Raw genomic sequence first — 40,853 nt, forward strand, 5'->3', positions numbered from 1 at the left:
CGCGGCGTACTCGATGCTCTCGGGGGCCGACCACGGGAGCTCACAGCCGGCCTGGTTGGCGTCGGTGATCCATGGGAAGCGGCACCCCCAGTACGTGGCGCTCCCTTGTCCACGGGGGATGGCGTCAGACCCTGGCGACCACGGGCTCGGGCCCGGCCCGCTCGCGACTTGCCACTCGGGGATGGTCTCGAGGCGACCGCCGTCCCACACGCAGAACGCCTGTCCTACGAGGTAGTCGATGCACTGCATGGACTTCGTGTCGTAGACCTCCTGCGACTGGCCAGGAGTCGGGCCGTCCTGCGCGCCGTCGGGGAAGCGGAAGGCGTGCGTCCCGGGCGACCCCACGAAGCAGCCTGTCGAAGTCTGGGCGTTGCGCTCGAAGATGAAGCCGCCGAGGTGGCGTGACACCGCCGTGAAAATGCCTCGGATCTCGGTGCCCGGTGCGCAGCCGCCCGAGTAGTCGCGCTGCGCACAGCCGGAGAGCTCCGTCGGCAGCGAGTTTCCGGCGAAGCTCACCGGGAGGTAGAGGTCCCACGCGGGCTCGAGCACGGTGCGACCCGGCACCCCCGGGAGCACCGGGATCTTGTTCGCGGCGCGCGCCTGCTGGACGAAGGCGCGCACATTGTAGCCGATCGCCTCGAGGAACACGCGCATGCGCCCGGCGGTGACCTGGTACCGATCGAACAGCACGGTCTGTCCGGCCGAGACGAGCGGCGTCTTCGTGCAGCAGTCTTCCCACGCCTCCGGGCCCACGCTGCCGGCGCCGCCGAACCCGCAGGTGTCGCCGCCGTACCGGGCCGTGCAGCTCCGCCCCGCCGAGCACACCTTCTTGTAGTTGCAGCCCTGGCTCGCGCAGTCGGTCCCCGTCGTGCACGCCTTCCCCGAGACGCACGCAGGGCAGGTCCCGCCGCCGCAGTCGACGTCGCTCTCCGCGCCGTTCTTGATGCCGTCGGTGCAGCTCGGAGGCTGGCACTTGAGGCCCAATCCGACGTCCTTGCACGAGCCGCTCGCGCAGTCGCCCGCGCCGAGGCAGTCCTTCGTGTCAGCGCACCGCGGGCACCCCGGTCCGCCGCAGTCGACGTCGGTCTCGGTGCCATTCTTCACTCGGTCGTCGCAGACGATGGCCGCGCAGCGTCCCCCGGAGCACACGTCGGTCACGCAGTCGGCGCGGACCAGGCAGCGCTTCCCCGCGGCGCACTTCCCGCACGCGCCACCGCCGCAGTCCGCGTCCGTCTCCGTGCCGTTCTTCACCGCGTCGTCGCACGCGGGGGCCCGGCATTGGTACCCGCGGCACACGCCCGAGGCGCAGTCGCCGGGGCTCGCGCAGGCCTTCTGGATGTCGCACTTCTCGCAGGAGGCGCCGCCGCAGTCGACGTCGGTCTCGTCGCCGTTGCGAGCGCCGTCGGAGCACGAGGGCTCGAGGCACTTGCCCGAGGCTGCGTCGCACACCTTCGAGGGGCAGTCCTCGGCGACCTTGCACCCGCCAACGGGGGGCGGCGGCGTCGCGTCCGACGCGGTGGGGCTCGCGTCGGTGGGCGGCGGAGCGCTCCTGTCGGCGGCGGCGCCCGCGTCGGATGTTGGCGGCGCGGGTTCGCTCGTCGTGGAGCAGGCCACGAAGCCGGAGGACGCGATGAGAACCGTGAGCAGGCCGCCCAGCGTGCGCGAAGTCATGAATACCTCCAACGGTTTAGAGTAGCAGCAAAGGCCTCTCGCTCCACCTACCGATTGGCGTCAAGAATGGTGCGTACAGTGTAGGACTCTTCAAGCTCCCGGATTTCGCGGTGGGGCGTTCGGCGTTTACCGCGTCACCATGCGGGCGCGCAGGCGAGTCGCGACGGCGCGTGAGCACGGGAAGGGCTCACCCGCGGCGAGACGCGCCACGAACCCGGGGGGCACGTCGGCCGCCCGGGCCAGCTCGGAGATCGCGCGGCCGCTCCGCGCGAGCCACCAGGCGACCTCGGCGACGAGCGCGTGGTAGTCCGGGTCGAGCACATCGGAGAGGGTCGCGAGCGTGTCGGTCGGCGAGGCGATCGGCACGCCGGGGTCCTCGGCGGCCGAGTCGGCGTCGGCGTCGGCGTCGAGCGCCTCGGGCACCGCGTCACCGAGCAAGAGGCGCAGGTCCTCCTCGGTGATGCCGCGGAGCGCGCGCGGCTCGTCGGAGATGATTGCGCTCGTGAGCGCGCGCTTCTTCGCCTTCAATGAGCCGATCTTCTCTTCGATGGTGCCGCGCGCGACGAGCCGTACCACCGTGACCGGCTGGTCTTGGCCGATGCGATAGGCCCGATCCGTGGCCTGGTCCTCGACGGCGGGGTTCCACCACGGATCGCAGTGGATCACGGTGTCTGCCGCGGTGAGGTTCAGCCCAGCGCCCCCCGCCTTCAGCGAGATCAGAAAGAGCGGCGAGGACCCCTCCTGGAAGCGGCGCACGACCTCGTCTCGCTTCACGGTCGCGCCGTCGAGGTACTCGTAGGCGATGCCCTCCTCGTCGAGATCGGCGCGCCAGAGCGTGAGGAGCGCCACGAACTGGGAGAAGACGAGGGCGCGCCTCCCGCTCTGCGACAGATCTCGCGCCAGCTCGAGGAAGGCCTCGCGCTTCGCGCTCGGTCGGTCCGAGAGGCGCGGGTCCACGAGCCGCGGGTCGCACGCCACCTGACGGAGCCGGGTGAGCGCCGTGAACACGCTGAGCGTGCTCGCGCGGAGCCCGCGGCGCTCGATGTCGCGGCGCACGCTCTCGCGGAGCGTGTGCGCGAGCGCGTCGTAGATGCGGCGGTCGGCCCGCGACAGCGACACGACGCGATCGATCTCGGTCTTCGGGGGCAGCTCCGGCAGCACGTCTCTCTTCGTGCGGCGGAGCAAGAACGGCCTCAGCAGGGCGCGGAGCTCGTCGCCGACCGCGCTCGACGGGTCCGTCGACAGGGGGCGCTCGTAGAGCCTGTCGAAGTCGCGGGCGCCGCCGAGGATGCCTGGGTTGGCGAACGACGCGAGCGACCACAGCTCGCGCAGCCGGTTCTCCATCGGCGTGCCGGTGAGGCAGAGGCGCAGGTCGGCGCGGAGCCTCCCCGCCGCGCGCGCCGCCTGGCTCTCCGCGCTCTTCACGTTCTGCGCTTCGTCCAGCACCACGGCCCGGAACGAGATCTTCTCGAGCGCCTCGACGTCGCGACGCAGGAGCGCGTAGGTCGTCACGAAGAGATCGTGCCCGGCGAGGACCTCGGGCGTGAGGTGCCCACGCGCGGCGCCGTGGTAGAGGCGCACGCGGAGCCCCGGCGTGAAGCGCTCGGCCTCGCGCACCCACCCGCCCGCCACGGAGGTGGGGCACACGACCAGCGACGGCCGCGGACCCGAGACCTCCTTCTCGCGCAGCAAGAAGGCGAGCGTCGTCACGGTCTTGCCGAGCCCCATGTCGTCGGCGAGGATCCCTCCCGCGCCGAGCGTGCGGAGGAACTGCAGCCACGCGAGGCCGAGGCGCTGGTACGGCCGCAGCGTGGCGACGAGGCCTGTGGGTAGCTCGGGCTCCGTGGCCACGGCGAGCGCGCGGAGGCGCTTGCGGAGGCGCCGCACGGCCGCGTCGACGCGGCCATCGTTCGCCTCGATCCAGCGGTCGATGCGGCCGAGCTGGTGGGGCGGGAGGAGGCCGGCGCCGCTCTCTCCGAGCACCTGCAGGGCCTCGCGAGAGAGCTCGCCCACCTCGGCCGAGATGCGGGCCAGCGTGCCGTCGTCCAGCACCACCCAGCCGCTGTTCGCGGCCAGCGCGTCGCGGACCCGCGAGAGCTCGACCTCGAGCTCTCCCGACGCCAGCTTCACGCGGGTGCCGAGCCAGCCGCCCTCGAGCACCACGTGCACCCTCGCGGCGACAGGCGCCCCGACGCGGACCCGCGCGAGGCGCGCGGACAGGGCGATCTCCACCGTCGGGTCGCGCAGCGCTCGCAGGGCGGGGAGCGTCGCGTGGAAGAACCGCACGGCGGCCTCCCCCGACGCCTCGAGCGTCGCCCCCTCGCCCGGCTCGTCGCCATCGCTCACCTCGAGGCCGACGGCGCCGAGGTGGGCCAGCGCGCGGCCCTCGAGCTGGAGATCGCGCCCGTCGTCGGGGAGCGGCGGCGCGGCTGCGCTCGCGCCGAGCGGCGGCGCGAGGACGACCTCGCCTCGCTCGTACAGCGCGACGAGGGTCGCGCGCACCGCCAAGGGCTCGCCCTCGACGCGGAGCAGGAAGCGCGGCACCTCGAGCGGTGGCAGCCCGAAGGCCTCCGGCGAAGGCAGCGAGACGCCGCGAGCGCGGGCGCCGTGAAAGAGCCGCAGCCCCACGTCGCGCAGCCTGCCGGGAGGAACCTCGAGGATCGGGGCGGCGACGAGCCGGCGCACGAGCTCGGGATCGACGTCGGGCTCGAGGGGGTAGATGGAGCCCGCCTGCGTCCACACGAACGGGAACGGGCCCGGGAAGAACGCGGCCTCGCCGAAGGGCACATCTGGCTCGCTCTCGCCCGTGGACCAAGCGGCCTCGACGCGCTCGGGCGCGCCGGCCTCGGCGGGCCACACGCGGAGGATCGGGCGTGTCCGCGTAGGGCGGAACGCGAGCCGCTCTTTGAAAGATGCATTGTACACCTGTCCGTGTTGGCGCATCGCCTCCAGCGCGAGCGACGCCTCGACGCCCGACGCGACGGCCGCTTTGCGCGCGCCCCCCCGATCGCGGAGGTGCTCGAGGACGCGGCGATCGCGGAGCGAGAAGTCGGCGAGGCGTACGATCTCACGCGGCGGCAAGAGCCGCTTGTCGCCGCGTGGACGCGCGAACACGGCGAGCACGGCGCCAGCGACGTCCCCCGAGGCGCGGCGGGCGCCGTAGTCGCGGCCCACGGGCGCCTCGCCTCGCGGCGCGGGCGCGGCGGCGAGCACGATGGGCCTCGGCGGCGTGTGCGCGCCGAGCCACTCGGCGAGCGCCCCGTCGAACGCGCGCTCCACCCGGAGGGCTCGCCTTCGCGCGGGCGCCCCCGCGATCGCCCGCGCGGCCTCGTCGGGGTCGTCGTCGAGGAGGGCCTGTCGCAGCTCCGCCGAGCCCGCGAGGTCCACGGCCAACACCCCCATGTGCGCGCACGGCCCAAACATCGGGGTGCAGCGCGAGCACGCGCCCATGAGCGCGCGCTCGCGCTCGTCGCCGGGGGTGAGGCGCAGCGACACCCGGGCCGGCTCGGGGTCGACCTCGAGCGTCGCCTCCACGAGGTCACCACTCCCTCGCGTCGGCGCCTCGCGGTAGGTGGCCGCGCTCGCGAGCGCGAGCTCGAGGGCCCGCGCGCTGAGCAAGCGCCGCAGGAGGTGCCCCTCGAACGACGCGAGCCAGTGCTCCGTGGGCGCCGTCACTCGCTCCCTTCCCGCGAGCCCCACACGCGAGCTCGGCTCGGGAAAGGCTGCCCCCGAGGCGGCCTGCGTGAAGCCGTGACCATCGCGCGTTGCGCCCACATCGAGGCCGAGATCACTAGCATGGCGCGCCGAGCCGAGACGAGCGCCTGCGCACAAGCGCCGTGCATGTCGCAAAGCCTCCGACAGGCGCCCCCAAAAGGGCTCCCACGGTGATCGCTTCCGGCGCCACCGGGACACGGTGACGGACGGATGATGTCGACTTGGTCTTGGCGGGCGCCCCTGCTCGCGCTCGCGCTGCTCGCGGCGACGTCGTGCGGCGGCCACCGCGGCGGGCGCGAGCATCATCGCGCCTCGGCGGTCCCCCAGGAGAGCTACGTCGCGTTGATCGGGCGCCTCGACGCCCTGGCGGCCTCCGCGCCCGAGCGGCTCTCCGTGACCCGGTACGGGGTGAGCTCCGAGGGCCGAGACCTCGTGCTCGCCACCCTCGGCAGGACGCCCACCTCCGGCGCCCCGCGGCCGGCGATCGTGCTCACCCAGGTCGTGCATGGCGACGAGTACATCGGCGTCGTCGATCGCCTCCCGGCCGAGCTCCTGCGCGCCCCGCGCGAGTACCCGAACATCGCCTCGCTGATCGATCGCGGCGGCCTCCTCCTGCTGCTCCCCGTGGTGAACCCCGACGGGTACGAGGCCGTCCGGCGCGAGAACGCGGCGGGCGCCGACCTGAACCGCGACTTCGACGTGCGGAGGTACGCCGATCGACTCGCGGCGGCCGAGCGCGGCGTCGTCTCGTACAGCGGGGAGCAGCGCTCCGTGCTCGCGGCCTACGTCGCCGCGCCGAAGGCGACGCAGCCCGAGTCGCGCGCCCTGGTCGAGGGTCTGTCGAGGGCGATCCGAGCGGCGAACGTGCGGGTGAAGATCTTCATCGACTACCACTGTTGCCAGGAAGACACGCGCGGCGCGCTGCTCCACTCGTGGGGCGACACCGTGACCCTCCGCGACGGCACGCTCGCGCCCGCGCACGTGGAGCGCTACTCCCGCGCGTCGACGAAGTTCGCGCGGGCGTTCCCGGAGGGCCTCTTCGGCTCGGGCGTCGAGACCATCGGATACATGACGTTCGGGACGCTCGACGAGTGGGCCTACGAGTCGTTCTCGCAGGACGGGGCGCTCGCGTTCACCTACGAGGGCCAAGGCCGGCGGGAGGACCGGCAGCTCAGCCACCACGCGCGGTTCCTCGACGCGCTCGCGGGCGAGGTCGAGCTCGCGAGCCCGTAGGCGCGTGTTCCGTTAGGCGCCGCGCGGCGCGCCCACGTCAGCGTTCGACGGCGTCCGCGGGGCCGAGCGCGCCGACGAAGTGATCGAGGTCGAAGCGGGTCTCGGCGCCCTCCGCGGCGAGCCAGTCGCCGAGCGCCTCGTCGTCCTCGATCACGAGCTGCAGCTCGTCGACCGTCGCGTGCATTCTGCAGGCATCGAGGAGCGCAGAGCCGAGGGTCGACTCGGTGACCCGGAAGGGGAACGCGCCCGGAAAGCTGGGATCGAAGCACGCCACGCCGACGATCGCGGGCGTCGCGCGCGCGGGCTCGGGGCGGAGCAGCGCGACCATCACGCGGCCGCGCTCGCGCGCGGAGGTGAGCTGCCCGCGCGGGAGCTTGAAGCGGTCCTCGGCCTCGGCGTCGCGCCCGGCGTCGAGGAGCCCTCCCACCACGCCTTCGCGTGGGTTACCCGGGATGGCGGTGAGGGAGAAGCGCATCACGCGAGAGCGGTACGCGGGCGCGAGGCCCTCGTCGCGGTAGAGGGCGATCGCGGGGTGGTTGTCGGGCTTCACGTTGAGGCGCACGCTCGCGCAGCCGGCCTCGCGGAAGCGGCGCTTCGCGCTGCGGAAGAGCGCTCGCGCCACGCCTCTTCGTCTCGCCCACGGGGCGGTCGCCACGTGCCGCACGTACCCCGCGTCCGCGAGGACCTCGGCGTAGACGTACCCGGCCACGCGCCCGTCGAGCTCGGCGACCTGCGTGCCGCGAAGCAGCTCGGCCACGTAGCGCTCGCGTCCAGGCGGAGGCTCGCGGGTCTCGAGCTCGAGGAACAGCGCCGCGACGGCCTCGTGATCGGCCTCGCGCGCGTCGCGGACGACGAGGGACGTCACGCGCCCTCCGAGGTGGTCGCAGGGGCGGTAGCGGGGCGCCGCGTGTAGCGATACGCCCACGCCAAGAAGAGGAGCTGGAAGGGCAGCCTCCCGTACGCGACCGCCGCCGGGACGTGGAACGCGTCCGGGTCGAGGGCCATGCGGATGTTCGCGGGGAACACCGCGACGTAGAGGGCCATCAGGCCGAAGGCCGCCGCGCGTCGTGTCGCCGTGGGCAGGAGGCCGAGCCCGAGCCCGACCTCGCAGACCCCGCTGACGAGCACGAGCGGCAGCCTCACGCCCTCCGGGAACACCCTCGGCATGAGCTCGACGAACGGCTGCGGCGTGGCGAAATGCAAGACGCCGACGGCCGTCATCGCCGTGACGAGGAGGTAGCGGAGGCCCGGTTCCAGGCGCCGGTCGTCGGGCGGTGCAGCAGCCATCGCCCGAGCATGGCACCTCCGCATCCCCCGCGGCAACGCTGCCCGGTGACGCGCCGGTGGCCGCGAGGGAGGCCGCTTGACACGTGCTTACCATATGGTAGGCCGTGGCTGTCCCGATGGTCATCCCGACCCGCGGGCGCCGCCCACCGCAACCCCGAAAGCGCCGCCATGGCGAACTTCTTCACCGACAACGACGACCTGCGCTTCTACTTCGACCAGGGCGTGCCCTGGGCCGAGCTCGTCGAGCTCACCGAGTACGGGTTCCGGGCGCCTGACGGCTTCAAAGACGTGGAGGAGGCGAAGTCGTTCTACCGCGACGTGGCCGAGTCGTTCGGCGAGCTCGCCGCCGAGGTGGTCGCCCCGCGCGCCGCCAGGCTCGACGTGGAGCACTCGCACATCGTCGACGGCCAGGCGGAGGAGGCGCCCGCCCTCCGCGAGATCTCCGAGGCGATGCGCGCCGCGGAGCTCCACAAGCTGTGCGTGCCGCGCGAGCTCGGCGGCCTGAACGCCCCGCTCACCGTCTACATGATGGCGGGCGAGCTGCTCGCGCGCGCCGACGTGTCGATCATGACGCACTTCTCGTTCCACGGGGGCATGGCCCTCGCGGCGCTCGCCTTCTCGATCCGCGAGGGATCGACGACGTTCGACGTGCCGAGCGGTCGCATCGCGCGCACGCGGTTCGCGGAGATGATCCGCGAGATCGCGAGCGGCGAGGCCTGGGGCTGCATGGACATCACCGAGCCCAACGCCGGCAGCGACATGGCGCAGCTCCGCACCCGCGCGGAGCAAGACGCGGACGGCGCCTGGCGAGTCTCGGGGCAGAAGATCTTCATCACGTCGGGCCATGGGAAGTGGCACTTCGTCATCGCGCGCACGGAGGAGGCGAAGGACCCGAGCGATCCGTACGCGGGCCTCGCCGGCCTCAGCATGTTCCTCGTGAAGGCCTACGACACCCGGCCGGACGGCACGTGCGAGCGCTACGTCACGCTCGACCGCTTCGAGGAGAAGCTCGGCCACCACGGCTCGGTGACGGCGTCGTTGAGCTTCGACCGGGTGCCGGCCGAGCTCATCGGCAAGCGCGGCGAGGGCTTCCGCGCGATGCTCCTGCTCATGAACAACGCCCGCGTGGGCGTCGCGTTCGAGAGCATCGGCCTCGCTGAGGCCGCGTACCGCGCCGCGCGCGACTACGCCGAGGTGCGCACGTCGATGGGCAAGCCGATCGCGCGCCACGAGATGATCGCCGACATGCTCGAGGAGATGGAGCTCGACATCATCGCCCTCCGCGCCCTCGCCGTGCGCTCCGCGTACCACGAGGAGTGCGCCCAGAAGCTCGGCATCTTCCAGGGGTTCTTCACCGAGGCCTCGCCCGAGGAGCGCGCGCGGGTCTCGCGCGAGCTGCCCCGCCACCAGCGCATGTCGCGGCGCTACACGCCGCTGCTCAAGTACCTCGCGAGCGAGAAGGCCGTCGAGATCGCGCGGCGCGCCGTGCAGATCCACGGTGGCTCCGGCTATACGCGCGACTACCCGGTCGAGAAGCTCCTCCGCGACGCCCTCGTGCTGCCGATCTACGAGGGGACGAGCCAGATCCAGTCGCTCATGGCGATGAAAGACACGCTCATGGGCGTCATCGCCCGCCCGCAGGCCTTCGTGCGTCGCATGGCGGACGCGCGCGTCCGCTCGCTGTCCTCGCGCGATCCGCTCGACCGGGCGCTCGGGCGGCTCTCCCTCCAGGCCGCGCTCGCCACGCAGCACCTCCTCCGAAAGACCGCCGAGGGCAAGCTCCGATCGCTGTCCGGCAAGCCCCTCACGTCGTGGCCCAAGGCGTTCGCGAAGGACTGGAACCCCAAGAAGGACTTCGCCTACGCGATGCTCCACGCCGAGCGCCTCACGCGGCTGCTCGCCGACGAGGCGATCGCCGAGCTGCTCGTCGAACAGGCCAAGGCCCACCCCGAGCGCCGCGTTTGGGCGGAGCGGTGGCTCGAGCGGGCCGAGCCCCGCGGGCGCGCCCTCTACGACGCCATCACGACCACGGGCGATCGGCTGCTGCAGCGCCTCGCCGAGGAGGGGCGCACGACCTCGCCGAGCGTCGCCGCGGCGGAGGAGTGAGCGCGGTGGCATCCCCTCTGCTGCTCGCGCATCAAGGACGCACCCTCGCGGCGCTTGGTCGCGCTGCGCTCTCCAGCGTGGCGCCCAGGCGGCCTTCCGACACCACCCGCGCCGCGAGCCCACGCGCCACTCCAGGGGCTTGGGTGGAGGACCGCGCGCCCGCTCCGCCACCCGCGCTCGTGAGCGCGTTCGTGAGGGGCGCAGGCGGCGACCCCGCGCACTACCGGAACGTCCTCCCGCCGCACCTCTACCCGCAGTGGACCTTCCCGGTCGCGTCGCGCCTCTTCGCGGGCACGCCCTATCCGCTCGCCCGCGTGTTGAACGCGGGGACGACCATGCTCCAGCACGCGCCGCTGCCTTCGGGCGAACCCCTCGTGCTTCGCGCCAGGCTCGAGTCGGTCGACGACGACGGCGCGCGCGCGCGGCTCACGGTGCGCGTCGTGACCGGGACGCGGTCGTCCCCCGACACGGTCACGTCGCTCATCTCGGCGTACGTGCCGCTCTCCTCGGCGCCTCGGGGAAAGCCCGCCCGCCCGCGACCCACAGTTCCGCTCGACGCTCACGAGCTCGCCTTTCGCCGCTTCGGGCGCACGGCGGGCCGCGATTTTGCGTGGATCACGGGAGACGTGAACCCCATCCACTGGAGCCCGATGGTCGCGCGCGCCGCCGGCTTCAAGACGTGTATTTTGCATGGGTTTGCCACCTTCGCTGCTTCGGTGGAGGCCGTGGTGCGCGCGCGCCTCTCGGGCGACGTGTCGCGCCTCGCCCAGGTCTCCGCCCGCTTCGTGCGGCCGCTGCCGCTGCCTCGCTCGGTCGGCGTGTACGTCACGCCGGGCGGTCGTCTCCTGCTCGGCGACGCGCCGGGCGGTGACGTCTATCTCGACGGCGAGCTCACGCTCACCTGACGGCCGTCCGCACCTCGCCCATCAATCCCTCACCGAAGAACGAGCCCCCCTTGCACGATTTTCTGCTCCAGCTCGGCGCGAGCCCCAGCGCGCGCAAGGTCCTCGGCGCGCTCCGCCTGCCGCTCCCGCTGCCTCAACCGCTCGCCCGCGGCGTCGGGCCGTACGCCGACCTGGAGCTCCGCGACGAGGCCGTCGCGGTGGTCTCCGGCCCGCGCCCCGAGCTCGCCTCCGTGGTCGCGCACGAGCTGGCCCGCGCCGGCGCGAACCCGCTGCTCGGGAGCCCCGAGCTCGGCCCGAGCTTCCAAGGGCCAGGCGAGGCGTACGGGCGCCCCGCGCGGCCGCTCGAGTCGCTCGGCGAGCGTGCGGCGCTCGCGGGGATCGTCCTCGACGCGACGGGCCTCGCGGCGGTGCGCGAGCTGCGGGCGCTCTACGACGGCCTCGCGCCGCTCGTGGGCCGCGTGGCCCGGGGCGGCCGGGTGGTCGTGCTCGCGCGTCCCGCCGCGGGCGACGCCGGCGCGTTCGCCGCGCGCGCCGCCGTCGAGGGCTTCGTGCGCAGCCTCGCGAAGGAGCTCGGCGGTCGCGGCGTCACCGCGAACCTCCTCCGGGTGGCCGAGGGCGCCGACGATCGCGCGGCGCCCGTGCTGCGGTTTCTCCTCTCGAGGCGCTCCTCGTTCGTCACCGCCCAGCCGCTCGTCGTGTCGGCGACCGCGCGCGCGCTCCGCGAGCCTCCGCGCACGCGCCCCCTCGAGGGCAAGGTGGCGCTCGTCACCGGCGCAGCCCGCGGCATCGGCGCGGCGACCGCGCGCGCCCTCGCGCGCGAGGGTGCACATGTGCTCTGCATGGATCGCCCCGACGAGGCGCCCGAGGTCTCCCAGCTCGCGCGCGCCCTCGGGGGCACGCCGGTCCTCGCCGACGTGACCGCCCCCGACGCGGCCGAGCGGCTCGCCGCCGCGGCGGCGGCCCGCGGTGGCCTCGACGTGCTCGTGCACAACGCGGGCGTGACCCGCGACAAGACCCTCGCGCGCATGAAGCCCGAGCAGTGGGACATGGTCCTCGCGGTGAACCTCGAGGCGGTCATCCGCCTCACGCGCGCCCTCGATCCGCTCCTCCGCGACGACGGGCGCGTCCTCGCGCTCTCGTCGGTCGCGGGCATCGCCGGCAACATGGGCCAGACCGCCTACGCCGCCACGAAGGCCGGGGTCCTCGGCTTCGTGCAGGCCGAGGCGGCGCGACTCGCGGCGCGGGGCGTGACCGCGAACGCGGTGGCGCCAGGCTTCATCGAGACGCGCATGACCGCCGCCGTGCCGCTCGCGATCCGCGAGGGCGCGCGGCGCCTCTCTGCGCTGGGGCAGGGGGGCCTCCCCGAGGACGTGGCCGAGGCGCTCACCTTCCTCGCCACGCCGGGATCGCAGGGGCTCACGGGGCAGACCCTGCGCGTGTGCGGCGGCGCCCTCATCGGCGCGTGAGCGGGCGCGAGCGCAGAACACCGAGACGTAGAGGAGAGCGAGCATGAGCCGAAGCGAGAACATCCGCCAAAATCGCGGCCGGGCCGTCGTCATTCGTGGGGCGCGCACGCCGTTCGTGCGGGCCTTCGGCGACCTCACGCGGGTCGACACCATCGCCCTCGGCGCGACGGCCGTGCGAGGTCTGCTCGAGAAGGTCGGGCTCTCCTACAAGGTGGTCGACGGCATCGTGTGGGGCGGGGTCATCCTCCCGAGCGCCTCGCCCAACGTCGCACGGGAGATCGCCCTCGACGTGGGGCTCGGCGCCGCATGCGAAGGCATGACGGTGACCCGGGCCTGCGCGTCGGGCCTTCAGGCCATCACCCTCGCCGCCGCGGCCATCGAGCGAGGCGAGGCGGACGTGCTCATCGCCGGCGGGAGCGACTCGACGAGCAACGCCGAGATCAAGCTCCCCCAACGCGTCGTGCACGCCCTCGCGCCGCTCGCGCTGGGTAAGCCCACGCCCGCCGACGTGCTCGGGGCGCTCGCGCAGCTCGCCCCGTTCACCGACGTGTTCCCGAGGGCGCCGAAGATCGCCGAGCGCTCGACCGGCGAGGTCATGGGCGAGAGCGCCGAGCGCATGGCGCGGCGCAACGAGATCTCGCGCGAGGCCCAAGACGCCTTCGCGCTCACGAGCCACAAGCGGGCCGCGCAGGCGATCGCCGACGGGCTCTTCGACGACGAGGTCGTCCCCGTGCGCCTGCCCGACGGCCGCGAGATCCGGGTCGACGGCCTCGTGCGCGCCGACACCACCCTGGAGAAGCTCGCGAAGCTGCGCCCCGTGTTCGCGAAGGACGGCACGCTCACGGCCGGCAACTCGAGCGCCCTCACGGATGGCGCCAGCGCGGTCCTCCTCATGAGCGAACACAAGGCGCGCGCCCTGGGCCTGGCCCCGCTCGCGTCGTTCAGGTCGTGGTCGTACGTGGGCGTAGACCCCCGAGACCAGCTGCTCATCGGGCCCGCCATCGCGGTGCCACGCGCGCTCGAGCGCGCGGGGCTCGCCCTCGCCGACGTCGATCTCGTCGACCTCCACGAGGCCTTCGCCGCGCAGGTGCTGAGCGTGACCAAGGCGCTCGGGAGCGCGGCCTTCGCGAGGGCGCGTCTCGGGCGCGAAGAGGCGGTCGGCGACATCGATCCCGCGCGACTGAATGTGCACGGAGGCTCCCTGGCGCTCGGTCACCCGTTCGGGGCGACCGGCGCGCGCATGGTCACCACCATGGCCAACGCGCTCGCGCGCACCGGCAAGCGCACGGCCGTGCTCGGCATCTGCGCCGCGGGGGGCCTCGGCGCCGCCGCGGTGCTCGAGCGGTTCGAGTGAGCCCGGACACCCATGCGGTCTGCATGGGTGCAGAGTGCAAATACTGGCTTGGTCCAAGCGCGAGGCACGCAGAAATCACGGGCAAGTTCAGCGGGACGCGCGAGATCCGCCCGCGGGCCGGGATTTGCACCCATGTGTGCAGAGTGCACTAAAATCTACGCGCGCTTGACGACGAAGGGGCCGAAGCCCTGCGCCACGGGCATGAGCTCGATCACGTTCAGGTTCACGTGGGCCGGTCGCGTGATCGCGAAGTGCACGACGTCGGCGATGTCGTCCGCGGAGAGGGGCGTCATGCCCTCGTACACCTTGCCGGCCCGCGCGGCGTCGCCCTCGAAGCGCACGACGGAGAACTCGGTCTCGACCATGCCGGGCTCCACGCAGGTGACCCGCACGCCGGTGCCGGCGAGGTCCGCCTTCATGCCCTGCGAGAGCTGGTGGACGAACGCCTTCGTGGCTCCGTACACGTGGCCGGCGGGGTAGGGGTACGTCGCGGCGACCGAGCCGATGTGCACCACGTGCCCGCGGCCGCGCGCCACCATCCCAGGCAGCAGCGCGCGGGTCGCGTACACGAGCCCCTTGCAGTTGGTGTCGATCATCGCCTCGCAGTCGTCGACTGAGGCGCTCATCATCGGGTCGAGCCCGAGCGCGAGCCCGGCGGAGTTGATGAGGATGTCGACCTCCGCGTAGGCGGGCGCGCGGGAGGCCAGCGCCCCGAGCGCGCTCTCGAGGGCGCCGCGCTCGCGCACGTCGAGCGCCTCGACGTGGCAGCGCTCCCCGAGCTCGGCCGCGAGGACGTCGAGGCGCTCTCGTCGCCGCCCCACGACCACGACGCGCGCGCCGTCGTCGTGGAGCCGGAGCGCGCACGCACGCCCAATGCCCGAGGTCGCGCCCGTGATCACCGCCGTCTTGCCTTCGAGTCGCTTCACTGGCTGTCTCCTGCTCGCGCTTCGTGCGATCTCGCGCTTGCCGCGCGTCGACTCCCTGATAGCGGAAAACGGGCTTCGTCGCCCGTCGCCGTCGCGCCGCCGAGCGACTCGATGCCCGCGGACGTTTGCGCTATCGCTCTCCCCATGGCTCTTGTCCAGGTCACGGCGCGCTTCGCCCCCGCCAGCGCCCGACCCCGACCGCGTCAGGCGTTCGCGCGTAGGGGCGCCTGGTCCGCTGCCGCGCCGCTCGTGCTGCTCGTCGCGACGACCTCGCGCGCGGAGCCCGCGGCCGACGCGGGAGCCCCGAGCGCCCCGAGCGCGCCAAGCGTTCAGGTCGAGGCGCTGTCGCCGGCGTCGCCCCCTGCGTCGGGCAAGCTGATCGTGCACTTCGCGCCCTCCGAGCCGAACATGGTGCTCGAGCGCGCGCCAGAGAGGCGCCGCGGCGACCACACGGACCACGAGGGCTGGACCGTCGTCTGCCTCGCGGGCTGCACCGTCGAGCTCGATCCGCGCGGCCGCTACCAGGTGGGCGGAACCTACGTCTCGCCGGCGTACGTGCCGCTCCCTCCCGGCCCCGGCCGGTACACCGTGAGCGCCACGCCCGGCTCGCTGCGCGCCAGCGAGCTCGGGGTCGGGTGGCTCCTCGCCGGGGCGTCGGCGTTCGTCGTGGGCGGGTCGACCGCGGCGATCATGGGCAGCGCCGGCGCGCTCAAGAACGTGGAGGACGGCTCCGCGACGCAGCTCGTGTTCGTGTCGGCCCTCGCGATCGGGGCGGTCGGGCTCGTGCTCACCGTCACCTCCCTCGCGTTCCGCGCGGGAGGCGACACCGAGGTGCGCGTGGAGCCGAGCGCTCGGTAGGCGCCGCCCGGCTGCGCCCGCCCGAGCACCCCGCGTCAGTCTTCGTCGGTGGCGCGCAGCTTCGCGAGCACCGAGAAATCCTCGAGCGTCGAGGTGTCGCCCTTGGTCTCGGTCGCGCCGCTCGCGATCTCCTTCAGCAGCCGCCGCATGATCTTGCCGCTGCGCGTCTTCGGGAGCGCGTCGGCGAAGCGGACCTCGTCGGGGCGGGCGAATTTTCCGATCTCGCGATCGATGTGCTCGGCGAGCTTGGCCTTCATCGCCTTGTCGGCGGTCTGCCCGCCCTTCAGTGTCACGAACACCACGATGGCTTGGCCCTTCAGGTCGTCGGGCTTGCCCACGGCGGCCGACTCGGCGACGGCCGGGTGGCTGCCGAGCGCGCTCTCGAGCTCGGCCGTGCCGATGCGGTGACCCGCGACGTTGAGCACGTCGTCGATGCGGCCGACGACCCAGAAGTAGCCGTCCTTGTCGCAGCGCGCGCCGTCGCCCGTGAAGTACACGCCCGGCATCTGCGACCAGTACGCCGACGCGTACCGCGCGTCGTCGTTGTACAGGGTGCGGGCCATGGAGGGCCACGGCCGCCGGATCACGAGCTTGCCGGTCTCGCCCCCCGCGCAAGGCTCGCCGGAGTCCTTCACCACTTGGATGTCGATGCCGAACATCGGCAGGCCCGTGGCGCCGGGCTTCGAGTAGCACGCGCCGGGCAGGGTGGTGAGCATCACGCTGCCGGTCTCGGTCTGCCACCAGGTGTCGACGATGGGGCAGCGGCCGCCGCCGATGACGCGGTGGTACCAGGTCCACGCCTCGGGGTTGATGGGCTCGCCCACGCTCCCAAGCAGGCGCAGGCTCGAGAGATCGGCCTTCTGCGGCCACTCGTCGCCCCAGCGAATGAAGGCGCGGATGGCGGTCGGCGCCGTGTACAGGATCGTGACGCCGTGCTTCTCGATGATGCTCCAGAAGCGGCCCGGATCGGGGAAGTTGGGCGCCCCTTCGTACATCAGGCACGACGCGCCGTTCGAGAGCGGGCCGTACACGATGTAGCTGTGGCCGGTGACCCAGCCGACGTCGGCCGTGCACCAGTAAAGGTCCTTGTCTTTTAGATCGAACACGTGCTTCGCGGTGACGTGCGCTCCCGCCAGGTAGCCGGCGGTGGTGTGCAGCACGCCCTTCGGCTTGCCCGTGGAGCCCGAGGTGTAGAGCACGAAGAGCGGGTGCTCGGCGTCGAACGCGTCGGGTGCCTTCGCCTTCGCGAGGCTCTCGGCCGAGGGCCTCCGCGCGAGGAGCATGTCCCACGTGTGGTCGCGGCCGTCCGCGAGCGAGATGGGCGCGAGGTTCTTGCCGATGCGCTCGAAGACCACCACGTGCTCGACCGTGGGCGTGTGCTCGAGCGCCGCGTCGGCCATCTTCTTCAGCGGCACGACGTTGCCGCGGCGCCACGCGCCGTCTTGGGTGATGAGCGCCTTCGCGCCGAGGTCGTTGATGCGATCGCGGAGCGCCTCCGAAGAGAACCCGCCGAAGACCACCGAGTGCGTCGCGCCGATGCGCGCGCACGCGAGCATCGCGATGGCCGCCTCGGGCACCATTCCCATGTAGATCGCGACGCGATCGCCCGCTTGGATGCCGAGATCGAGGAGCGCGGCGGTGAGGCGCACCACCTCGCGGTGCAGCTCGAAATACGTGATGGTGCGCGAGTCACCCGGCTCGCCCTCGAACACGATCGCGGCGCGCGTGCGCGCCGACGTGGTGAGGTGGCGATCGAGGCAGCTCTCGGTGAGGTTCAGCTCCGCGCCCACGAAGAACTTCGCCTTGGGGAGCTCCCACTCGGAGAACGTTTGCCAGGTCTTTCGGAACACGAGGTCCTGGGTCTGCGCGCGCCAGAAGGTGTCCGGGTCCTCGAGCGACTGCGAGTGGAGCGACGCGTACTCGGCGTGCGAGCGCACGCTGGCCGTCTCCGAGAACGTGCTCGCGGGCACGAAGCGCTCTTGCTTCTGGGGCGACTCAGGCTTTTCGGACATGGGGCTCTCCACTCCAGGGTTCGGGGCGCCGCGCGGCGGCGAGGTGGCGCTACTCTAAATCAGCCACGCCAGGGGCGTCATCGAAGTTGCCGGCCGCCGCGCCGTCGAGCGCGCCGTGGACCAGCAGCGTGTAGAGGCGGTCCTCGCCCACGCCACGCTGCTCGAGCGGCTCACCGCGCTCGCCCTCGTCCGCGCGCGTGAACCCGGCGGCCTCGTAGAGCCGGACGGCGCTCGCGAAGACCGTGCGCGTGCGCAGGCCGACCACCGTGAGCCGCTCGCGCCGGGCGACGTCGAGGAGCCGCTCGAGCAGCGCGCGCCCGAGCCCCTCGCCGCGCGCCTCGGGGGCGACGAAGAGCTTGGAAATCCAGCCTCCCGTGCCCCACGGCTCGAGGCAGGCGACCCCCACGATGGCGCCGCCGGGCCGCTCGGCGACGAGGTCGACGGTGCGTCCGCCCAAGTCCCCGCGCGAGCCGAGGCCGAACACGTCGGCGTCGGCGCCCTGGGGCTCGGGCTCCACGCCGTGCTCGCGGAGCGCGGCGAACACGAGCGCGACGCAGGCGCCGACGTCGGCCGGGGTCGCTCTTCGGATCGTGCACGCCGCTCGCCGTGTGTTCTTCGCCACCGTCGTAGCGTACCTTGTGCGCATGCACACGGGGTCGACCAGGTTCGCGCTCGCGGTGGCCGCCGCGCTCGCGCTCGCGCTCGCGGCCTCCGCGCCCTCCGTCGCGTACGCGCAAGACGCGGACGACGAGCCCCAGGCCGCGCCCGCGCCGCTCCCTCGCGATCCGGCCCGCGCGCTGCAGGCCGCCGACGAGGGCCGCAAGCTCGAGGCGGCGGGGAAGACCGACGAGGCATGCGCAGCGTTCGCGCGCAGCCAGGCGCTCGATCCCCTCGGGACGACGCTCGTGCTCCTCGCCTCGTGCCACGAGAAGCAGGGCAAGCTCGCCACGGCTTGGTCGGAGCTCGGCGAGGCCGCCGCGCTGCTGGCGCGCGAGAAGAACGCGGAACGCGAGGCGTTCGCCCGAGGGCGCGCGCGCGAGCTCGAGCCGAGGCTGTCCGCGCTCGTGCTCGAGGGCGTCGAGGGCACGTCGGTGGAGACGCTCACGGTGGACGGTCAGGCCGTCCCGAAGCCCGCGTGGGCGCGCCCTATCCCCCTCGACGTGGGCGAGCACACCCTCGTGTTCGCCAAGGTGGGCGCAGAGCCCGCCTCCGCCACCGTGCGCGTCCCGGGAGGCGCCGCGAAGGTGACCTACCGCGTGCCGACGCTCTCGGCCGCGAAGGTCGCGTCGCTCCCGGGCTCGGGCGATCCTCCGTACCTCGGCTACGGGCTCGCGGGCGCGGGGGTCGTCGGCCTCGGGCTCGGCGCGGTGTTCGGTGTGTCGGCGCTCTCCGCTGGCTCGGACGTGAAGGCGGCCTGCGACGCGCAGCGGCAGTGTACGGCCGACGGGCTGAAGCGCCTCGACGAGGGCCGCAGCGCGGGCACGCTCTCGACCATCGGCTTCGTCGCAGGCGCGGCCCTCGTGACCGCCGGCGTCGTGCTGGTGGTGCTCCACAAGAGCGGCCCGCCTGCCCGCGGGCGGGGCACCCTCGAGCTCCTCCTCACGGGCCGGGGGACCTTCTGATGCGCGCGCTCCGCTCGTCCCCGCGCTCGTCGCGCTCGGTGGCCTTCGTCGTGCTTGCGGCCCTCTCGACGTCCGCGGGCTGCACGCTCGTCGCGGGCCTCGGCGGCGACTACACGCTCGCGCCGGGCGAGGCAGGCGCGGACGCCGCGGCGCCGCTGGATGGACCCACGCCACCCCCCTCGGACGCGCCGCCGCCGCCGCCCTTCGACGCGCCGGTGCCGCCGATCACGGGGGAGGGACGTGTGCTCTACAGCCTTCGTGGGACCTACCTGCTCCTCGAGGCGAGGGCGGGCGCGACCCCCGTGGCCGTGGAGCCAGCGCTAAATCAGGTGTCGCCGGGGCGCGACACGCGCATGAACCTCGGGGCCGACGGCTCACTCGTGGTCGAGACTAGCCGCTTCGGCTGCTCCGACCCGTGCCTCGCGGTGTTCTCGCCCGACCTGAAGGCCGGCGAGCGCGTGCTCGCGGGCGGCGGCCCCGTGACCAACATGCGCGACGTGGTGCCCGCGGTCGCCGGCAACGGCGCCCTCGTGGTGTTCGGAGGCCAAGGGCCGCACTCCCGCGATCTCTACGAGAGCCACAAGACGGGCAGCGCGTGGTCCGCCCCGGCCCTCCTCACGGGCGGCTCGGATCAGCCCAACAACTTCAAGCCGTCTATTTCCTCCGATGGCTCGAGGGTGCTGTTCGACTGCGGGCCGAACCCGTTCGGCTCCGACGCGACCGGCATCTGCGAGGTGGGCCTGAACGGGAGCGGCTTCCGGCGAGTGATTGGCCCCGAGGGCGGGCCTGGAGGGGGGAAGAACACCCACAGCCCCTCGTACGGTCGAGACGGCACGATCGTGTTCGAGGGCGAGTGGAGCGCCGAGCAGATCTGGCGCATCCCGCCGGGCGCCTCCTCCCCCGTGCTCGTGAATGGGTCGTTCTCGAACGACAACACCCCCTGCGTCTTGCCGAATGGCAAGGTCGCGTCGCTCTGGCTGCAGCGGCCGGGCAACCCGCAGGGCTTTCACGAGCTCAAGATCATGAACAACGACGGCACCGACATGTTCATGCTCCTCACCGGCGTCGACGTGGACGACATCGGCCTCGGCTGCGGGAACTGACCGAGAGCGGAGGCCTCTCGCGGGGCTCACGGGAGAGCCACGCAGCCCCCGCCGCGGCACGACGCCCGCGCCTCGCGGAGCTCGTGGACGGTCGCTCCTCCCTCGGTGACGGTCGGCTGGGCGAGGCACTCGCAGCGCGCGCCGCCGGGCGCGCACGCGCGCGCGGCCTCTCCGAAGCGCGCCGCCTCGGCCGCGTTCACGGCTCTCAGCCGCGCCGAGCCGCAGCAGTCGACGAGCTGCTCGACTAGGGCGCAGTCGGCGTCGCGCGAGCACGCGCGAGAGAACGGGAGCGGCGGCTCCGCTTGGCCCGCCTCGCAGGGCATGGTCCACGACGGCCCCGCGGGCGTGGGCGAGGCGGCCCCGGGGGGCTTAGTGGCGCACGCGGCGATCAGCGGGACCAGCAGGGCCAGCCCCGCCCCCGCTCGCGCGCCGCTACCAGCCGAGCCGCGCACGCAGCCAGCCCGTGAGCTCGGCGGCCATCTGCGCCTGCAGCGCGTCGTTGGGGTGGTAGTCGCACCCGGTGATCTGGCCCCCCACGTATTCGGTCATCGAGTACGCGTACACCTTGGTGTCGCCGAGCGCGGCCCGCTCGGTGACCACGTATTGGGTCATCGCGGCGAGGCGCGAGCGCGCCCGCTGCCCCGCGGGGTAGTTGTCAGTCGCCGTGGCCGGCACGATGAGGAAGATGTGGGCGCTTGGGTATTTGCCGCGCACCGTCCCGATGAAATCCAGGTACCCCGGGCGCATCACGCTGTCGTCGACCTCGGCGTCCAGGCCGGTGGCGAAGAGCACGAACGCGTCGGGGACGAAGTCGGCGTGATTCCAGGTGACCGCGGCGCTCTGGGGCAGCGTGCGGTTGAAGATCACGGGCAGCGTCACCGTGTCGGTGGCCGAGTAGTTCTTTGTGATGCCCTTTCCAGAGACACCTAAGAACACGAGATCGGCCCCCACCGCGGCGGCGCTGATGGGCGGCGCAGCGAGCTCGGTGTTCTGGTTGCCGGCGTTGGGCGTACACACAGGGCCCGCGCCGAGGATGCCATACCCGTTGATCACCGAGTTGCCCATGATCTCGAGCTTGCGCGTGCGCGCAGGCGGCGGGGGCAAGAGGCGCCCGCCACCCGGGAACGTGAAGCCGCGGAACTGCACGGCGCCGTAGTTGCCCTCGGTGCGCTTCACGAGCTCCACCGTGTGCGTGCCCGCGGGCAGCCCCGCGACGACGGTCTGCGTCGCCACGCCGGAGGTGACCACGAGCGGCGTCGCCTCCATGACGCCGTCGACGTAGATATCAAAGTAGCTCGGGCCGCCGCCGAAGCCGTTGGTCTGCTCCAGGGTGGCGGAGACCTCGGTGCCCTCGAAGCGCACCTGCGCGCGCGACGCCGCGTAGGCGCCGCGCGGCCCGGCGGCCGGGGTCGTGTCGAAGCGGCCAATGTAGCGCACCGCGGGCGGGCCGGCGTCGGGGGGACCGGCCTCGGGCGCTGCGTCGACGGTGGCGTCGGGCGCGGCGTCCACGGCCGCGTCGGCGGTGGCGTCGGGCGCGGCGTCGGCGGTGGCGTCGGGGCGCGCGTCGACTCCGGGAGCGTCGGCGGAGGCGTCAGCCGCGGCGTCGGGCGCGGCGGTCGCCGCGGCGTCGGGCGCGGTGGGCGCGTCGGCCTGCGCGTCGGCCGCCGTGGAGGCGTCCGAGTCGCCGTCGCCGCCGGTGCTGCCGCAGGCGCTCGCCGCCGCGCTCGCCAGCGCCAGGATCGCCACCCCAAACCATCGTGCGCGCCCCGCGTGTCGCCTAAGCATGCCTAAGGGTGACCCAGAACCCGGCGGCCACCAACAGGAACCGCAGGGCGCGGGCGTTTCATGGCTCAAGCGTCGGAGGCGAACGCGATCTTCCCCAGCTTCGCCTCGTCGTCTTTCGCCGCCGCGCGCTCGGCCTCGAGCGCCTCCGCCTCGGCCTCGAGGTCGACGAAGCGGTACCTCACGGGGCTCTCGGCCTCGGCCCCCGGCGCCACGCGCACGAGCTCGTTCGCCTCGTCCCGGAGGTCCACGTCCCCACCGAGCTCCACCACCGCGCGCGTGAGCTCGCGGTCGCTCGGCGGGGCACCGGCCGCCGCGGTCCACGCGCGCTTCAAGGCGCCCTCCGTCACCTGCAGGCCTCTGCGCGTCCGCTCGAGCACCTCGCGCAGCACCCCGAGGCGCCCGTTCTCGCGCGCGACCGCCGCCGCCTGCCGCGAGCGCCCCAGCGCCCGCACGAGGGGGAACAGAAAGAGCGCCAGCGAGAACACGAGCGGGATGGCGCCGAGCACCACCGGCACGCCGTCGTACGGGAGCGGGAGGACCTCCTCGGGCGACCGCACCCTCTCGAAAATATTCGCGAGCCTCGCGAAGGTGAGGTTCGCCTGCATGGCGAACGTGGCCATCGCCAGGTTGAACCCGTTCAGCAGGCCGATGAGGATGTTGCTCCCCACGGTGTTGCCGGTGAGGCCAGGCAAGACCTTCGGCGTCGCCCACGCGGCCGGGGGAGAGGGCGGCGGCGCGGCCTGCGCGGTGAGCCGGAGCGCCTCGAAGCGGTAGGTGATGCCGCCCCCCTCGGACACGTCCACGTCGCCGTCGTAGTCGAGCATGAGCCGCGCCATCATCGGATCGGCGACCTCGCGCGGGAGGCCGGTCACGCGCATCACGTCGAACAGCCCGATGCGCCCGCGCTGCGCGCGGATCTCGGCGACCACCCGCTGCTCCAGGGCGTTCGGCTCCTCCGCGGGCGCGGCGGGGCCAAAGACGAAGCGGTTCACCTTCTCGTAGAAGGGGGTCTGGTCTTTCGGGGGCGCGCTCCTCCGTTGCCACGCCGAGCCTTGGGGCTCGTAGGGCCCGTAGCCGATCGCGACGGGCGAGAAGGGGTGGAAGGTCCAGAAGAGCGCGTCCGCGAGCACCCGGAAGAGGCCGCCCACGAGCGACGCGCCGGGCAGCCCGTCGCGGTCGCCCTGCTTCGCGATCGTGAGGGCGATGAGCACCCCGATGAACATCGCGACGTACGCGAAGATGACGACCGTGAGCCAGGCGCGCACCACGAACCGCGCAGCCCCCGCGAGGGTCTTGCCGACCGTGGCGAGCCCTCGCTGGAGGGCGTCGCGGGTCTCCCATGGCTTCGTGAACCCGGTGGGGAACAGATAGACGAGCTCCCCCGCCTCCGTGACGCGCAGGTGGCCGCGGTACTCCTGGGTGAGCCACGTGAGACCGCTCGACGCGTCGCGGAGCGCGAGCCCGCTCGCGGCCGCCGCGTCGGCCACGGTCATGGGACCTTTGGGAGCGAGCGCCGCGCCAGCCTTCGCGACGGCCGCCTCGAGCGCGCGGGCCGCCTCGCGGGGCTCCATGAAGGTGGGCTTCGGGGTGGACACGCGGGCAACATAAGCCCTACGCGCGCGCTCTGCTCGCCCGCAGTACCGCCGACCACCGCCGGCATGGGCGCCCACGACGGCCTCGCGGGGGCGGCGCCTCCTTGCTACACCGGCGGCGTGCACCGAGCTCTGCCCTCCTCCCTGGTCCCGCTGGTCCCGCTGGTCTCTCTGATCGCCGCGCTCTCTCTCTCGGTGGGGGCCGCGTGCTCCTCGACCTCGGCCCCGCCCGCGCCGCCCAGCCCCGCCGAGACCGACGCGGCGGTCGCGCCGCTCGCGCCGGCGCTGGGCATGAACGACGTGTCGGTGCTCCTGCCGCTGCCGAGCTCGCCCGGGGCGCCCGGCGTGCTGGGCCCCGAGGACGCCGGCGAGCGCGGCCCGCTGCTCCCGAAGGCCACCTACGACGCCATCCCGAAGTTCGGAGTCACGCCCGCGCAGGGCCTCGACTACGCGCGCATGCGCGTCGTCGCCGTGCGGTTCGACCCGTGCTTCCCCGGGCCGGCCGGGTGCGATCCCCAGGTGCGCCTGGTCATGATGCCCATCACCGACGCGGGCAGCACGCTCGACTCCGCGATACACCTCTTCTATCGGCTCGAGGAGGCCGAGCTCGCGCCGCTCGTCGCCGAGCTCCGGCGCCTCCGCGGGCTCGCGCCCGAGGTGAAGGACGCGCCCCTCGACGTGCACGCGGGCCTCGCCGCGCAGGGCCTCGAGGGCCCCTACGGCAAGGGCCTCCGCGCGCTCGTCCTGCGGTATGCGGGCGACGACCGCTTCATCCGAATGACGTTCTTCCTGCGCGCCCCGCCGCGCCAGGAGGAGTGGTTCTTCGGGGGCTTCGACCGGGTCGACGGCAAGCTCGTCCAGCTCAACATCGTCGGCGTCGGGAAGGCCAATCAGCGGGTGAACCGGCCCATCGTCCCCGAGGGGTACTCCTACGAGCTCGTGCCGTCGCCCAAGGTGCCGGAGGACATCGACGCCCTCCTCACCACCGAGAAGGCGAAGGCCGCCTCGCCGGCCGCGCGCGAGGCCGCCGTGGGCGCGCTCGCCCGCATCGAGAACCCGGCCAAATACGGCCCCGACCAGCTCTCCTGCGCCGGCTGCCACCTCGCGACCTACGTCGGCGCCGCCACGCGCGCCGCGCACGGCCTCGACGTGTCGAAGCACGCCGACGCGTACAAGTCCTCCCGCGATCTCACGCGCGTCACCGAGTCGAGCACCGAGGCCTCGTCGCTCCGCGCGTTTGGCTATTTCGCCAGCCGCCCGATGATTGCCAATCGGGTCATTTACGAGTCGGCCGCGGTGGTCGACGAGCTGGAGAAGCGGTATCCGAGGAAGTAGGGGGCGCGAGTGGACGTGACGAACATGCTGTCGCGTCACTCCACGCGCCGGCATCTCCCACTTCCCGCGCCCGGCGAGGGACTTGGTGCCTGACAGGCACCAAGTAGGCACCAAGTCGGCACTAAGTCCGTACCAAGTTCAAGTGCTGGAACTTGCAGACGTTCCACGCACGCTTGCCGAGCTCATGACCCCTCGGGCCGCACCGACCGCACCAAGTTCCGGGACCAAGTCGTCGCGCCCCTGCTGGACGCCGGCCTCCTCGAGATGACCATCCCCGACAAGCCGAGGAGCTCGAAGCAGGAGTACCGCACCACCGAGGCCGGGCGCGCTGGTCACCGCGAGGCGAAGATGACCCGCAAAAAGAAGCCGACCGCCTCCCTCGTGCGCTCCTCCGCAGCCGAGTACCTGACCTTCGTGGCGGCCAGCGGCACGGGCGGCGTCGAGGCGGTCTACGCCGACGAGAACGTGTGGCTCAGCCAGAAGATGATGGCGCAGCTCTACGACGTCGACGTGCGGACCATCAACTACCACCTGAAGACCATCTTCACGGACAGCGAGCTGGAGGAGGACGCAGTTATCCAAAGTTTTCGGATAACTGCCGCCGACGGCAAGACCTACGACACCAAGCACTACAACGCGCCTCTGGCTGCAGCGGCGCTCGAGGTGCCGAGTCAGTCCCAGACCGTGCGAACCACGCCCGACTCGCGGATTCGTTCGTCCGCCGTGACGAGGGCGGCCTTGTTCACGCGCGCGGTGGCGACGATGAGGCGGTCCGCCGGATCCGCGTGCGACCACGAGAGCTGGACGGCGCCCACCGCGATTTGTGGAAGAAGTGGGAGCAGCTCGGTGCGCCGGTCTTCACACAGGGCTGCCTCGAGCCACAGGGTGTAGGGACGCGCGAGCAGGTCCTCCTCGTGGAGCAGCCTGGCTCGGAGCGAGGAGCTCGGCTCGCGCGGGAGGGGAACGACGCGCGCGACGGGCCGCCCACGCTTCGTGATCACGAAGCGTGGGCGGCTCGCCTCGACCTCGTCAAAGAGGGACAGGCACTTGGCCTTGAACTCGGCCGCCGAGACCTCGCGAATGTCGGTCGGCTTGCCCTCGGCCTTGCCCTTCGCCTTCATGGTCACGAACGTATCGCTCGTGACCACTTGGGGCAAGCGACCGTCCGGAGGGGGAAGCCGGGGGCGAGCCCGGGGCGCGCCGCGGTGGGCGCCGACCGCGAGCCGCGAACACCAGGCGCGCCCGTCTTGATAGCAGCTCGCCCGCGTTGGCGGCCCGGAAACGGCACGCCGATCCGCTCCGATTCGCGGCTCTTCCCGCCCCCCCCGCGTCCGGGGTAACGTACCCTGCGCACTCGTGCGCGCATGGAGCTTGCGATGACAGAGCCTGGTCCTCGGTTGACGAGGTCGCGAAACACTTGGGGGTGGTGCAGGACTCGATCTGCCGCTGCATCGAGGCCCGAGTTCTCCCAGCTCACAAGATCGGCGGACTCTGGACGTTCAAGCTCTCGGAGGTCGACGAGTGGGGTCGCGCGGGCGGCGCCGAGTGCAGCGAGAACGCCGCCACCAAGAGGCCACCGAGGGTCAAAAGGGGGCGTTCGTGAGTGGCAAGTGCATGGACGTCTTTTCGCTGCGCGACTCGATCGTCGGCGAGTACCGCAAGTTCGCTACGTCGTTCACGACCATCCACGCGGACGACATTCGCTCGCAAGTAGAGGCGATCTACTCGGAGGGTCGCTTCTGGCCGGACCCGCTCCTCCAGATCAACCCTAGCTACAAGCGCGGGCTGAACCTGGGGACGCTGATCTCGAACGGCGCGCTTGAGCCGCGCACCGCCGACATTTTCCGCGCCGACGGGGCCCCGCTCTCCCTCTACAAGCACCAGGAGCAGGCCGTCGTCCTCGCCGCGCAGGGCGAGAGTTACGTGGTAACGACGGGCACGGGCTCGGGCAAGTCGCTCTGCTTCTTCATCCCCATCGTCAGCGCGATCCTCGCCGAGAAGCGGCGTGACCCCGCGCGCCGCACACGGGCGATCATCATCTACCCGATGAACGCGCTGGCCAACAGCCAGCTCGAAGAGCTCGCGAAGTTCGTCGGAACGCCAGGTCGGAGGACCGCAAGGTCACCTTCGCCCGCTACACGGGCCAGGAGGACAGCGAGGAGCGCCAGGCCATCGCCGACAACCCGCCCGACATCCTGCTGACCAACTTCATGATGCTCGAGCTCCTGATGACCCGGCAGGACGAGCTCGACCGCAAGGTGATCGGCAACTGCCAGGGCCTGCGCTTCCTGGTGCTCGACGAGCTGCACACCTACCGCGGTCGCCAGGGCGCCGACGTCGCGCTCCTCGTGCGCCGCGTTCGCGAGCGCCTGTCGCCCGAGAAGCTCCAGTGCATTGGCACCTCCGCGACGATGGCCAGCGAGGGCACGGCTCGTAACAAGCAGGAGGTCGTCGCCAACGTCGCCTCCAAGCTGTTCTCGACGGCGGTCGATCCTAGCCACGTGATCATCGAAGAGCTGGAGCGTGTCACCGACAAGTCGAAGCGCGCCGAGTCGGTGCAGAGCGCGCTCGGCCCCGCCATCGACGCGGGCTTGCCTTCGAACGTCACAGATGAGGCGCTCAAGGGGCCCCCGCTTGCCATCTGGACCGAAACGCGGCTGGGCATCACGACGACGGACGCCAACCCTGCCTGGCACCGAGCCCGCCCGCGCACCGTCGACGAGGCGGCCCGCGAGCTGGCCGCGGAGGCGGGCCGCGACGAGCAGACGTGCAAGCACGCGCTCCGCACGCTACTGCTCGTCTCGAGCCTCCCCGAGTGACCGCACCGGGAATGAGTCGGCATCCCACCGGAGCTTCTTCGCCTTCAAGCTGCACCAGTTCATCTCGGGCGCGGGCCACGCCTTCGCGACGCTCGAGCCGCCCGGCGAGCGCACGGTCACGGTGGACGGGCAGCAGTACCTGCCCGGCGATCCCGGACAAGCGTCTGTACGCGGTCCACTTCTGCCGCGAGTGCGGGCACGAGTACCACCCGGTCCGTTTCGTATCTGACGACGGCGACCGGAGGTGTCTCGCGCGCGACATCGACGACGCCGCGCCCGCCAAGCCGACGACGACGAAGGAGGGCGAGGCAGACGAGCGCCCGACGCGAGGTCTTCGGCTTCCTCACGCTGCACAGCGCGACGCCGAGTTCACCTTCGCGGACCGCGAAGAGGACTACCCCGAGACCTGGCTCGACTTCGACGCCGCCGGCAACCCGCGCATCAAGAGCCACTACCGCAGCGCCCGCGCGCGCGAGGTCATCGTCGCGCCGAACGGCAAGCTCGGCTCCGGCTCGAAGGCCTGGTTCATCCCGGGGCGCTTCCGGTTCTGCCTTCGCTGCGGAACGACGCACGCCACGTCTGCCCGCGACCGAACGCGCCTCGCCTCGCTATCCGCAGAAGGCCGAAGCTCGGCGACCACGGTGCTCGTGTCGAGCGCGCTCCGCTGGATGCACGGGAAGGACTCGGGGCTGCCTACGCACACGCGCAAGCTCCTTGGATTCACCGACAACCGGCAGGACGCGGCGCTCCAGTCGGGCCACTTCAACGACTTTCTCTTCGTGAGCCTCATCCGCGCCGGGTTCCTCGGCGCGCTCGACGTCGCCGGGGACAAGGGCCTTCGCAGCGACGAGCTGGGGGCTGCGCAGCAGCGCACGCTCGGCTTCGATCGCGCCGCGCCGGAGCTGCGCGCCGAATGGCTCCTGGAGCCGACCGCTCAAGGGCTTCAACCTCCAGGAGGCCGAAAGCGCGCTCCGGCAGGTGCTCTCCTACCGGGTGTGGTTCGATCAGCGTCGAGGCTGGCGGTACACGAACCCGAACCTCGAGCAGCTCGGGCTCGTCGACGTCGAGTACCTCGGCATCGACGACTTGGCCTCGGACGAAGAACTGTTCGCGACGGCGCCCGACGTGCTTCGCCTCGCATCGCCCGTCGTGCGCAAGGCGGTCTATCGAGAGGTCTTCGACCACCTGCGGAAGTGGATGGCGATCCGCAGCCAGGTGCTCGACCCGACCGTCATCGAGCAGATGCTGCAGAAGTCCCACAGTCGCCTCCGTGCGCCCTGGGGCTTCGGCAACGACGAGAAGCCGCGCAAGGCGCGCTGGCTGCTCATCTCGCCGCCGTCCCGCAAGGACACGAGCCTCCGCGACGAGGACCTCATCGTGCGCGGCGGCTCGCGCAGCGCGCTCGGCAAGATCCTGCGTCGTCGGAACGCGCTCGCAGGAGCCCGAGGGTCCAGCTCTGGTCGAGCCTCCGCGGTGCGCCCTGAAGTCCAAGGACTTCGACGCGCTCATCGAGGCGCTGCTCAAAGCCGCCGCCACGCATGGGCTCGTCTCCGAGGAAGTCACGCCCTTCGGCGACCAGACCGGCTTCCGCCTCAACGACGCCTGCGTGCTCTTCAAGCGCGGCACGCCGGAGATCGATCCCGCACCCCAACGAGAACGCCTTCTTCCGCGACTTCTACGCGAACCTCGCATCTACGCTTCGCGAGCCGGTGCATCCGCTCTTTGGATTGGAGGCTCGCGAGCACACCGCGCAGGTCGACGGCGAAAGACGCGCAGTGCGCGAGAAGCGTTTCCGCTTCGGCGCGAAAGAACGCGAAGAGCTCGGCTCGGACGAGAAGCACCTGCGCGAGATCGGCGAGGCCAACCGTTTCCTGCCGGTGCTCTTCTGCTCGCCGACGATGGAGCTCGGCGTCGACATCTCGGCGCTCAACGCCGTCTACCTCCGCAACGTCCCGCCGACGCCCGCGAACTACGCGCAGCGCAGCGGCCGCGCGGGCCGCAGCGGACAGGCCGCGCTGGTGCTGACGTACAGCTCCTCGCAGAGCCCGCACGACCAGTACTTTTTCCGCGACCCGAAAGCGATGGTGCATGGAGAGGTCCGCCCGCCGCTTCTGGATCTCGCGAACCGCGACCTCGTCGAGAGCCATCTATCCGCCGTGTGGCTTGCGTGCACGGAGCTGCCACTTGACCCGTCGATCGCCGAGCTTCTCGTGCTGTCGCAGGTAGGGCGCCCGCTCAAGAAAGACGTGAAGGAACCGATGGCGCTTCCCAAGGTCGCCGAGGAAGCGCGACGCCGCATCCAGCAGGTGCTGGACCTCCTCGAGGACGACCTCTCGCCCAGGCTGGCGCCTTGGTACCCCGGCCGCGACGTGTTCGCCGACGAGGTCGTCGAGCGCGCCCTCACCCGCTTCGAGCAGGCCTTCAACCGCTGGCGCGACCTCTTCTCGGCCGCCGAGCAGCAGCGCGACGCCGCCCGCCAGACCATGGACGGACTACGCCGCGCCGCCAGGAGAAGAAGGCCGCGCAGAGCCGCCACGCGCAGGCCATCGATCAGCTCAACCTGCTCCAACGCGGTACGAACAGCCTGTCGAGCGACTTCTACACCTACCGCTACCTCGCGACCGAGGGCTTCCTGCCCGGCTACAACTTCCCGCGCCTGCCGCTCATGGCCTACATCCCGGCCACCGCCGATGGTCGTGGTCGGCAGACCTACCTCCAGCGCCCGCGCTTCCTCGCGCTCTCGGAGTTCGGGCCGCGCAGCCTCGTCTACCACGAGGGGCGCGCCTACCGCGTCGTCAAGGCGATGCTCTCGCTGAACCAGCAGACGAGCGCCACGGCCGACGTGCGCCTGCCGACCAAGACCGTGCGCATCTGCAAGGCGTGCGGCGCCGGGCATTGGTCCGACGAAGCCTCGATGTGCCATGCGTGCGGCGCGTCGCTCGGTGACGCCGAGATCGTCAACCACACCTACCGCATCGAGAATGTCTCGACTCAGCCCGCGGAGCGCATCACCGCCAACGACGAGGAGCGCCAGCGCCAGGGCTTCGAGCTGCAGACCACCTTCGAGTGGGCGACGCGCGACCACGCGCTCGACGTGCGTAGGGGCGTAGCGCTCGACGCCGAGGGCGACATCGCGCGGCTCGCCTACGGACCGGGCGCCACCATTACACGTTTGAACAAGGGGCTTCGGCGACGCAAGAACCGCACGGAGCTCGGGTTCAAGATGGACCCCATCTCCGGCTACTGGGCGAAGAATGAGGACGAGAGCGACGAGGCTTCCGACCCGACTGCCTCACCTCGCCAGTGGATCGTGCCGAGCGTCCAGGATCGCAAGAACGCGCTCTTGCTCCAGCCCTCCGACACCGAGCTTTCGCAGGCGACGCTGACGACGCTGCAGCACGCGCTGCTGCGCGGCATCGAGGCGGTCTTCCAGCTTGAGGAAGGCGAGATCCTCGCCGAGCCGATGCCCCAGCGCGACGCGCGCACCGGCTTCCTATTCTACGAGGCAACTGAAGGCGGCGCGGGTGTTCTCACGCGGCTGGTCGGCGAACCCGAGCGCCTCGCCGAGGTGGCGCGCGAGGCGCTCGCCATCATGCACTTCGACCTCTCGAACGGGCTGCCCGAAGCCCCGACGACGCTGGTCGACGGCCCGGCCGGCTGTGCGTGGCCGCCTGCTACCGCTGCCTCATGTCCTACTTCAACCAGCCGGACCACGAGCTGCTCGACCGCCGCAACGGCGACGCCCGCTCTTGCTGCGGCTCGCGGGCAGCTCAACGGGCCTCGAACGCCAGCGCCGCGGCGTCCTGCCGATCCGCCACCCATCGGATCCCGGGCGAGGCTCGCCTCGGCGTGGCGCGCCTACGCGCGGCCGCGAGCTCCCTCCCCGGATTCGGAGCCCCTCGTGATCGATGAACAGGCCGTCGCGCTGGTCTGGCGCGGCCACTACGTCGCGGCGCTCCTCGCAGAACGCCGAACTCGCAGCGAAGCTCGAAGACAAGGGCTTCGAGGTCGTGGTTCTCGGCGAGACGAAGCGTCGTGGGCCGAGCCCCTCGGCGCCTCGCGAAGCTCCTGGGGAGGCCAGCGTGAGCACGACGGCAACGACGTCGACGCCGCCTCGGGAGCGCGCTGGAGCCCCGGCAGCCTCGTCCGGGCGCGTGGCCGCGAGTGGATCGTGCTCTCCGGCAGCGACAGCCGAGGTCCTACGCGTGCGCCCGGTCTCCGGGCTCCGAAGAGGACCAGACCTTCATCCACCTCGGGCTCGAAGCCGACCCGGTCACGGACGCCTCCTTCCCAGGCCCGAGCCGCGCAGAAGGCCAGCCACGACGCGGCGCTCTTGCTCCGCGACGCGCTCGTGCTCTCGTTGCGGCGCGGCGCCGGACCCTTCCGGAGCTTCGGCCAGATCGCCATCGAGCCGCGCGCCTACCAGCTCGTGCCGCTGCTCATGGCGCTCAAGCTCGACCCCGTGCGCCTGCTCATCGCCGACGACGTCGGCATCGGCAAGACCATCGAGGCCGCGCTCATCGCGCGCGAGCTGCTCGACCGCGGCGACATCGAGCGCTTCACGGTGCTCTGCCCGCCGCACCTCGTCGACCAATGGGTGACCGAGCTCGAAGGGCGCTTCCACCTGCGGCCCGTTGCCGTCACAGCGGCTGGCGCCGCGCGCCTCGAACGCAACCTGCCTCCGAGCGAGAGCATCTTCACGACGCACGCCCACACCGTCGTCAGCCTCGACTACATCAAGAGCGAGCGCCGCCGCGCGGAGTTCCTGCGCGCGTGCCCCGAGCTGGTCATCGTCGACGAGGCGCACACTTGCGCGTCGACCGGCCAGGGCCGGCACCAGCGCTACGAGCTGCTGAAGGGGCTCGTCCGCGAGAAGGCGCGCCACCTGGTGATGCTCACGGCCACGCCGCACAGCGGCGACGAGGATGCCTACTTCCGCCTGCTCGGGCTCTTGCACCCCGACTTCGCGGCGCTCTCGACCACGTCGGGCGACGAGCACAACCGAGCTCCGCGAGCGCCTCGCGGCTCACTTCGTCCAGCGGCGTCGCCCCGACATCGCCGAGTGGAAGGAAGGCAATCTCTTCCCGCGTCGCGAGACCACGGAGCTGACCTACAAGCTCACCGGCGCCTGGGAGGCCTTCTTCGACGCCGTGCTCGACTACTGCGCGGCTGTTGTCGCGGCGGCCGGCGAGGACACGAAGAGGCAGCGACTCAACTTCTGGGGCACGCTCGCCCTGATGCGCTGCGTGGCTTCGAGCCCTTCGGCCGCTGTCCAAGCGCTGCGCACGCGCGCGGGCCTCGAAGACGAAGTGGCCGAGGAAGACGTCCAGGCGCGCGTCTTCGATGGCGCCGCCGACGCGCTCCCGGAGGACGACATCGAGCCGCCTGCTCCTGCGGAGGACGAGGCCCTCGCCGCGCTCATCACCCAGGCTGAGGAACTGGCGGGCCAGACGGGCGATCCGAAGCTCAAGCTCCTCACGGACCACGTCGACGCAGCTCGTGACGGACGGGTATAGCCCGGTCGTCTTCTGCCGCTACATCGCGACGGCGCACTACCTGGGCCAGCACCTCGCCGCGAAGCTCAAGGACGTCACCGTCGGCGTCGTCACGGGCGAGGTCACGTCCGACGAGCGCAGGGTGCGCGTCGATGAGCTAGGAGACGCTGAGCGTCGTGTGCTCGTCGCCACCGACTGCCTTTCCGAGGGTGTGAACCTCCAGGACCACTTCGACGCGGTCGTCCACTACGACCTCTCGTGGAACCCCACGCGCCACGAGCAGCGCGAAGGGCGTGTCGACCGCTTCGGTCAGAAGAGCCCGGCGGTGCGCGCGACCTTGATTTACGGGGAGAACAACCCGGTCGACCGCGCCGTGCTCGAGGTCATTCTCCGCAAGGCGGACAAGATCCGCGAGGAGCTCGGCGTCCCGGTGCCGCTGCCCGACGACGGGCACACGCTCAGCCAGGCGCTGCTGAAGGCCGTGCTGCTCCGGAATCGCGAGCGCGACGGCAGCACCAGCAGGCCTTCTCGTTCGTCATGGAGGAGGCCAAGGCCATTGAGACGCGCTGGCACGACGCCGCCGAGAAGGCGAAGAAGAACCGCACCGTCTTCGCGCAGCGCCGTCTGAAGCCCGAGGACGTTCTCCCCGAGTGGAAGAAGTCGCTTCGCCGCGCTCGGCGGCCAGGAGGACGTGCAGCGCTTCACCGGCCGCGCCCTCGCCCGCCTCGGCGGCGCCGAGCCCATGGAGCCCCAGCGGCGCGGCTTCAAGACGCCGCTCACCGCGCTGCCCGAGGACGTGCGCGAACGCCTCGGAGGCCGAGGGGCTCGAAGGCACCTTGCTCATCGACTTCGACTACCCGCCCGCGCCCGCGCTGCCGGCCGGTGCAGCGGAGCCACCCGCTCGTCTCCGTGCTCGCCGAGACGCTGCTCGAACGGACCCTCGGAACGGCGCCATGGCCGATGCGAACGACCCGGGCGTGCTCGGCCGCGTCGGCTGCTGGGTGGCCGAGGACGTCACGTCGCGCACCCTCGTGGCGCTCGTGCGCTTGCGCCACCAGCTCACCTCGCAGCGGGGCGCGCAGGCCACGGCGCTCCTCGTCGAAGAGGCGACCGCGATTGCGTGGACCGGTGGGCCAGCCCCGCTCGAAGGGACCGACGCGCTCGCGCTCCTTTCCCCGCTCCGGTCGCCGACCCGCCGCCGCACGTCCGCGAGCGCGCCGTCACGCAGGCGCTCGGCCAGCTCGAGGCCCGCCTGTCGGAGCTCGACGCGTTCGCCGAAGCGACGCGCCCAGGCGCTCCTCGCCGACCACCGGCGCGTGCGCGAAGCCGCCGAGGCCCGCGGCCGCTACAGCGTGAAGGCGCTCCTTCCGGCCGACGTCATCGGACTGTTCGTGCTGCTGCCGAAGGTGGACTGAACATGGCAGCAAAGCGAAAGACCCGAACCCGCGAGGCCCAGCTCGCCTTCGAAGCCCTCTCGATTGAAGGCGGCCTCCTGTCGCCCGAGTGGCTGTCGAAGGTTGCCCAGCTTCAGGCCGGCACCCAAGCCGAGGCCGACTACCGCATCCACAAGGGACTCAACCTCCGCGACGAGATCGGCCGCTACTGGCGCATCGCACAGGCGCACTGGGCGGATTTCAAGGCGGGTCGCGAGGCGAAGGCCGACCCGAAGGCCGTCTCCGAGCGCTTCGTGCTTGCGCTGCTTCGTGACGCATTCCGCTTCACGGCGCTCGTGCCGGGAGCCCGCCGTCCTTCAAGAGCGCACGTACCCGATCGGCCACGCCGCGCTCGGCGGGCGCGTGCCCGGTCGTCGTCGCGCCGCCGACGGCGGGCTCGACGCGCTCGCACCGGCCGTTCGGCGACGGCGGCCGCCGCCGCAGCGCCTTCGGCCTCGCGCAGGAGTACCTGAACGCCGCCGACGGCGCGATGTGGGGCCTCGCGAGCGATGGGCTGACGCTCCGCATCGTGCGCGACAACGCCAGCCTCACGCGCCCGGCGTGGATCGAGGCGGACCTCCAGCGGATCTTCGCCGAGCAGCGCTACGCCGACTTCGCCGCGCTCTGGCTCCTCGGCCACGAGACGCGCTTCGGCCAGAGGGGCAGCCGGTCACCGAGTGCCCCCTCGAAGCCTGGCGCAGCGCCGGGCGCGAGGAGGGCACGCGCGCCCGCGAGCACCTGCGGCGCGGCGTCGAGGATGCGCTCATCGCCCTCGGCCAGGGGTTCCTCTCTCACTCGGAGAACGGAGAGCTGCGCGCCGAGCTGCAGAGCGGTGCGCTCTCGACGAAGGACTACTTCAACCAGCTCCTGCGCCTCGTCTACAGGCTCATCTTCCTGCTCACGGTCGAGGAGCGCGGGCTCCTTCATCCCGACGGCCCGAGCGACGCGGCCAAGGCGCTCTACGCCAAGGGCTACGGCCTCCGCCGCCTGCGCGAGCGCTCGGTCAAGCGCAGCGCCCACGACCTTCTCGGACCTCTGGGACGCGACCAAGATCGTGTTCCGGGGCTCCCGGCGCTCGCCGGCATCTTCGCGGCCAACCAGTGTGCGGCGCTCGACGGCGCGAAGCTCGAGAACCGCGCGCTGCTGCTGGCCGTGTTCAAGCTCGCCTGGCTCCGCGAGGACGGCAGCCTCTCGCGCGTGAACTGGCGCGACATGGGGCCCGAGGAGCTGGGCAGCGTCTACGAGAGCCTCCTCGAGCTGGTCCCGCAGATCACCAAGGACGGTCGCCAGTTCGCGTTCGCGACCGGCGGCGAGACCAAGGGCAACGCGCGCAAGACGACGGGCAGCTACTACACGCCCGACAGCCTCGTGCAGGTGCTGCTCGACAGCGCGCTCGAGCCGGTCATCGCCGACACCATCGCGAAGAACCCGGGCAATGCCGTCGAGGCGCTGCTCGGCCTGTCGATCGTCGATCCGGCCTGCGGCTCGGGGCACTTCCTGCTCGCCGCCGCGCGCCGGCTCGCCGCGCACGTCGCGCGCCTCAGGCGAACGGCACGCCCTCGGCCGCCGAGTACCGGCACGCGCTCCGGCAGGTCGTCGGCCGCTGCATCTTCGGCGTCGACCTGAACCCGATGGCGGTCGAGCTCTGCAAGGTGAGCCTGTGGATGGAGGCCGTCGAACCGGGCCTCCCGCTCACGTTCCTCGACTCGCACATCCAGCACGGCAACGCGCTTCTCGGCACGACGCCCGAGCTGATGGAGAAGGGCATTCCGGACGCGGCGTGGGAGCCTATCGAGGGGGATGACAAGAAGACGGCGAGCGCGCTCAAGAAGCGCAACAAGAAGGCGGCGGAGGGCCAGCGTTCGCTCGACGCTGTGGGCCAAGCCGTCCGACACGGAGGCGCAGGCAGTCAGGCGCGCGGTCACCGAGCTCGATGCGGCGAGCGACGCGAACGCCAGGAGGCCCTCGAAGAAGGAGGCGCGGTGGGACGGCATCCTTGGTTCGCCCGAGTACCGCCACCAGAAGTTCGTGGCCGACGCTTGGTGCGCCGCGTTCGCGTGGCCGAAGCAGCCCGGCGAGTTGACCGACGTCGCGCCGACGAACGAGCTGTGGCGACAACTTCGGGACGGACAAGGAAATGCGCCCGCGCTCACGACGAAGATCGTCGGCGAGCACGCAGACCAGTACCGCTTCTTCCACTGGCATCTGCAGTTCCCGCAGGTCTTCGCCAAGGGCGGCTTCGACGTCGTCCTCGGCAACCCGCCGTGGGAGCTCTCTGTTGTTCCGCGAGGAGGAGTTCTTTGCGGGCCCGCGTCCCGACATCGTTCAGGCGTCTACGGCAGCGGCGCGCAAAAAGCTCATCGCAAAGCTCGAAGGCGATGCCCCGGCGCTCTTCGCTGCGTATCGAGCCGGACTCCGCGAGGTCGACGGGACGAACGCGTTTGTGCGCTCCGGTGTTCGCTACCCCCTTTGCGGAGTCGGGCGCGTCAACCTGTTTGCTCTTTTCGCCGAGGCGGCGCGGTCGCTCGTCAGCAAGCGTGGTCGGGTGGGCCAGATTCTCCCCTCGGGCATCGTCTCCGACGACTCGACCAAGCTGTTCTTCCAAGACGTCATCGAGAAGCGCCAGCTCGTGTCGTTCTTCGACTTCGAGAACCGCGAAGGAATCTTCGGCGCTGTCCATCGCTCGTTCAAGTTCGGCATCCTCACGCTCGCAGGTAAGCGCCCGCCGAGCACCGAGGCCGAGTTCGTCTTCTTCGCGACGCGCGTCGACCACGTCAAGGACGCGGACCGGCGATTCACGTTGTCTGCTGAGGACATCGCCCTTCTGAATCCGACGACCAAGACGTGCCCCATCTTCCGCAGTCGTAGGGACGCCGAGATCACCAAGGCGGTCTATCGCAAGGTTCCAGTGATGACCGCGTCGGGATGGAACCTGACGCTGCGGAGGCTTCTGAACAGCGCCGATGACTCGGGCAACTTCCTCGATGCTCCCGGTGACGGGCGGCTGCCGCTCTACGAAGGGAAATACTTCCATCACTACGAGCACCGGTGGGCAACGAGCGAGGCAGGGCGCGAGCGATCCCTGAACGACGCGGAACGACTCGACCCGGGCACCTTCACTCAGACGCGCCATTGGTACCCTGCTGACGACGCGCTCGCTCGCTTTGGCGTCGGCTGGCTCCATTCGTGGGTCTTTGCGTGGCGCGACATCGCACGGTCCACTGACGAGCGAACGTTCATCGCGGCTGTCGTCCCTTCGCTGGCGGTACCCGATACGGCGAAGGTGATGTTCGTGCCGGACGAATTCCTGGCGCTGTTCACTGCATTCGTCGCGTCCGTTGGCTCGTTCCCGTTCGACTTCATCGCGAGGCAGAAGACCGGCGGCACGCACATGAGCGGCTTCATCGTCGAGCAGCTCCCGGTGTTCGCGCCCGCGCGCTACCAGTCTGACACCCTATGGTCACGAGGAATGCCGCTCAGAGAGTGGCTCACTTCTCGTGTGCTCGAGCTGACCTACACCGCGTGGGACCTGGAACCGTTCGCCGCGACGTCGGCTACGAAGGCACGCCGTTCCGCTGGGATAGTGAACGCCGCTTCCAGCTTCGCTGCGAGCTCGACGCGGCATTCTTCCACCTCTACGGCTTCGCTCGCGACGACGCCGACTACGTCATGGAGACCTTCCCAATCGTCCGTAAAAACGACGAGAAGGTTCACGGCGAGTACCGCACCAAGCGCGTCATCCTCGAGACGTACGACGCGCTCGCGAAGGCCACGCAGACGGGCAAGCCATACCGAACGCCGCTCGATCCGCTGCCCGCCTCACGCCGGCGCGAGCCATGGCGTATTTGCCGGCTGAGGGCACGCCACGAACTACGCGGAGGCCCTCCGCACGGGGCTGCTGTTCACGCTGATCCGCCGGAGCGGCGAGGCAGGCATCCCAGCCGCGCTCTCCCCGAGCGCTCCTGTGGCTGGAGGACGCGGCACGCGGCCACGGGGCTCCAGGGCGCATGCACTTGCTTTCGAGCGAGTCCGCGGCACTGACCCGCTTCTCGCGCAGGGCGCTAGCCAGGCGACCAAGCTGCTCCAGGCGCTCGAGAACGAGAAGATCATCACGCGCGACGGAACCGGCACCGTGCGGCTGCGTGCAGGCAGCACCATCCCGAACTGGCTCCCGCAGACACCGACGCTCACCAGACTCGCCAGCGTGATGCAGGCCGGTCTTGAACAAGCTGATGCAGGTGCTTCGACGACGCCCGCCGTCGAGAAAGTGCCGACCGGGAAAGCGAAGCGATCATGAACGAAGAAGCCCCGCGTCTTCGCGTCGAACGTCTCGCAATCATCGAGTCACGCTTTCCGCTCACGTTCATCCGCGACGTTTCGCTGCACGCTGGGCTCAACATTGTGTGGGCCGAGGAGCTTGCTGCCGCAGACGGCGGGAGCGAAGTGCAGCGCGCGGGCCACGGCGTCGGCAAGAGCACGTTCTCTCTCATGATCCGCGCCGTGCTGGGCGACGACGGGGCCGCGGAAGACGATGCGCAACCACCTCGCCGACCACTACGGCAGCGGGGCATCGCCGCCGAAGTGATCACTGGCTCCGAGCGCTTCGCCGTCTTTCGTTCTTCGGCTCGCAGAGTTATCGCGCTCAAGGACGCTACAGTCGAGCGGCTCTTCGGAAGCCGATGCGAGAGGCCCAGGCCATCGACTTCTCGACCTACCTTGAGACGCTTGGGAGCACGCGTGTCTGCAACACATGACGACACGCGCGCTGCCCGTCACCGGCCAGCCCGTCGAGTGGAGTCATGTGCTGTGCTGGCTCGCTCGCGATCAGGCGTTGGGCTTGCGCCAGTACTTCGAGTGGCGCAACGACGATGGGACCGGCCTGCGCCGCAAGGTGAAGGACCCGCCCGCGCTCACGCGGTTGGTTCTCGGCCTGCTCAGCGATGCGGAGGCGAATGCCGAGACCGCGATCGCGAGCGTCAACAACGAGCTGACGGGTGCCCGCGAAGCGCTGGGGCGAGGAGCAACGGGGCACGAACACGCGCGCCATCGTCGAGACGCAGCTTCGCCTTTGGGCGAAGGTGAGCCCGTCGCTCGACATCGTCACCGATGACCTCTTCGCGCCGTCGGTGGAGAAGGTGGTCTCGGAGACGGCGAAACGGATCGAGCGAGAGATTGAGGATGGCCGCACCGCCATCGACGCCCTTGACCGCGCGCTCATCGACCACGGCCGCCGATATCAGGGCCCAACGCCGCAGCACGGACCTCGCCAAGGCCCGATGGGACGAGGCACTGGACCTGAAGAACAAAGACGACAGTGCGCTGAGGGAGGCCCGTGAGCGTCGCGACAAGCTCCTCCAGTTGGTCGGGAGCTGCCAATACGGCGCGATCTCGTACAGCGAGTGCAGCTACGTTCAACAGCAGCGCAGCACGGTCAGTCTCTCGGCGCAGAAGGAGGTCGGCGTGCTCAAGAGGTCCGTCGAGGACCTTGAGGAACGAGAGGCGGGCGAAAAGGCCAACTACGAGCGGGAAGCGGCGGCTCTTGAGGTTCTCACGAAGGCGCAGCAGCAGAAGACCGATCGCAAGACCGTGCTGAACAGTGCCGTCGGAGGCCGGCAACGCCAGCTCGGCGAAGGTGACTCGGTTCGGAAGACGCTCACCGAGTGGCAAGAGAAACCGAAAGGCACCGGAGACCGGAAGCTGCGGACCACGCGCTCGAAGGTGAGCGATCTCGAAAAGAAGCTCCGAAAGCGCAAAGGGCGCGAAGATCTCAGCGCAACTGCAGATCTCCGACCGTGAACGGGCGGTGAACGTGCGCTTTGCCAAGCTCGCCGAGATCTTCGGCGCGCTCGGGCGCTACGTGCCGGCAGACGAGAAGCGGCCGTTCCACATGCTCCGTGCCGACGGCGATGCCTACACGGTGCTCGAGATCCTCCTCGGCGACCTCGCGTGTGCGGCCGATGGCGTCGACGGTGGCGGCGCACATCCGGGACTCTTGATCTTCGACTGCCCGCGGGAGCGCGAGATGAGCCCACAGCTCTACGACCGTTTCCTGAAACTTGTGGACGAGGTCTGCAAGGCGGTGCCGGGTCTCCAAGTGGTACTGACGACAACCACTCCACCGCCGGTGCCGCTACGCG

At 71.4% G+C, this 40,853-nt stretch carries 32 protein-coding genes and 4 pseudogenes (1 of these 36 cut by a window edge); 23 read left to right on the forward strand and 13 right to left on the reverse strand.

Features of this window, described 5'->3' with window-relative positions; all coding sequences use genetic code 11:
• Nucleotides 1–1,671, reverse strand: the 5' portion of a protein-coding gene (locus IPQ09_13640; protein MBL0195249.1) for a hypothetical protein. It extends 291 nt beyond the left edge of the window; the window shows 1,671 of its 1,962 coding nt (coding positions 1–1,671); the start codon lies at nt 1,669–1,671; its stop codon lies beyond the left edge, outside the window.
• A 126-nt stretch (nt 1,672–1,797) separates the two neighbouring features.
• The gene (locus tag IPQ09_13645; protein MBL0195250.1) at nt 1,798–5,346 is read right to left on the reverse strand and encodes a DEAD/DEAH box helicase; all 3,549 of its coding nucleotides are present in this window, start codon (nt 5,344–5,346) and stop codon (nt 1,798–1,800) included.
• A gap of 249 nt (nt 5,347–5,595) precedes the next feature.
• Between IPQ09_13645 and IPQ09_13650 the strand changes: the two genes are divergently transcribed.
• The gene (locus tag IPQ09_13650) at nt 5,596–6,618 is read left to right on the forward strand and encodes a hypothetical protein (GenBank protein ID MBL0195251.1); all 1,023 of its coding nucleotides are present in this window, start codon (nt 5,596–5,598) and stop codon (nt 6,616–6,618) included.
• 37 nt (nt 6,619–6,655) lie between these two features.
• On the opposite strand, the gene IPQ09_13655 is transcribed toward IPQ09_13650, so the two are convergent.
• Together IPQ09_13655 and IPQ09_13660 are read right to left on the reverse strand one after the other, a co-directional pair.
• A complete protein-coding gene (locus IPQ09_13655) occupies nt 6,656–7,483 on the reverse strand; it encodes a GNAT family N-acetyltransferase (protein MBL0195252.1) in 828 nt (275 codons plus the stop codon).
• Nucleotides 7,480–7,839 carry a DoxX family protein gene (locus tag IPQ09_13660; protein ID MBL0195253.1) on the reverse strand — a complete coding sequence of 120 codons (360 nt, stop codon included), beginning with the start codon at nt 7,837–7,839 and terminating at the stop codon, nt 7,480–7,482. The genes IPQ09_13655 and IPQ09_13660 overlap by 4 nt, the downstream gene beginning before the upstream one ends.
• 234 nt (nt 7,840–8,073) lie before the next feature.
• On the opposite strand from IPQ09_13660, the gene IPQ09_13665 reads away from it, so the two are divergent.
• From IPQ09_13665 to IPQ09_13680, 4 genes are read left to right on the forward strand one after another with little or no spacing between them, the layout of a single operon-like run.
• Nucleotides 8,074–10,011, forward strand: a complete 1,938-nt coding sequence (locus IPQ09_13665) for an acyl-CoA dehydrogenase family protein (GenBank protein ID MBL0195254.1) — start codon at nt 8,074–8,076, stop codon at nt 10,009–10,011.
• Between the two features lie 5 nt (nt 10,012–10,016).
• Complete coding sequence (locus IPQ09_13670; protein MBL0195255.1) at nt 10,017–10,916, forward strand: hypothetical protein; 900 nt, start codon at nt 10,017–10,019, stop codon at nt 10,914–10,916.
• A 50-nt stretch (nt 10,917–10,966) separates the two neighbouring features.
• On the forward strand, nt 10,967–12,382 hold the full coding sequence (locus IPQ09_13675) for a 3-oxoacyl-ACP reductase (GenBank protein ID MBL0195256.1): 1,416 nt from the start codon (nt 10,967–10,969) through the stop codon (nt 12,380–12,382).
• 43 nt (nt 12,383–12,425) lie between these two features.
• On the forward strand, nt 12,426–13,736 hold the full coding sequence (locus tag IPQ09_13680) for an acetyl-CoA C-acyltransferase (GenBank protein MBL0195257.1): 1,311 nt from the start codon (nt 12,426–12,428) through the stop codon (nt 13,734–13,736).
• A gap of 155 nt (nt 13,737–13,891) precedes the next feature.
• Here IPQ09_13680 and IPQ09_13685 read toward each other — a convergent pair whose 3' ends face one another.
• Nucleotides 13,892–14,662 (reverse strand): SDR family NAD(P)-dependent oxidoreductase, encoded by a 771-nt coding sequence (locus IPQ09_13685; protein ID MBL0195258.1) that lies wholly within the window; start codon nt 14,660–14,662, stop codon nt 13,892–13,894.
• Nucleotides 14,663–14,806: 144 nt separating this feature from the next.
• Here IPQ09_13685 and IPQ09_13690 point away from each other — a divergent pair, with 144 nt between their 5' ends.
• Nucleotides 14,807–15,520, forward strand: a complete 714-nt coding sequence (locus IPQ09_13690; GenBank protein ID MBL0195259.1) for a hypothetical protein — start codon at nt 14,807–14,809, stop codon at nt 15,518–15,520.
• A gap of 35 nt (nt 15,521–15,555) precedes the next feature.
• On the opposite strand, the gene acs is transcribed toward IPQ09_13690, so the two are convergent.
• Together acs and IPQ09_13700 are read right to left on the reverse strand one after the other, a co-directional pair.
• A complete protein-coding gene (gene acs / locus IPQ09_13695) occupies nt 15,556–17,532 on the reverse strand; it encodes an acetate--CoA ligase (protein ID MBL0195260.1) in 1,977 nt (658 codons plus the stop codon).
• A 49-nt stretch (nt 17,533–17,581) separates the two neighbouring features.
• On the reverse strand, nt 17,582–18,154 hold the full coding sequence (locus IPQ09_13700) for a GNAT family N-acetyltransferase (GenBank protein ID MBL0195261.1): 573 nt from the start codon (nt 18,152–18,154) through the stop codon (nt 17,582–17,584).
• Nucleotides 18,155–18,176: 22 nt separating this feature from the next.
• On the opposite strand from IPQ09_13700, the gene IPQ09_13705 reads away from it, so the two are divergent.
• Together IPQ09_13705 and IPQ09_13710 are read left to right on the forward strand one after the other, a co-directional pair.
• A complete protein-coding gene (locus tag IPQ09_13705) occupies nt 18,177–19,154 on the forward strand; it encodes a hypothetical protein (GenBank protein ID MBL0195262.1) in 978 nt (325 codons plus the stop codon).
• Entirely contained in the window at nt 19,154–20,257 is a 1,104-nt protein-coding gene (locus IPQ09_13710; GenBank protein ID MBL0195263.1) for a hypothetical protein, read from the forward strand. Before IPQ09_13705 ends, IPQ09_13710 begins: the two co-directional genes overlap by 1 nt.
• Before the next feature lie 26 nt (nt 20,258–20,283).
• Here the strand turns inward: IPQ09_13710 and IPQ09_13715 are convergent, their stop codons facing one another.
• The 3 genes from IPQ09_13715 to IPQ09_13725 all read right to left on the reverse strand — a co-directional run bounded on the left by IPQ09_13715 (nt 20,284) and on the right by IPQ09_13725 (nt 23,613).
• Nucleotides 20,284–20,580, reverse strand: a complete 297-nt coding sequence (locus tag IPQ09_13715; GenBank protein MBL0195264.1) for a hypothetical protein — start codon at nt 20,578–20,580, stop codon at nt 20,284–20,286.
• A 109-nt stretch (nt 20,581–20,689) separates the two neighbouring features.
• Nucleotides 20,690–22,003 (reverse strand): hypothetical protein, encoded by a 1,314-nt coding sequence (locus tag IPQ09_13720; protein MBL0195265.1) that lies wholly within the window; start codon nt 22,001–22,003, stop codon nt 20,690–20,692.
• 104 nt (nt 22,004–22,107) lie between these two features.
• Nucleotides 22,108–23,613 carry a hypothetical protein gene (locus IPQ09_13725; protein ID MBL0195266.1) on the reverse strand — a complete coding sequence of 502 codons (1,506 nt, stop codon included), beginning with the start codon at nt 23,611–23,613 and terminating at the stop codon, nt 22,108–22,110.
• 141 nt (nt 23,614–23,754) lie between these two features.
• On the opposite strand from IPQ09_13725, the gene IPQ09_13730 reads away from it, so the two are divergent.
• A complete protein-coding gene (locus IPQ09_13730; GenBank protein MBL0195267.1) occupies nt 23,755–24,969 on the forward strand; it encodes a hypothetical protein in 1,215 nt (404 codons plus the stop codon).
• A 348-nt stretch (nt 24,970–25,317) separates the two neighbouring features.
• Nucleotides 25,318–25,605, forward strand: a pseudogene (locus IPQ09_13735) (cell filamentation protein Fic).
• A 35-nt stretch (nt 25,606–25,640) separates the two neighbouring features.
• On the opposite strand, the gene IPQ09_13740 reads toward IPQ09_13735, so the two are convergent.
• Entirely contained in the window at nt 25,641–26,012 is a 372-nt protein-coding gene (locus IPQ09_13740; GenBank protein MBL0195268.1) for a PIN domain-containing protein, read from the reverse strand.
• 224 nt (nt 26,013–26,236) lie between these two features.
• Between IPQ09_13740 and IPQ09_13745 the strand changes: the two genes are divergently transcribed.
• The 3 genes and pseudogenes from IPQ09_13745 to IPQ09_13755 all read left to right on the forward strand — a co-directional run bounded on the left by IPQ09_13745 (nt 26,237) and on the right by IPQ09_13755 (nt 27,788).
• Nucleotides 26,237–26,572, forward strand: a complete 336-nt coding sequence (locus IPQ09_13745; GenBank protein MBL0195269.1) for an excisionase family DNA-binding protein — start codon at nt 26,237–26,239, stop codon at nt 26,570–26,572.
• On the forward strand, nt 26,569–27,171 hold the full coding sequence (locus IPQ09_13750; GenBank protein ID MBL0195270.1) for a DEAD/DEAH box helicase: 603 nt from the start codon (nt 26,569–26,571) through the stop codon (nt 27,169–27,171). The genes IPQ09_13745 and IPQ09_13750 overlap by 4 nt, the downstream gene beginning before the upstream one ends.
• A pseudogene (locus tag IPQ09_13755) lies at nt 27,087–27,788 on the forward strand (DEAD/DEAH box helicase). Before IPQ09_13750 ends, IPQ09_13755 begins: the two are co-directional and overlap by 85 nt.
• A gap of 451 nt (nt 27,789–28,239) precedes the next feature.
• Here IPQ09_13755 and IPQ09_13760 read toward each other — a convergent pair.
• Both IPQ09_13760 and IPQ09_13765 read right to left on the reverse strand, forming a co-directional pair.
• On the reverse strand, nt 28,240–28,578 hold the full coding sequence (locus IPQ09_13760) for a hypothetical protein (protein ID MBL0195271.1): 339 nt from the start codon (nt 28,576–28,578) through the stop codon (nt 28,240–28,242).
• A 373-nt stretch (nt 28,579–28,951) separates the two neighbouring features.
• Complete coding sequence (locus IPQ09_13765; GenBank protein MBL0195272.1) at nt 28,952–29,164, reverse strand: hypothetical protein; 213 nt, start codon at nt 29,162–29,164, stop codon at nt 28,952–28,954.
• Between the two features lie 399 nt (nt 29,165–29,563).
• Here IPQ09_13765 and IPQ09_13770 point away from each other — a divergent pair, with 399 nt between their 5' ends.
• The 10 genes and pseudogenes from IPQ09_13770 to IPQ09_13815 all read left to right on the forward strand — a co-directional run.
• Nucleotides 29,564–30,604, forward strand: coding sequence for a hypothetical protein (locus IPQ09_13770; GenBank protein ID MBL0195273.1), 1,041 nt, complete (start codon nt 29,564–29,566; stop codon nt 30,602–30,604).
• Nucleotides 30,592–31,383 (forward strand): annotated as a pseudogene (locus IPQ09_13775) (DUF1998 domain-containing protein). The gene IPQ09_13770 and the pseudogene IPQ09_13775 overlap by 13 nt, the downstream one beginning before the upstream one ends.
• A gap of 573 nt (nt 31,384–31,956) precedes the next feature.
• Nucleotides 31,957–34,698, forward strand: a pseudogene (locus tag IPQ09_13780) (DEAD/DEAH box helicase).
• A 2-nt stretch (nt 34,699–34,700) separates the two neighbouring features.
• A complete protein-coding gene (locus tag IPQ09_13785; GenBank protein ID MBL0195274.1) occupies nt 34,701–35,189 on the forward strand; it encodes a hypothetical protein in 489 nt (162 codons plus the stop codon).
• 88 nt (nt 35,190–35,277) lie between these two features.
• The gene (locus tag IPQ09_13790; protein MBL0195275.1) at nt 35,278–36,342 is read left to right on the forward strand and encodes an N-6 DNA methylase; all 1,065 of its coding nucleotides are present in this window, start codon (nt 35,278–35,280) and stop codon (nt 36,340–36,342) included.
• 652 nt (nt 36,343–36,994) lie between these two features.
• On the forward strand, nt 36,995–38,572 hold the full coding sequence (locus IPQ09_13795; GenBank protein MBL0195276.1) for a hypothetical protein: 1,578 nt from the start codon (nt 36,995–36,997) through the stop codon (nt 38,570–38,572).
• A gap of 108 nt (nt 38,573–38,680) precedes the next feature.
• The gene (locus tag IPQ09_13800; GenBank protein ID MBL0195277.1) at nt 38,681–39,013 is read left to right on the forward strand and encodes a hypothetical protein; all 333 of its coding nucleotides are present in this window, start codon (nt 38,681–38,683) and stop codon (nt 39,011–39,013) included.
• Nucleotides 39,014–39,466: 453 nt separating this feature from the next.
• Nucleotides 39,467–39,826 carry a hypothetical protein gene (locus tag IPQ09_13805; GenBank protein MBL0195278.1) on the forward strand — a complete coding sequence of 120 codons (360 nt, stop codon included), beginning with the start codon at nt 39,467–39,469 and terminating at the stop codon, nt 39,824–39,826.
• A gap of 68 nt (nt 39,827–39,894) precedes the next feature.
• The gene (locus IPQ09_13810; protein ID MBL0195279.1) at nt 39,895–40,512 is read left to right on the forward strand and encodes a hypothetical protein; all 618 of its coding nucleotides are present in this window, start codon (nt 39,895–39,897) and stop codon (nt 40,510–40,512) included.
• 7 nt (nt 40,513–40,519) lie between these two features.
• Nucleotides 40,520–40,853 (forward strand): hypothetical protein (locus IPQ09_13815; GenBank protein ID MBL0195280.1); only part of this gene is annotated, 334 nt, incomplete at its 3' end.

This window comes from Myxococcales bacterium (assembly GCA_016720545.1).
In the GTDB taxonomy this organism is placed as follows: domain Bacteria; phylum Myxococcota_A; class Polyangia; order Polyangiales; family Polyangiaceae; genus JAAFHV01.

What these genes read in the sequence shown, in the direction of transcription:
- IPQ09_13680 (MBL0195257.1), top strand. Translation starts at nt 12,426, where the DNA reads ATGAGCCGAAGCGAGAACATCCGCCAAAATCGCGGCCGGGCCGTCGTC.
- IPQ09_13710 (MBL0195263.1), top strand. Translation starts at nt 19,154, where the DNA reads ATGCGCGCGCTCCGCTCGTCCCCGCGCTCGTCGCGCTCGGTGGCCTTC.
- IPQ09_13810 (MBL0195279.1), top strand. Translation starts at nt 39,895, where the DNA reads ATGGCCGCACCGCCATCGACGCCCTTGACCGCGCGCTCATCGACCACG.
- IPQ09_13660 (MBL0195253.1), bottom strand. Translation starts at nt 7,839, where the DNA reads ATGACGGCCGTCGGCGTCTTGCATTTCGCCACGCCGCAGCCGTTCGTC.
- IPQ09_13785 (MBL0195274.1), top strand. Translation starts at nt 34,701, where the DNA reads ATGGCAGCAAAGCGAAAGACCCGAACCCGCGAGGCCCAGCTCGCCTTC.
- IPQ09_13765 (MBL0195272.1), bottom strand. Translation starts at nt 29,164, where the DNA reads ATGAGGTCCTCGTCGCGGAGGCTCGTGTCCTTGCGGGACGGCGGCGAG.
- IPQ09_13705 (MBL0195262.1), top strand. Translation starts at nt 18,177, where the DNA reads ATGCACACGGGGTCGACCAGGTTCGCGCTCGCGGTGGCCGCCGCGCTC.
- acs (MBL0195260.1), bottom strand. Translation starts at nt 17,532, where the DNA reads ATGTCCGAAAAGCCTGAGTCGCCCCAGAAGCAAGAGCGCTTCGTGCCC.
- IPQ09_13805 (MBL0195278.1), top strand. Translation starts at nt 39,467, where the DNA reads ATGACGACACGCGCGCTGCCCGTCACCGGCCAGCCCGTCGAGTGGAGT.
- IPQ09_13715 (MBL0195264.1), bottom strand. Translation starts at nt 20,580, where the DNA reads ATGCCCTGCGAGGCGGGCCAAGCGGAGCCGCCGCTCCCGTTCTCTCGC.
- IPQ09_13665 (MBL0195254.1), top strand. Translation starts at nt 8,074, where the DNA reads ATGGCGAACTTCTTCACCGACAACGACGACCTGCGCTTCTACTTCGAC.
- IPQ09_13725 (MBL0195266.1), bottom strand. Translation starts at nt 23,613, where the DNA reads ATGGAGCCCCGCGAGGCGGCCCGCGCGCTCGAGGCGGCCGTCGCGAAG.
- IPQ09_13760 (MBL0195271.1), bottom strand. Translation starts at nt 28,578, where the DNA reads ATGAGGCTCACGAAGAGAAAGTCGTTGAAGTGGCCCGACTGGAGCGCC.
- IPQ09_13650 (MBL0195251.1), top strand. Translation starts at nt 5,596, where the DNA reads ATGATGTCGACTTGGTCTTGGCGGGCGCCCCTGCTCGCGCTCGCGCTG.
- IPQ09_13690 (MBL0195259.1), top strand. Translation starts at nt 14,807, where the DNA reads ATGGCTCTTGTCCAGGTCACGGCGCGCTTCGCCCCCGCCAGCGCCCGA.